The sequence below is a fragment of the Nonomuraea sp. MG754425 genome, assembly GCF_021699195.1.
In the GTDB taxonomy this organism is placed as follows: Bacteria; Actinomycetota; Actinomycetes; order Streptosporangiales; family Streptosporangiaceae; genus Nonomuraea.
Map to the genome: position 1 here is coordinate 54,332 of NZ_SSXE01000017.1, position 55,566 is coordinate 109,897.

57 protein-coding genes and 2 pseudogenes (2 of these 59 only partly in view) are annotated in these 55,566 nt (G+C 71.7%); 24 read left to right on the forward strand and 35 right to left on the reverse strand.

Annotated features, from left to right (window positions below; all coding sequences use genetic code 11):
* Both FAF44_RS08360 and FAF44_RS08365 read left to right on the forward strand, forming a co-directional pair.
* Positions 1–360, forward strand: partial view of an alpha/beta hydrolase gene (locus FAF44_RS08360; protein WP_237102460.1) — the 3' end only. The gene continues 630 nt to the left of window position 1, outside the view; only the last 360 of its 990 coding nucleotides appear in the window; its start codon lies beyond the left edge, outside the window; its stop codon occupies positions 358–360.
* The gene (locus FAF44_RS08365; RefSeq protein ID WP_237102461.1) at positions 350–1,501 is read left to right on the forward strand and encodes an acyltransferase; all 1,152 of its coding nucleotides are present in this window, start codon (positions 350–352) and stop codon (positions 1,499–1,501) included. The genes FAF44_RS08360 and FAF44_RS08365 overlap by 11 nt, the downstream gene beginning before the upstream one ends.
* A gap of 26 nt (positions 1,502–1,527) precedes the next feature.
* Here FAF44_RS08365 and FAF44_RS08370 read toward each other — a convergent pair.
* From FAF44_RS08370 to FAF44_RS08380, 3 genes and pseudogenes are all read right to left on the reverse strand, one after another.
* Positions 1,528–1,713, reverse strand: a pseudogene (locus tag FAF44_RS08370) (amidohydrolase family protein); the annotation flags it as partial.
* Positions 1,714–2,016: 303 nt separating this feature from the next.
* Positions 2,017–3,003: a helix-turn-helix transcriptional regulator gene (locus FAF44_RS08375; RefSeq protein ID WP_237102462.1), complete on the reverse strand. Its 987-nt coding sequence runs from the start codon at positions 3,001–3,003 to the stop codon at positions 2,017–2,019.
* A gap of 71 nt (positions 3,004–3,074) precedes the next feature.
* Positions 3,075–3,671, reverse strand: a complete 597-nt coding sequence (locus FAF44_RS08380) for a TetR/AcrR family transcriptional regulator (protein ID WP_237102463.1) — start codon at positions 3,669–3,671, stop codon at positions 3,075–3,077.
* Between the two features lie 118 nt (positions 3,672–3,789).
* On the opposite strand from FAF44_RS08380, the gene FAF44_RS08385 reads away from it, so the two are divergent.
* Positions 3,790–4,695, forward strand: a complete 906-nt coding sequence (locus tag FAF44_RS08385) for an NmrA/HSCARG family protein (protein ID WP_237102464.1) — start codon at positions 3,790–3,792, stop codon at positions 4,693–4,695.
* Complete coding sequence (locus FAF44_RS08390; protein WP_237102465.1) at positions 4,692–5,558, forward strand: TIGR03620 family F420-dependent LLM class oxidoreductase; 867 nt, start codon at positions 4,692–4,694, stop codon at positions 5,556–5,558. Before FAF44_RS08385 ends, FAF44_RS08390 begins: the two co-directional genes overlap by 4 nt.
* A gap of 7 nt (positions 5,559–5,565) precedes the next feature.
* On the opposite strand, the pseudogene FAF44_RS08395 reads toward FAF44_RS08390, so the two are convergent.
* The 4 genes and pseudogenes from FAF44_RS08395 to FAF44_RS08410 form a co-directional block, all read right to left on the reverse strand.
* A pseudogene (locus FAF44_RS08395) lies at positions 5,566–6,514 on the reverse strand (cytochrome P450).
* A 42-nt stretch (positions 6,515–6,556) separates the two neighbouring features.
* Positions 6,557–7,318, reverse strand: a complete 762-nt coding sequence (locus tag FAF44_RS08400) for an ABC transporter permease (protein WP_237102466.1) — start codon at positions 7,316–7,318, stop codon at positions 6,557–6,559.
* A gap of 9 nt (positions 7,319–7,327) precedes the next feature.
* Positions 7,328–8,119, reverse strand: a complete 792-nt coding sequence (locus tag FAF44_RS08405; RefSeq protein WP_237102467.1) for an ABC transporter ATP-binding protein — start codon at positions 8,117–8,119, stop codon at positions 7,328–7,330.
* The gene (locus FAF44_RS08410; protein ID WP_237102468.1) at positions 8,116–8,529 is read right to left on the reverse strand and encodes a DUF1048 domain-containing protein; all 414 of its coding nucleotides are present in this window, start codon (positions 8,527–8,529) and stop codon (positions 8,116–8,118) included. Before FAF44_RS08410 ends, FAF44_RS08405 begins: the two co-directional genes overlap by 4 nt.
* A 155-nt stretch (positions 8,530–8,684) precedes the next feature.
* Here FAF44_RS08410 and FAF44_RS08415 point away from each other — a divergent pair, with 155 nt between their 5' ends.
* The 3 genes from FAF44_RS08415 (at position 8,685) to FAF44_RS08425 (ending at position 14,435) form a co-directional block, all read left to right on the forward strand.
* The gene (locus FAF44_RS08415; protein ID WP_237102469.1) at positions 8,685–11,756 is read left to right on the forward strand and encodes a BTAD domain-containing putative transcriptional regulator; all 3,072 of its coding nucleotides are present in this window, start codon (positions 8,685–8,687) and stop codon (positions 11,754–11,756) included.
* Between the two features lie 134 nt (positions 11,757–11,890).
* On the forward strand, positions 11,891–13,042 hold the full coding sequence (locus tag FAF44_RS08420; RefSeq protein WP_237102470.1) for a serine hydrolase: 1,152 nt from the start codon (positions 11,891–11,893) through the stop codon (positions 13,040–13,042).
* A 13-nt stretch (positions 13,043–13,055) separates the two neighbouring features.
* Positions 13,056–14,435 carry a serine hydrolase gene (locus FAF44_RS08425; protein ID WP_237102471.1) on the forward strand — a complete coding sequence of 460 codons (1,380 nt, stop codon included), beginning with the start codon at positions 13,056–13,058 and terminating at the stop codon, positions 14,433–14,435.
* Here the strand turns inward: FAF44_RS08425 and FAF44_RS08430 are convergent.
* Positions 14,410–15,279 (reverse strand): aldo/keto reductase family oxidoreductase, encoded by an 870-nt coding sequence (locus FAF44_RS08430; protein WP_237102472.1) that lies wholly within the window; start codon positions 15,277–15,279, stop codon positions 14,410–14,412. The two genes, FAF44_RS08425 and FAF44_RS08430, sit on opposite strands and share 26 nt — an antisense overlap.
* A gap of 129 nt (positions 15,280–15,408) precedes the next feature.
* On the opposite strand from FAF44_RS08430, the gene FAF44_RS08435 reads away from it, so the two are divergent.
* Entirely contained in the window at positions 15,409–15,852 is a 444-nt protein-coding gene (locus tag FAF44_RS08435) for a helix-turn-helix domain-containing protein (RefSeq protein ID WP_237102473.1), read from the forward strand.
* A gap of 57 nt (positions 15,853–15,909) precedes the next feature.
* Here FAF44_RS08435 and FAF44_RS08440 read toward each other — a convergent pair whose 3' ends face one another.
* Positions 15,910–16,332, reverse strand: coding sequence for a hypothetical protein (locus tag FAF44_RS08440; RefSeq protein WP_237102474.1), 423 nt, complete (start codon positions 16,330–16,332; stop codon positions 15,910–15,912).
* 178 nt (positions 16,333–16,510) lie between these two features.
* Between FAF44_RS08440 and FAF44_RS08445 the strand changes: the two genes are divergently transcribed.
* Positions 16,511–17,746, forward strand: coding sequence for a glycosyltransferase (locus tag FAF44_RS08445; protein ID WP_237102475.1), 1,236 nt, complete (start codon positions 16,511–16,513; stop codon positions 17,744–17,746).
* Between the two features lie 18 nt (positions 17,747–17,764).
* Here the strand turns inward: FAF44_RS08445 and FAF44_RS08450 are convergent, their stop codons facing one another.
* Positions 17,765–18,397 carry a hypothetical protein gene (locus FAF44_RS08450; protein ID WP_237102611.1) on the reverse strand — a complete coding sequence of 211 codons (633 nt, stop codon included), beginning with the start codon at positions 18,395–18,397 and terminating at the stop codon, positions 17,765–17,767.
* Between the two features lie 151 nt (positions 18,398–18,548).
* Between FAF44_RS08450 and FAF44_RS08455 the strand changes: the two genes are divergently transcribed.
* The gene (locus tag FAF44_RS08455; protein WP_237102476.1) at positions 18,549–19,403 is read left to right on the forward strand and encodes a TrmH family RNA methyltransferase; all 855 of its coding nucleotides are present in this window, start codon (positions 18,549–18,551) and stop codon (positions 19,401–19,403) included.
* A 7-nt stretch (positions 19,404–19,410) separates the two neighbouring features.
* Here the strand turns inward: FAF44_RS08455 and FAF44_RS08460 are convergent, their stop codons facing one another.
* Genes FAF44_RS08460 through FAF44_RS08470 form a run of 3 tightly spaced genes read right to left on the reverse strand, consistent with a single transcriptional unit; the run spans position 19,411 to position 22,041 of the window.
* Entirely contained in the window at positions 19,411–19,890 is a 480-nt protein-coding gene (locus FAF44_RS08460; RefSeq protein WP_237102477.1) for a hypothetical protein, read from the reverse strand.
* Complete coding sequence (locus tag FAF44_RS08465) at positions 19,887–21,359, reverse strand: HAMP domain-containing sensor histidine kinase (RefSeq protein WP_237102478.1); 1,473 nt, start codon at positions 21,357–21,359, stop codon at positions 19,887–19,889. The genes FAF44_RS08460 and FAF44_RS08465 overlap by 4 nt, the downstream gene beginning before the upstream one ends.
* A gap of 7 nt (positions 21,360–21,366) precedes the next feature.
* Complete coding sequence (locus FAF44_RS08470; protein ID WP_237102603.1) at positions 21,367–22,041, reverse strand: response regulator transcription factor; 675 nt, start codon at positions 22,039–22,041, stop codon at positions 21,367–21,369.
* Between the two features lie 187 nt (positions 22,042–22,228).
* Here FAF44_RS08470 and vanY-N point away from each other — a divergent pair, with 187 nt between their 5' ends.
* Together vanY-N and FAF44_RS08480 are read left to right on the forward strand one after the other, a co-directional pair.
* On the forward strand, positions 22,229–22,783 hold the full coding sequence (gene vanY-N, locus FAF44_RS08475; protein ID WP_237102479.1) for a D,D-peptidase/D,D-carboxypeptidase VanY-N: 555 nt from the start codon (positions 22,229–22,231) through the stop codon (positions 22,781–22,783).
* On the forward strand, positions 22,776–24,695 hold the full coding sequence (locus FAF44_RS08480) for a hypothetical protein (protein ID WP_237102480.1): 1,920 nt from the start codon (positions 22,776–22,778) through the stop codon (positions 24,693–24,695). Before vanY-N ends, FAF44_RS08480 begins: the two co-directional genes overlap by 8 nt.
* A gap of 12 nt (positions 24,696–24,707) precedes the next feature.
* Here FAF44_RS08480 and FAF44_RS08485 read toward each other — a convergent pair whose 3' ends face one another.
* From FAF44_RS08485 to FAF44_RS08500, 4 genes are all read right to left on the reverse strand, one after another.
* The gene (locus FAF44_RS08485) at positions 24,708–25,400 is read right to left on the reverse strand and encodes an aspartate/glutamate racemase family protein (protein ID WP_237102481.1); all 693 of its coding nucleotides are present in this window, start codon (positions 25,398–25,400) and stop codon (positions 24,708–24,710) included.
* Between the two features lie 86 nt (positions 25,401–25,486).
* On the reverse strand, positions 25,487–26,857 hold the full coding sequence (gene murF, locus FAF44_RS08490; RefSeq protein WP_237102604.1) for a UDP-N-acetylmuramoyl-tripeptide--D-alanyl-D-alanine ligase: 1,371 nt from the start codon (positions 26,855–26,857) through the stop codon (positions 25,487–25,489).
* 5 nt (positions 26,858–26,862) lie between these two features.
* Positions 26,863–27,819 (reverse strand): D-alanine--D-alanine ligase family protein, encoded by a 957-nt coding sequence (locus tag FAF44_RS08495; RefSeq protein ID WP_237102482.1) that lies wholly within the window; start codon positions 27,817–27,819, stop codon positions 26,863–26,865.
* Positions 27,820–27,935: 116 nt separating this feature from the next.
* Positions 27,936–28,835: an AraC family transcriptional regulator gene (locus FAF44_RS08500; protein ID WP_237102483.1), complete on the reverse strand. Its 900-nt coding sequence runs from the start codon at positions 28,833–28,835 to the stop codon at positions 27,936–27,938.
* Between the two features lie 80 nt (positions 28,836–28,915).
* On the opposite strand from FAF44_RS08500, the gene FAF44_RS08505 reads away from it, so the two are divergent.
* The gene (locus FAF44_RS08505; protein WP_237102484.1) at positions 28,916–29,731 is read left to right on the forward strand and encodes a hypothetical protein; all 816 of its coding nucleotides are present in this window, start codon (positions 28,916–28,918) and stop codon (positions 29,729–29,731) included.
* Here the strand turns inward: FAF44_RS08505 and FAF44_RS08510 are convergent.
* Genes FAF44_RS08510 through FAF44_RS08520 form a run of 3 tightly spaced genes read right to left on the reverse strand, consistent with a single transcriptional unit; the run spans position 29,706 to position 32,906 of the window.
* Positions 29,706–30,497 carry a GntR family transcriptional regulator gene (locus tag FAF44_RS08510; protein WP_237102485.1) on the reverse strand — a complete coding sequence of 264 codons (792 nt, stop codon included), beginning with the start codon at positions 30,495–30,497 and terminating at the stop codon, positions 29,706–29,708. The two genes, FAF44_RS08505 and FAF44_RS08510, sit on opposite strands and share 26 nt — an antisense overlap.
* Entirely contained in the window at positions 30,494–31,444 is a 951-nt protein-coding gene (locus FAF44_RS08515; RefSeq protein WP_237102486.1) for a hypothetical protein, read from the reverse strand. Before FAF44_RS08515 ends, FAF44_RS08510 begins: the two co-directional genes overlap by 4 nt.
* The gene (locus tag FAF44_RS08520; protein WP_237102487.1) at positions 31,434–32,906 is read right to left on the reverse strand and encodes an FGGY-family carbohydrate kinase; all 1,473 of its coding nucleotides are present in this window, start codon (positions 32,904–32,906) and stop codon (positions 31,434–31,436) included. Before FAF44_RS08520 ends, FAF44_RS08515 begins: the two co-directional genes overlap by 11 nt.
* A gap of 125 nt (positions 32,907–33,031) precedes the next feature.
* Here FAF44_RS08520 and FAF44_RS08525 point away from each other — a divergent pair, with 125 nt between their 5' ends.
* The 5 genes from FAF44_RS08525 to FAF44_RS08545 all read left to right on the forward strand — a co-directional run bounded on the left by FAF44_RS08525 (position 33,032) and on the right by FAF44_RS08545 (position 39,129).
* Entirely contained in the window at positions 33,032–34,417 is a 1,386-nt protein-coding gene (locus tag FAF44_RS08525; RefSeq protein WP_237102488.1) for an aldehyde dehydrogenase family protein, read from the forward strand.
* A complete protein-coding gene (locus FAF44_RS08530; RefSeq protein WP_237102489.1) occupies positions 34,414–35,868 on the forward strand; it encodes a sugar ABC transporter ATP-binding protein in 1,455 nt (484 codons plus the stop codon). Before FAF44_RS08525 ends, FAF44_RS08530 begins: the two co-directional genes overlap by 4 nt.
* Positions 35,865–36,803 carry an ABC transporter permease gene (locus FAF44_RS08535; protein ID WP_237102490.1) on the forward strand — a complete coding sequence of 313 codons (939 nt, stop codon included), beginning with the start codon at positions 35,865–35,867 and terminating at the stop codon, positions 36,801–36,803. The genes FAF44_RS08530 and FAF44_RS08535 overlap by 4 nt, the downstream gene beginning before the upstream one ends.
* The gene (locus tag FAF44_RS08540; protein WP_237102491.1) at positions 36,803–37,750 is read left to right on the forward strand and encodes a substrate-binding domain-containing protein; all 948 of its coding nucleotides are present in this window, start codon (positions 36,803–36,805) and stop codon (positions 37,748–37,750) included. Before FAF44_RS08535 ends, FAF44_RS08540 begins: the two co-directional genes overlap by 1 nt.
* Positions 37,751–37,812: 62 nt before the next feature.
* Positions 37,813–39,129, forward strand: coding sequence for a hypothetical protein (locus FAF44_RS08545; RefSeq protein ID WP_237102492.1), 1,317 nt, complete (start codon positions 37,813–37,815; stop codon positions 39,127–39,129).
* 123 nt (positions 39,130–39,252) lie between these two features.
* Here FAF44_RS08545 and FAF44_RS08550 read toward each other — a convergent pair whose 3' ends face one another.
* The 4 genes from FAF44_RS08550 to FAF44_RS08565 all read right to left on the reverse strand — a co-directional run bounded on the left by FAF44_RS08550 (position 39,253) and on the right by FAF44_RS08565 (position 42,290).
* The gene (locus FAF44_RS08550; protein ID WP_237102493.1) at positions 39,253–39,705 is read right to left on the reverse strand and encodes a hypothetical protein; all 453 of its coding nucleotides are present in this window, start codon (positions 39,703–39,705) and stop codon (positions 39,253–39,255) included.
* Between the two features lie 144 nt (positions 39,706–39,849).
* Positions 39,850–41,220, reverse strand: coding sequence for a glutamate decarboxylase (locus FAF44_RS08555; RefSeq protein WP_237102494.1), 1,371 nt, complete (start codon positions 41,218–41,220; stop codon positions 39,850–39,852).
* Positions 41,221–41,372: 152 nt separating this feature from the next.
* Positions 41,373–41,789, reverse strand: a complete 417-nt coding sequence (locus FAF44_RS08560; protein ID WP_237102495.1) for a fasciclin domain-containing protein — start codon at positions 41,787–41,789, stop codon at positions 41,373–41,375.
* Between the two features lie 315 nt (positions 41,790–42,104).
* The gene (locus FAF44_RS08565) at positions 42,105–42,290 is read right to left on the reverse strand and encodes a hypothetical protein (protein WP_237102496.1); all 186 of its coding nucleotides are present in this window, start codon (positions 42,288–42,290) and stop codon (positions 42,105–42,107) included.
* Between the two features lie 57 nt (positions 42,291–42,347).
* Between FAF44_RS08565 and merB the strand changes: the two genes are divergently transcribed.
* Positions 42,348–43,028, forward strand: coding sequence for an organomercurial lyase (gene merB, locus FAF44_RS08570; protein ID WP_237102497.1), 681 nt, complete (start codon positions 42,348–42,350; stop codon positions 43,026–43,028).
* 367 nt (positions 43,029–43,395) lie between these two features.
* Here the strand turns inward: merB and FAF44_RS08575 are convergent, their stop codons facing one another.
* From FAF44_RS08575 to FAF44_RS08590, 4 genes are all read right to left on the reverse strand, one after another.
* On the reverse strand, positions 43,396–43,965 hold the full coding sequence (locus FAF44_RS08575; protein ID WP_237102498.1) for a dihydrofolate reductase family protein: 570 nt from the start codon (positions 43,963–43,965) through the stop codon (positions 43,396–43,398).
* Positions 43,966–44,010: 45 nt separating this feature from the next.
* Positions 44,011–44,196 (reverse strand): sigma factor, encoded by a 186-nt coding sequence (locus FAF44_RS08580; protein ID WP_237102499.1) that lies wholly within the window; start codon positions 44,194–44,196, stop codon positions 44,011–44,013.
* 76 nt (positions 44,197–44,272) lie between these two features.
* Positions 44,273–46,078, reverse strand: coding sequence for an ABC transporter ATP-binding protein (locus FAF44_RS08585; protein WP_237102500.1), 1,806 nt, complete (start codon positions 46,076–46,078; stop codon positions 44,273–44,275).
* A complete protein-coding gene (locus FAF44_RS08590; protein WP_237102501.1) occupies positions 46,075–47,973 on the reverse strand; it encodes an ABC transporter ATP-binding protein in 1,899 nt (632 codons plus the stop codon). Before FAF44_RS08590 ends, FAF44_RS08585 begins: the two co-directional genes overlap by 4 nt.
* Positions 47,974–48,128: 155 nt before the next feature.
* On the opposite strand from FAF44_RS08590, the gene FAF44_RS08595 reads away from it, so the two are divergent.
* The 4 genes from FAF44_RS08595 (at position 48,129) to FAF44_RS08610 (ending at position 50,359) form a co-directional block, all read left to right on the forward strand.
* Complete coding sequence (locus FAF44_RS08595; RefSeq protein ID WP_237102502.1) at positions 48,129–48,674, forward strand: GNAT family N-acetyltransferase; 546 nt, start codon at positions 48,129–48,131, stop codon at positions 48,672–48,674.
* 120 nt (positions 48,675–48,794) lie between these two features.
* Positions 48,795–48,947: a hypothetical protein gene (locus tag FAF44_RS08600; protein ID WP_237102503.1), complete on the forward strand. Its 153-nt coding sequence runs from the start codon at positions 48,795–48,797 to the stop codon at positions 48,945–48,947.
* Positions 48,944–49,288 carry an ATP-binding protein gene (locus FAF44_RS08605; RefSeq protein WP_237102504.1) on the forward strand — a complete coding sequence of 115 codons (345 nt, stop codon included), beginning with the start codon at positions 48,944–48,946 and terminating at the stop codon, positions 49,286–49,288. The genes FAF44_RS08600 and FAF44_RS08605 overlap by 4 nt, the downstream gene beginning before the upstream one ends.
* A 552-nt stretch (positions 49,289–49,840) precedes the next feature.
* Positions 49,841–50,359 carry a hypothetical protein gene (locus FAF44_RS08610; protein ID WP_237102505.1) on the forward strand — a complete coding sequence of 173 codons (519 nt, stop codon included), beginning with the start codon at positions 49,841–49,843 and terminating at the stop codon, positions 50,357–50,359.
* Between the two features lie 73 nt (positions 50,360–50,432).
* On the opposite strand, the gene FAF44_RS08615 is transcribed toward FAF44_RS08610, so the two are convergent.
* From FAF44_RS08615 to FAF44_RS08640, 6 genes are all read right to left on the reverse strand, one after another.
* Positions 50,433–50,798, reverse strand: coding sequence for a DUF6069 family protein (locus FAF44_RS08615; RefSeq protein ID WP_237102506.1), 366 nt, complete (start codon positions 50,796–50,798; stop codon positions 50,433–50,435).
* Positions 50,799–50,829: 31 nt separating this feature from the next.
* On the reverse strand, positions 50,830–51,036 hold the full coding sequence (locus FAF44_RS08620) for a hypothetical protein (protein ID WP_237102507.1): 207 nt from the start codon (positions 51,034–51,036) through the stop codon (positions 50,830–50,832).
* Positions 51,037–51,172: 136 nt separating this feature from the next.
* Positions 51,173–51,580: a hypothetical protein gene (locus FAF44_RS08625; RefSeq protein ID WP_237102508.1), complete on the reverse strand. Its 408-nt coding sequence runs from the start codon at positions 51,578–51,580 to the stop codon at positions 51,173–51,175.
* Positions 51,581–51,772: 192 nt separating this feature from the next.
* Positions 51,773–52,336 carry a suppressor of fused domain protein gene (locus tag FAF44_RS08630; protein ID WP_237102509.1) on the reverse strand — a complete coding sequence of 188 codons (564 nt, stop codon included), beginning with the start codon at positions 52,334–52,336 and terminating at the stop codon, positions 51,773–51,775.
* 394 nt (positions 52,337–52,730) lie between these two features.
* Positions 52,731–53,186: a hypothetical protein gene (locus tag FAF44_RS08635; protein WP_237102510.1), complete on the reverse strand. Its 456-nt coding sequence runs from the start codon at positions 53,184–53,186 to the stop codon at positions 52,731–52,733.
* Between the two features lie 188 nt (positions 53,187–53,374).
* On the reverse strand, positions 53,375–54,283 hold the full coding sequence (locus FAF44_RS08640) for an aminoglycoside phosphotransferase family protein (protein WP_237102511.1): 909 nt from the start codon (positions 54,281–54,283) through the stop codon (positions 53,375–53,377).
* 238 nt (positions 54,284–54,521) lie between these two features.
* Here FAF44_RS08640 and FAF44_RS08645 point away from each other — a divergent pair, with 238 nt between their 5' ends.
* Positions 54,522–54,674, forward strand: a complete 153-nt coding sequence (locus tag FAF44_RS08645; RefSeq protein ID WP_237102512.1) for a hypothetical protein — start codon at positions 54,522–54,524, stop codon at positions 54,672–54,674.
* Positions 54,675–54,700: 26 nt separating this feature from the next.
* Here the strand turns inward: FAF44_RS08645 and FAF44_RS08650 are convergent, their stop codons facing one another.
* Positions 54,701–55,566, reverse strand: partial view of a LysR family transcriptional regulator gene (locus FAF44_RS08650; RefSeq protein ID WP_237102513.1) — the 3' portion only. The gene runs 70 nt beyond the window's last position; 866 of the gene's 936 nt are visible here — the last part of the coding sequence; its start codon lies beyond the right edge, outside the window; it ends in the stop codon at positions 54,701–54,703.

Consider the following 55,566-nt stretch of genomic DNA (forward strand, 5'->3'; position numbering starts at 1 on the left):
TCCTACGGCAGCGTGGTCTGCGGCCGGGCCGCCTCCGGCCTGGACGTCGAAGGCATCGTGCTGATCGGCAGCCCCGGCGTCACCGCCGCCGACGTCGGCGCGATGCGTACGCCGGCGACCGTCTGGGCCGGCAGGGGACGCGGCGACTGGGTGGCCCATGTGCCGCACGTCCGGTTCCGCCTGCCGTTCGTCACCGTCGGGTTCGGCACCGACCCGGTCGCTCCGGACTTCGGCGCCCGCGTCTTCGCGGCCGGCGACGGCGGGCACAGCGACTACTTCACGGCCGGGTCCCCGTCGCTGGTGAACATCGTCCGCATCGTCTCCGGACAGCTTCCCGCCGAGGCGCGCGGTGGTCGCTGAGCTGCTCCGGCGCGTCGAGGCCGGGACCCCCGCCGGCCGCGATCGTGCCCTCGACGCGCTGCGCGCCCTGGCCATCGGCGGCGTGGTGCTCGGCCACTGGCTGGTGACCGCCCTGGTCGCCGACAGCGGGACCGTACGCGTCGCCAGCCCGCTGCGGCACATGCCCCAGCTCGCCCCCGTCACCTGGATCTTCCAGACCATGGCGCTGTTCTTCCTGGTGGGCGGGCAACTGGCCGCCAGGAGCCACGCCTCCGCCCGGGGCAGGAACGTCACCTACCGGCGCTGGCTGGGCGCGCGGATGGCCCGGCTGTTCCGGCCGGTCGCCGTCGTCCTGGCGGTCTGGACCCTGGTGGCGGTGATGATGCTCGCCCTCGGGGCGGACCTCGCGACCGTGCACGCGCTGGCCAAGCTGGTGTGGTCGCCACTGTGGTTCCTGCTGGTCTTCGCCGCTTTGACGGCGCTCACCCCGCTGGTCGCCCGGCTGCACCCGGGATGGCCGCTGGCCACGGTCGCGCTCGTCGACCTGGTCCGGTTCAGCCTGGACGGGCCCGCCTGGATCGGCTGGGTCAACCTGGCGGCGGGGTGGCTGGTGCCGTACTGCCTGGGCGCCTCCTGGGCCCGCGACCGCCTGCGCACCCGTGCGACCGGGTGGGCGCTGCTGCTCGGCGGCGCCGCCGCCACGGCCGCACTCGTGCTGTGGGCCGGCTACCCGGCCTCCATGGTGGGGGTCCCGGGTGCCCGGATCTCGAACCAGTCCCCGCCCACGATCGCGGCCGCCGCCTTCGGGCTCGCCCAGTGCGGGGCGGCGCTGCTGCTGCTCGGCCCGCTCCGCCGGGTGCTGTCGCGGCCCGCCGTCTGGGCGTTCGTGGCGCTGGCGAACCTCTCCGCGATGACGATCTTCCTGTGGCACCAGACCGCCATGATCGCAGTCACCGCGCTCGGCCTGCTCACCGGCCGGACCCTGCCTGGCCTGCACACCGTCCCGGACGGTCCGGCCTGGGTGGCCGCCCGGCCGGCCTGGCTGCCGGCGTTCGCGCTGGTCCTGCTCATGTGCCGCGCCGCCTTCCACGTCCACGAACATCGACGGCAGGACGGCCCCGGGCACAGCACGACCACGCCCGAGCAGCCCCAGTCGTGCTGACCGGCGGCCTGCGTCCCTCGGTCGTGTCACAGGCCGAACAGCCGGGCGGCGTTGTCGCGGCCGATCTTGACGCGGTCGTTCTCGGCGAGCAGAGCGTCGTCGAACCAGGTGGCGGCCTGCGACATCGTCTCGTAGGGGTAGTCGACGGAGAACAGCACCCGGTCGGAGCCGATCTCGGCGATGGTGTCGTGCAGCGCCTTGGTGTGGAAGTGGCCGCTGGTCGCCCGGGTTTCGCTCCCGCGTGCCGGTCAGCTCCGGGGCCGAAGCGCGCGCAGCCAGTCGCACGAGGCGGCGTCCGTCGCGCCGGGCCGAGACGTCGGGCGGGGTCCGGAGGTGTGCGGAGTGGCCGCGGCGGTCCTGGCGATGCGCATTCGATCTCCTTCGTGCAGGTCATCGACGCGGGACGAGCGAGCCTGAAGGCACTCCCCCGCGTCGAGAGGTGTTCGCCGGCCTCCATTGCATCGTCGTCCGGGGGCGGCGGTCACCGTGTTGTCGGTGTGCGGAAAACACCGTGCTCAGAGGTCGTCCGTCCGGTGGTGCCGCAGCACGGCGGCGCCGAGGGCGGTGAGCTGGTGGATCACCAGGTTGGCCTGCCGCGTGCTGGTGACGAACCCGGACCTGCGCAGCACCTGGGCGTGCTTGCTGGCGCTGGACAGCGAGGTCGGCGTCCGGCGGGCCAGCTCGCTCGTGGTGCACCCCGGGTAGAGGGCGAGGGTGCACAGGACGGCGGCGCGCGTGGCGCCCAGCAGCTCGGCCAGCGGTCCGGAGCCCGGCGCCGGGGGCCTCCTGCGTGAGACGGGGTAGACGAGCACCGGCGGCAGCCCGTCGTCGGCGAGGGCGACGGGCGTGTCCTGGCAGAAGTAGGAGGGGATGAGGGTCAGGCCCCGGCCCTTCAGCTCGATCTCCCGGTCGCCGGCCGGATAGCGGGCGGTCAGGATCGGCGGACGCCAGCACAGGACGGGCGGGAGCTGGGCGAGCATGTCGTCCACCCCGTGCGTGGACAGTTGCCGGACCAGCCCGGCGCGGGCGTGGCCGACAGCGGTCTGGATGTGCGGGTGGTGCGTGGCGAACGTGGTGCGGCAGTAGGCGTCGACCAGTTCGCTCAGCCGCCGGATCGCCCGGCCGTCCCCGCGGGCCAGGTCGTCCAGGCCGGCGGGCAGGGTGGTGTGGGCGCGCAGCACGGCCATCTCCTGGCGTACCCGGATCTTCGGGGTGTCGGCCAGCACGCTCGTCGCGGCGTCCAGACCGTCCTGGGCCTGGAACGGGGTCAGGAAGTCGGGGAAGTACGCGCCGCTGGCGGCCAGGGGCATCAGCTCGGTCCTGACCCGGGTCAGCAGGCCCGCCGCCGCCAGATCGCGACGGGCCCGGCGACGCCAGTCCGCGACGGCGCCGCGGCCGTGCTCGCGCAGCCGGAACAGGCTCATCATCATCTCCCACAGGGGGTCGGGCCCGGCCGCGATCCGGACACGTGCGAGATCGTCACCCGTGAATCTGATCCTCAACGTGCCTGTCATCATGATGGACAGCCTGGCCTGTGCCCCTTACGGCGCGGTTGACAGCAGATTGTCGCCGCTCACCCGAGCGCGGGCCGCACGCCGGTCAGCGCGAGGCTGAGCAGCCGGTCGGCCTGGGCCGCGCCGTCGGGTTCCCGCTCGACGGCCAGGCAGATGGCGTTGACGAGGGTGAGCAGGTCCGTGATGGAGACCTCGGGCCGGGCGGCGTTCGCCGCGCGGGCGCGGGCCAGCAGGGCCGATCCCGCATCGATGATCATCGTATGGCAGGTGGCGCCCAGGGCGGGATCGCCGTCGTGGGCGCCGCGCATCAGGGCGGTGGCCAGGCCCCGGTTGGACACGGCGTGCCTGGCGACGGCGCCGAGCCAGGTCGCCAGCGCGGCCCCGGTGTCGGGGGCGGCGGCCAGGTCGGCGGCGGTGGCGCAGAGGGCCTCGACCTTGTCGCGGAAGACCGCCTCCAGCAGTCGTTGCCGGGAGGGGAAGTGCCGGTGCAGTGTGGCCGAGCCCACGTCGGCGCGCCGGGCGATCTCCTCCAGGGACGCCTCGGCCCCCTCCTCGGCGATGGCCTCGCCCGCCGCGGCCAGGATGCGGTCGTAGTTGCGGCGCGCGTCCGCGCGCATCGGTCGCGCGGACGGGGTCGTACGGCTGTCTGGTGGCATGCGTTCTCCGGCGGGCTTGCGAAAGCGGGGTGGCCCTCCATATCGTACTCACCCAGAACCGGAGGGCCACCCCACTTATTCGGATGGCCCCCGCCTGCCTACCGTCGGGAGACACATCGTGAAGACCATCGTGGTCGTGGGAGCCACCGGCACGCAGGGCCGTGCCGTGACCGCGCACCTGCTCGCCGCCGGCCGGCACGTACGGGCGGTGACCCGCGATCCGGACACCGCGCCGGCCCGGACACTGGCGCGGGCGGGCGCCGAACTCGTCCGCGCCGAGATGGACGACGTCGCCTCGCTCGTCGCCGCCGCCGAGGGCGCCCACGGCCTGTTCAGCGTGCAGCCCACCGTCGGCTCCCCCGGCACCCCGGCGGGCTTCTCGGCCGAGGACGAGGTCCGCTGGGGACGCAACGTCGCCGACGCGGCCCACGCCGCCGGGGTGCGGCACCTGGTCTACGCCTCGCTCGCCGGCGCGGGCCGGCACGACACCGAGAAGCTGCCGCTTAACACCGTCAGCAAGTGGCGGGTCGAACAGCACATCACCCGGCTGGGCCTGCCCGCGACCTTCCTGCGCCCGGTCTCCTTCATGGAGAACTACACCGGCGCCTACCACCTGCACGACGGCGCCGTGGCCACCGCGTTCGCCGCCGACGTGCCCCAGCAGATCATGGCCGTGGACGACGTCGGCGCGTTCGCCGCGCTGGCCTTCGCCCGTCCGGACGAGTGGATCGGCCGCGCGGTCGACCTGGCCGGGGACGAGCTGACCCCACGTCAGATCGCCGCGGCCATCTCCGAGGCGATCGGCCGGCCGCTGCCCTACGTCCGGATCCCGATCGAGGTGATCGCCAGGGCCGGCGAGGAGTTCGCGTTCGCCTACGGCTGGCTCAACGAGCGCGGCTACCGCGCCGACGTCGCCTTCACCCGCGCCCTGCACCCGGGCCTGATGGACCTGCGCACCTGGCTGCGCCGGACCGGAGCGGCCCGGATCGCCGGCTTCCTGGCCGCCGCCGAGGGGGACCGATGAACACACTCGACCTCGGACGGGTCGGTATCTGGGCGGGCGAGCTGGATCGCTGCCCCGCGCCGGTCCTGCGCGAGGCGGCCGCCGCCGTCGAGGACCTCGGCTTCCCGGCCCTGTGGTTCCCCGAGACGACCGGCCGGGAGGCGATGGCCCAGGCCGCCCTGCTGCTGGCGAGCACCCGGCGGACGGTCGTCGCCACCGGCGCCGCCGGCATCTACGCCCGTGACGCGATCACCACCGTGGCCGCGCAGCGCACCCTCGCCGAAGCCTTCCCCGGACGGTTCCTGCTCGGCCTCGGCGTCGGCCATCCCACCCTCGTCACCGACGTGCGCGGGCATCGCTTCGGCCCGCCGGTGGCGACCATGCGCGCCTACCTGGACGCCATGGACGCCGCCCCGTTCGGCCCGCCGGTCCCCGCGCCGCCCAGGGTGCTCGCCGCGCTCGGCCCGAAGATGCTCCAGCTCGCCGCCGGACGCGCGCAGGGCGCCCACCCGCTCGGCATGCCGGTCGAGCACACCCGCCGGGCCAGAAGCCTGCTGGGGCCGCGGGCGCTGCTGGCGGTCACCCAGCTCGTCGTCCTGGACGCGTCCCGCGCCCGCGCGGCCGACCTGGCCCGCGCCCCCGCCGCCGCCGCCCTGCCCAACCGGCTCGCGCTCCTCCGCGACCTGGGCTTCCACGACGCCGAATCCCTCGACGGACGGCTGGTCGACGCCCTCGTCGCCACCGGCGGGCCCGAGGACGTCGCCCGGCGGGTCGAGGAGCATCTCGACGCCGGTGCGGATCACGTCAGCCTGCACGTGCTGACGACCACCCCGGACGAGCCGCCCTCGCGTCAGTGGCGGGAGCTCGCCGCGCGGTTGTTGTGAGCGGTTCCTACGCGAGTGCGTCCCAGGTGACCGGCAGGCTCTTGACGCCGTAGATGTCGGCGGTCTCGGGCCGCAGGGCGACCTCGTCGGCCGGTACGGCCAGGCGCAGCGTCGGGAACCGGTTGACCAGCGCGGGGAGGGCGACGCGCAGCTCGACGCGGGCGAGTTGCTGGCCCAGGCACTGGTGGACGCCGTGGCTGAAGGCCAGGTGCCCGCCGTCCTTGCGGCCGAGGTCGAGGGTGTGGGGGTCGGGAAAGCGGTCCGGGTCGCGGTTGGCGGTGTTGAGGGAGAGGACGAGCGTCGTGCCGGCCGTGATGGTGTGGCCGCCGAGTTCGACGTCCTCCAGCGCGACCCGGTGGAACTGCTTGGCGACGCTCAGGTAACGCAGCAACTCCTCGACGGCCTGGTCGGCGAGTGCGGGGTCGGCGCGCAGCGCGGCCAGTTGCGCCGGGTTGCGCAGCAGCGCGAAGGTGCCGAGGGCGAGCATGTTGGCGGTGGTGTCGAACCCGGCCGACAGCAGGATCAGGGCCATCCCCTTCAGCTCCTCGTCGGTCAGGTCGCCGTCGGTGAGGTCGCTGAGCACGTCGTCGGTGGGGTGGGCGCGCTTGGCGGCGACCAGCTCCGCCAGGTACTGCTGGACCGCGGTGTAGGACGCGATCAGCTCCTCGTCGCCGACCTCACCCCCGAGGAACTTGTCGATGTGCTCCTGGAAACGTCCGCGGTCCGCGTACGGGACGCCGAGCAGTTCGCAGATCACGATGGCGGGGATGGGCTTGGCGAACTCGGTCACCAGGTCGGCGGCCGGGCCGGCGGCCTCCATGGCGTCCAGGTGTTCGGCGGTGATCTGCTCGACGCGTTCGGTCAGCAGCCGCATCCGGCGCAGCGGGCGGATCGAAGGGACAGCCGGGCCGGCGCGACGCCGGCATCGTCGCGAGGGTGTGGGGGGAATCAGTCATGGTCATTCCTTGCGGGTCGTCGGGCGGCCTCAGCGTTGCGGGCTAGGAGATCTTGCGGCGGTAGGTGTTCATGGCGAAGAAGTAGGCGACGACGAGGATGCCGGCGCACCAGGCGAGGGCGGCCCAGATGTCGGCGCCGACCGGCTGCCCGGTGAACAGGGCACGGATGGCGTTGACGATGGAGGTCACCGGCTGGTGCTCGGCGAACAGGCGCAGCGGGCCGGGCATGGTGTCGGTGGGGACGAAGGCCGAGCTGAGGAAGGGCAGGAAGATGAGCGGGTAGGAGAAGGCGCTCGCGCCGTCCACGCTCTTCGCGGTGAGGCCGGGGATGACGGCGATCCACGTCAGCGCCAGGGTGAACAGGATGAGGATGCCGGCGACCGCCAGCCACGCCGGCACCCCCGCCGACGAGCGGAAGCCCATGAGGAGGGCGACGAGCACGACGACCACGAGCGAGATCACGTTGGCGACCAGCGAGGTGAGCACGTGTGCCCACAACACGGACGAGCGCGCGGTCGGCATCGACTGGAACCGTTCGAAGATGCCGCTCTGCATGTCCGTGAACAGCCGGAACGCGGTGTAGGCGATGCCCGAGGCGACGGTGATGAGCAGGATGCCGGGCAGCAGGTAGTTCACGTACGGCACCGAGCCGGTGTCGATCGCGCCGCCGAACACGTACACGAACAGCAGCAGCATGGCGATCGGCATGACCGCGGTCGTGATGATGGTGTCCGCGCTGCGGGTGATGTGGCGCAGGGACCGTCCGAGCAGGACGGCGGTGTCGCCGAAGAAGTGTCTGTTCAACGTGGTTCCTTAGGTGGATGCCGGGACGCGGGGTTCGCCGGCGTCGCCGCCCTTGCCGCCGACGAGGGTGAGGAAGACGTCCTCCAGGGTCGGCTGCTTCTCGACGTACTCGACCTTGGCGGGCGGGAGCAGTTTCCTGAGCTCGGCGAGGGTGCCGTTGACGATGATCCGGCCCTCGTGGAGGATCGCGATGCGGTCGGCGAGCTGTTCGGCCTCGTCCAGGTACTGCGTGGTGAGCAGCACCGTCGTGCCGTTGTCGGCGAGTTCCCTGACGGCCTGCCACACCTCGATGCGCGCCTGGGGGTCGAGGCCGGTGGTCGGCTCGTCCAGGAAGACGACCGGCGGATCGCCGATGAGGCTCATCGCGATGTCGAGGCGGCGGCGCATGCCGCCCGAGTACGTCGAGACCTTCCGCGCGCCCGCGTCGGTCAGGGAGAAGCGCCTCAGCAGGTCGTCGGCGATCCCGCCCGGCTCCTTGAGATGCCGCAGACGGGCGACCAGGACGAGGTTCTCCCGCCCGGTGAGGATCTCGTCCACGGCCGCGAACTGCCCGGTGAGGCTGATGGACTCCCGCACCTTCGCGGCCTGGGTGGCCACGTCGAAGCCGTTCACGCGGGCGGTGCCCGCATCGGCCCTGAGCAGCGTGGACAGGATCTTCACCGCCGTGGTCTTGCCCGCGCCGTTCGAGCCGAGCAGGGCGAAGATGCTGCCCCGCGCCACCTCGAAGTCCACGCCGCGCAGCACCCGCAGTTCCTTGTACGACTTCTCCAGCCCGCGCACCTGGATGGCCTGGGTCGTCATCGGAGCGTCCCGTCCTTTCCGGTGTCCTCGCCGGCGGCGCGCGCGATGGCGGTGGTGAAGCGGTTGCGCTCCCGGGCGCGGTACTGCCCGGCGGGGTAGTTGGCCATGAACGCCTCGACGAACTCCACGGGGTCCTGCCCGAAGATGTCGCGGATCGGGGTGCCGTCCGCCACGGCCTGCTCGAACAGGTCGGCGAGGTCCTCGAACATCGACATCGCGCCGGCGCCGTCCGCCGGCCCGAAGTGCATCAGGTACCGCTCCAGCGCCTCGACCGCCGTGCGGTAGTTCTCGGGGAGCCGCTTGACGCGTGCCTTGTACTGCCGGTAGCGCCGCTTGTCGTCGAGCGATCCCGTGATCACCTCCAGGTACTGCAGGGCGCGGCCCTTCGGCTCGTTCGTTCCGGTGGTCATGTCGGCATTTCTCCTTCAGGGACGTAGCTAGTCGGTGTCGCTGACTACCGGTATAAAGTAACACCGACTACTGGTATCTAGCAATACGGAGTAGCTGCGACCTGCCGACCCCCAGAACCTCTTAGGCTGTTACGGACTTCGGGAAGGGGGCGGCCGTGCGGGTGTCGGTGCTCGGGCCGATCCGGGTGCACGCCGACGACGGCACCCCGATCGACGTCGGCGGCGCCCGGCTCCGGGGGCTGCTCGCCCGGCTGGCCCTCTCGGCGGGCCAGGTCGTCCAGGCGGAGTCGCTGATCGACGCTCTGTGGGGGGAACACCCGCCGTCGGAGGCCGGCAAGGCGCTGCACGCCCTGGTGTACCGGCTGCGCAAGGTCCTGGGCAGCGCGGCGGTCGAGTCCGTGGCCACCGGCTACCGGCTGCCGGCCCAGGACGTGGACGTGGACGCCGCCCGGTTCGAGGCCCTCGCCGCCCGTGGCCGACGGGAACTGGCCGCCGGACGTCCCGGCCCGGCCGCCGAGTGTCTCGGCGAGGCGCTCGGCCTGTGGCGAGGACCGGCGCTGGCGGACGTGCCCAAGGCCCCCTTCGCCGCTCCCGCCGCCGCCCGGCTGGCGGAACTGCGCCTCACGGCGGCGGAGGACCGGTTCGAGGCCGGCCTGCGGCTGGGCCGGCAGGACGCCATGCTCGCCGACCTGGAGGCGGCGTCCGCCGAGCACCCGCTGCGCGAACGGCTGGCCGCCCTGCGCATGCGGGCCCTGCACGCCGCCGGCCGCCAGTCCGACGCGCTGAAGGTGTTCGACGAGGTCCGCGACACCCTCGCCGACCAGCTCGGCATCGACCCCTCGCCGGAGTTGCGGGCCGCCCGGCTGGCCGTCCTGCGCGGTGAGCGGACGGTGCCACCCGTACGCGCGGAGCCGCCACCCGGCCGGCTACCCGCCCCGCTCACCGGCTTCGTCGGCCGCGACGACGAACTCGCGCTGCTCGGCGCACTGCTGGACACCTCCCGCCTGGTCACCGTCGTCGGCCCCGGCGGCGCCGGTAAGACCAGGCTCGCGCTGGAAGCCGCGTCCCGTCACCGCGCCCATGGCCGGGGCCGCGTCTGGCTCGTCTCCCTGGCGGGGGCCGACGCCGTGGCCGAGACCGTGCTCGGCGTGCTGAGCGCTCCGGGCGTGCGGCCGGTCGGCGGCGGGCCGGCGGAGCCGGTGGACCGGGTGGCCGACCTGCTCGGCGGCGGCGAGGCGCTCCTCGTGCTGGACAACTGCGAGCACCTCGTGGCGGCGGCGGCCGAGTTCACCGGCCGGTTGCTGGAACGGCAGCCGTCCCTGACGATCCTGGCCACCAGCAGGGAACCGCTCGACATCATCGGCGAGGCGATCTGCCGGCTCGGCCCCCTCCCCCAGCCGGCCGCCGTGCGGCTCTTCACCGACCGGGCGACCGCCGTACGACCGGGCATCACGCTCGACGACGGGCCCGTCACCGACATCGTGCGCCGCCTCGACGGGCTCCCCCTCGCCCTGGAGCTGGCCGCCGCCCGGCTCCGCACCATGGACGCCGACCGGCTCGCCCGGCGGCTGGACGACCGATTCCGCCTGCTGACCTCGGGCAACCGGACCGCCCAGCCCCGCCAGCAAACCCTGCACGCCGTCATCGACTGGAGCTGGGAGCTGCTCGACGAGCAGGAGAAGACCCTCGCCCGCCGCATCTCGGCCTTCCCCGCCACCACGGGGGCCGACGCCGTCGAGGCGGTCTGCTCCGGCCGGACGCTCCCGCCCGGAGACGTCGGCCACGTGCTCGACTCCCTGGTCGACAAGTCCATCGTCGAGCGGGCCGCGGGCGGCTACCGCATGCTGGAGACCATCCGGGCCTACGCCGCCACGAAGCTCGACCTCGCCGGCGAACGTTCGACGACGCGGGACCGGTTCGCGCGGCACTTCGCCGGCCTGGCCGAGGCACACGAGCGGCTGCTGCGCTCCCACGGGCAGGAGGAGGCGCTGCGGCTGTTCGGCGACGAGTACGACAACCTCGTCCACGCCCTGCGTACCGCCATCGACGACCACGACGCCACGACCGCCGCCCGCATCCTCGCCGCGCTGCACTGGTACTGGACGATGGTCCGCTACGAACCCCGGAGCGCGGCGTTCGTGGCCAGGGTGCTGGAACTCGGCGCGGAGCTGGCCCCCGACGCCCGCGCCGCCCTCGGCCTCCTGCACGCGACGGGGGCCGACGCGCCGTCCGTCACGCTCGACCGGGTCAGGGCCCTGATCGAGGAGTGCGCGCGCACCGGCGCACTGGAGCGCCACCCCACGCTGCTGACGGCGACGCTCTTCATGGCGTACGGCACCGGCCTCGACGCCCTGGCCGAACGCGAGACGGAACGGGCCCGCAGCCGCCCCGACCCCTGGGCCGCCGCCTGTACCTTCCTCGTGGAGGCGATCATCGGTCAGCACCGCGGTGAGTGGGCCGCCGCCGCCACGGCGGTGGAGCGGGCGTTGCACCGCTTCGAGGAGACCGGTGACCGGCTGTCCACGGCGCTCGTCCTGACGCTGGTGGCGCGGACGCGCTCGGTTCGCGGCGACCACGACGGAGCGATCGCCGCCTACGAGCGGAGCGTCGCGCTGACCTCCCAGCACGGGATCACCCACCGGCTCGGGCTCGCCGCGGAGCGCATGCGGGCGGGAGACCTGGCCGGCGCCCGGCAGGACATCGAGAGCGCCGAACGGTCGGCCCGCGAGCGGGGCGGGCAGCCGCAGCGGCTGGAGGTCATGGCCGCCCGGATGGAGCTGTACCGCCGCTGCGGCGACGTGGACCGGGCCGGTCAGGAGCTTGAGCGGATGGAGCGGGCCGCCGCCGAGAGCCCCCTTCCGCCCGGCGTCGCGATCCGCGGCTTCGCGGTGGCCGCCCGGCTGGCGAACCTGCTGACGGCCGGAGACGCGAAGCAGGCCCGTGCCCTCCTGCCGGACGTCGTCCGCGTCCCGGCCGCGCTGCGTGACCTGGCCGTCGACGCCCAGCAACTGGCGAGGCTGCTCCACCTCGAAGGCGAGGCGGCACCGGCCGCCACCGCGCTCGGCATGAGCCGGGCGATCCGCGGCGTCTTCGACGACGGCGACCCCGAACTCGGCGAACTCGCCGCGTCCCTGACCGAACGACTCGGCCCCGCCGAATACGACGCGGCCTATCGACGCGGCGCGCGGATGCCCCGGCAGGACGTCATCGACCGGCTGACCCGCTGACGGCAGGCGCGGTCGGTCCATCACCGTGCTGTCACCCGTTTGTCAGCACCGCCTCCCATCGTGGGGAACCGATCCCGGCCCGGGTCGCGGGCGACCGCCGGGTCCGGGCGGTTCTCACATAGCAGGAGTGCATCATGACCATTTCCGCGAGTGCCAGGCGCGAACGGGTGCAGGAGGCGCTGGAGCGGGCGGTGGCCGAACAGAGCGCGCCGGGCGTCGTCGCCGAGATCCAGGACGAGGACGGCGGCTGGTTCGGCTCGGCCGGGGTGGCCGACCGCGGGACCGGCCGCCGCCGCGCGCCCGGGGAGCAGTTCCACGCCGGCAGCAGCGGCAAGGCGTTCACCGCCGCCGTACTGCTGACCCTGGAGGCCGAAGGCAGGCTGAGCCTCGACGACACGGTGGACACCTGGCTGCCCGGCGTGGTCAGCGGCAACGGCAACGACGGCGGCGAGATCACCATCAGGCAGTTGCTCACCCACACCGGCGGCCTGGGCATCACCGGGCTGAGCGCCGAGATCGTCCGCAAGTACCACACCCGGGCGGGCTTCGCCGAGCACCGCTACGACGTCTGGACCGTGGACGAGTTGTTGCGGCTCCAGACGGCCATTCCGCCGGCGTACCGGCCGGGTGCGGGCTTCGCCTACTCCAACGGCGGCTACCACATCGCCGGAGCGATCATCGAGAAGACGACCGGCCGCGGCTACGAGGACGAGGTCGAGCGGACGGTCATCCGGCCGCTCGGGCTGCGCGGCACCTACGCCCGGACCTTCGCCGAACGGCACTTCCGGGGGCCGCACACCAGGGCGTATTCGAGGATGGTCCTCAGGGACGGCGTCGACCCGGACGACCTCACGCCCGACAACTACGCGTCACTGCTGCTGGGCCCCGACTCCGACCCGATCGACGTCACGGACCGGACCTTCTTCATGTGGGCCGCCGGCGGCGTCGTCTCGACGACCGCCGACCTGCTCCGGTTCACGCACGCGCTGATCACCGGCTCCCTCCTGCCGCCCGCGCAACATCGCGCGATGTGGGACACCGTCCCCACCACGGACTGGCTCCCCCACACCCGGTACGGCACCGGGGTGTCCCAGTGGACGCTGGCCGACGGCCGCCTGCTCCACGTCGTGGCCGGGGTGGAGGGCGGCACCGTCAGCGTGACGCTGGGCACGCCGGACGGCGGGCTGACCGTCTCCGTGCAGCTCAACGGCGACTGGAACTGGTACCTGACCTGCGCCCAGATCGTCGAGGCGGCGTTCGGCTCCGCCCCCCTCATGACTCCGTAGAAAAAGGACGACAATGACGAAACTCGCCACCGTGGCGAACTGGCTCGACGAACGCCTCCCCGGGCTGATCGCCGAGCACCACGTACCCGGGGCGGTCATCGGGGTCCACGCGGACGGGGAACACCTGGAACGCGCCGCCGGCGTGCTCAACACCCGTACCGGCGTCCCGGTCACCACCGATTCGCTCTTCCAGATCGGCTCCATCTCCAAGGTCTGGACGGCCACCCTGGCCCTGCAACTGGTCGAGGACGGCCGCCTCGACCTCGACCGGCCCGTCCGCGCCTACCTGCCGGACTTCCGGCCGGCCGACGAGTCCGCCGCGCTGATCACCACCCGCCACCTGCTCTGCCACACCGCCGGGTTCGAGGGCGACCGGTTCACCGACACCGGCCGCGGCGACGACGCCATCGCCAGGTACGTGGACCTGCTCGGCGACGCCCCCCAGCTCTTCGAACCGGGCGAACTGCTCTCCTACAACAACGCCGGATACTGCGTGATCGGCCGGATCGTCGAAACCCTCCGTGGCCGGCCGTACATCGAGTGCCTGCGCGAACACCTCATCCGGCCACTGGGACTCACGCACACCGCCACCGACGCGGAGGAGGCCATCCTGCACCGGGCCGCGGTCGGCCACTTCCTGTCAGGGCCTGGCGGCTCCCCCTGGCCGGCCGGGGTCTGGGCGCTGCCCCGCTCCCTCGCGCCCGCGGGCTCCGCGCTGGCGATGAGCGTCGGCGACCTGCTCGCCTTCGCCCGCGGCCGGCTCCCCGACGGCGGCGGCGTGCTCGACGCCGAGACCGTCCGCGCGATGCGGACCGAGCAGGTGCGCGGACCCCTGGTCACCGGGCACGGCGACGCGTGGGGACTCGGCTGGGAGATCTTCCACTTCGGCGGGCACACCGTCTACGGCCACAACGGCGACACCATCGGCCAGTCGGCGTTCCTGCGGCTCCTCCCTGAACGGGACCTCGCGGTCGCGCTGCTCACCAACGGCGGCCACGGCGTCGCCCTGCACCACGAACTCCTCGGCCACGTGCTGGACGAACTCGCCGGCATCGAGTTGCCCGCGCTGCCCGTCCCGCGCCCCGGCGTCATCGACGCGACCCGCTACCTGGGCAGTTACGGCAACTCCAGCACGAACGTCACGATCAGCCAGGACGACGACGGCGCGATCTGGGCCGAGCAGGCGTCCACCGGTTCCGCCCCGCCGCAGCGCTTCCAGCTCCTGCCGCACCACGGCGACACCCTGATCACCGCGCAGCCGCACCAGGGCATCCACCGCACGCGGAGTTTCGTCGGCGACGACGGCCACGGCAGGGCCCGTTTCCTGCACGACGGCCGCGCCCTGCCCCGGAACCCCGTTCCCCCTCTCAGCCGATCTTGTCCAGCTCGGTGAGATCCTCGCCGGAGAGCGGGAGTGCCGCGCCGGCGACGTTCTCGCGCAGATGCGCCACCGACGAGGTGCCCGGAATCAGCAGGATGTTCGGCGACCGGCGCAGCAACCAGGCCAGGGCGACCGACATCGGCGTCGTGTCCAGCCGGGCGGCCACCGCCGAGAGCGCCGAGGACTGGAGCGGGCTGAAGCCGCCGAGCGGGAAGAAGGGCACGTAGGCGATGCCCTGGTCGGCGAGTTCGTCGATCAGGGCATCGTCCTGCCGGTGGGCGAGGTTGTACCTGTTCTGCACGCACACGATCGGCGCGATCGCGCGGGCCTCGGCGACCTGTTCCGCCGTCGCGTTGCTCACCCCGAGGTGCCGGATCAGCCCCTGCCGCTGGAGTCCGACGAGGGTCTCGAACGGTTCGGCGAGCGAGCCGGGCCGGGGCCCCAGGGCGTCGCCGAGCCGGAGGTTGACCAGGTCGAGCACGTCGAGGCCGAGGGCTTCGAGGTTCTCGTGAACGGCGCGGCGCACGTCTTCCGGCCGCCGGGCCGGGGGCCAGCCGCCCTGCCGGTCACGGGTCGCGCCGACCTTGGTCACGATGCGCAGCGACCCCGGGTACGGGTGCAGCGCCGCACGGATCAGCTCGTTCGTCACGCGCGGTCCGTAGGCGTCGCTGGTGTCGACATGGGTGATGCCGAGGCTGACGACCTCGCGCAGGACGGCGAGCGCGCCGTCGCGGTCGGCCGGCGGACCCAGTACCCCGGGGCCGGCGAGCTGCATGGCGCCGTAGCCGAACCGGGTGACGGTCAGGTCGCCCAGGGTCCAGGAGCCGCCGGGAAGCGAAGTGGGGAACGTGCTCATACCTCTGCCTTTACGTGTTGAGCTGGTTGGTGTTCAACGGTGACTTGCTTCAGTATGGGCAGGTAACTTCCTGACAGGAAGCGGGCACTTCGAAGTGCGTAGGGCACCCGCGGGTGAGAGGAGCGGTCGATGGCGACGACGACGGCGGCCCAGCAGAGGGCACAGGCCAAGGTGGAGTACGACGCTTTCGTGGCGGCCTGTCCCAGCCGCAAGCTGCTCGACCGCATCTCCAGCAAATGGGTCACGCTGATCCTGGCCGCGCTCGGCAACGGCGGCCCGCCCCAGCTCGACGCGGGCTGCCGGGGCGAACCGCGGGCGATGCGGTACTCGGAGCTGTCCCGCCTGCTGGCCGGCGTCAGCCAGAAGATGCTCACGCAGACGCTGCGCTCCCTGGAACGCGACGGTCTCGTCACGCGCACCGTGACGCCGACCGTGCCCGTCACGGTCTCCTACGAGCTGACCGACCTCGGCCTCTCCCTCCATCACATGATGCGCGGCATCAAGACCTGGGCCGAGACGCACATGGACGACGTGCTCACCAACCGCGAGACGTACGACTCCCGCGCCTCCTGAACCGCCGCCCTCGCCGGTCCGCGGCACCCGGTGCCGATCAGGTCAGGTCAGGTCAGATCAGCCGCGGAAGCCGCGGAAGACGCCGTCCGCATCGGTGTTCTCGGCGAACTCGCCGAAGTCCATGTTGCCGATGGACAGGTTGGCGTGGATCGCGGGGAGCTCGGAGGGGATGACGCGCAGCTCCCAGGTGAGTTCCAGCTCGATGACCAGGAACGGCGTCTCCGGCGACGCCATGGTGACCTGGTCGGCGATGACGAGGATGGCGTCCGCGTAGCGGTCGGGGAGCAGGGCCAGGAGCTGTTCCGAGGTGAGGCCCCGGTAGGCGGGATCCTCGACGACCTCCACCTGGTCCGAGAACTCCTCGATCCAGCCGTCCTCGTCGGTGTCGCCGAGCGAGGCGCGTACGGCCTGCCATCGTTGCTGGTCGGAGAAGTCGGTACGGACCACGAGCAAGGCGTCGGCTTCGGGCAACTTGTCCATCGGACGATCTTCGACGCGAAGCCGGTGGCTCCGCAAGTGAACGCCATGAGCCGTTCCCCGTCACTTCCAAGCTATAGCGCGTAGGGGGGCTTGCCACAAGGCCCCGGTCGTCCCGCACAATCACCCTTCGACATCGGAACGCTCGGAACGCGGGGGCTGCGGAATGCGGTTTGTGCTGGTGACCTATGGATCGCGCGGGGACGTCGAGCCGATGACGGGCCTGGCCGTGCGGCTGCGCGCACTCGGCGCCGAAGTACGCGTGTGCGCGCCGCCGGACTTCGCCGACCTGCTGGACGAGGTCGGCGTGCCGCTGACGCCCCTCGCCTGGCCGATCCGCGCGCTGGCGACGGGGGCCGTCCCCGGCAAGGAGAAGGCGGGCCTGTCCGGCATCGCCGCCGAGCTGACCGCCATGGCCTACGAGGCGGTCGCCGGGGTGGCCGCGGGCTGCGCCGCGGTGGTGGCCACCGGCTCGTTCCCGGCCCTGGCCGGTACGCGGACGGCCGCCGAGAAGCTGGGCGTGCCGTACGTGTTCACGTCCCTCTCCCCGTGTTACCTGCCGTCGTCGCAGCACCCGCCGCTCCGCTGGCCGGGCCAGGTGATCCCCCCGGAGGTGACCGGCAACCGGGAGCTGTGGGACCGGCACTCCGCGCACCTGGAAACCCTGTTCGGCGACACGGTCAACGTCCACCGGGCCTCGGTCGGCCTGCCGCCGGTGCGCGGCGTCCGCGACCACGTCTTCACCGGCCACCCGCTCCTGGCGGCCGACCCGGTCGTGGGCCCGTGGCAGCCGACGCCGGAGCTCGACGTGACGCAGACCGGCGCGTGGATCCGGCCGGACGGACGCCCGCTCCCGGCCGGGCTGGAGGCGTTCCTGGCCGCCGGCGCGCAGCCCGTCTACGTGGGCTTCGGCAGCATGCCGATGCGGGGCGCGAGCGCGCGGGAGATCTCGCGGGCCGTCGTCGAAGCGGTCCGGGCGCAGGGCCGCCGGGTCCTGCTCGGGACGGGCTGGGCCGACCTGGCCCTGATCGACGACCGGGACGACTGCTTCGCCGTCGGCGAGGTCAACCAGCAGGCGCTGTTCCCCCGGGTGGCCGCGGTCGTGCACCACGGCGGCGCGGGCACCACGACGACGGCGGCCCGTGCCGGGGCGCCGCAGGTGATCGTGCCGCAGGTCGCGGACCAGCCGTACTGGGCGGGCCGGGTGAGCGGGCTGGGCATCGGCGCCGTCCACGACGGTCCGACGCCGACCGCCGAGTCCCTGTCGGCCGCGCTCAAGGTCGCCCTGGCCCCCGAGACCGGCGCCCGCGCGGCCGCCGTGGCCGGGACGGTCCGCACCGACGGGGCGGAGCGGGCCGCGACGCTCCTGCTCGACATGGCCGGCGGGAGCGGGTCCACCCGCGTCGGGCAGCAGTAGACCCTGCCGTGGCGGGCGCTACTTCACCCCCCAGACGATGACGTCCAGTTCGACCCACCAGTCGTCCTCGTCGGTCGAGTCATGGACCTTCGCCACGCGGAGCGAGGCGACGTTCCCGCTGCTCGTCGTGAGGCACAGTTGCGAGCCGACGCCGAAGCCCTTCGTCCGGCCGGCGCCTGCCAGCCTGACGTCGCTCACCACCTGCCAGGCATCGGCGCAGGCGGCAGGAGTGCGCGGTTCGTCGTCCGCTCTCGCCAGCCGAGCGTCGTTCAAGGGGTTGAGCGCCACATAGAACACGCCGTTCTCCAGCGCGAGGTCGGGGGTGTTGTCGTCGGCCCCCACGCTGATCGTGTCGATGTCGAAGCCGTCCTGGGCGAATGTCAGCCGCGCGGTCCCCGTCCTGGTGGCGTCGGGCGCGGGCGACGGGGGCGGCGTGTCCGCCGGGCTCGTGGCCGACGACGGCGCGGGCTCGGCCGGCGCGGACGACGGTATCGACTGACTTGGAGCCGCGGGAGTGGTGGGAGTGGCGGGGGCGCTGCCCTGCCAGATCGCGACTATCGCGGCAAGCGCTCCCACCAGCCCGGCCACCGCGCCGACGATCTGCCACTGATCGCCGTTCAGCCCGAAATACGACTTGCCCTTGTCCGCCAACCGAACATCACCTCGGCGCGCGCCCAGAACCGGACTTTCTCACCATGGATGGTAGACGCCCGCATCCGTGATGTCGGTCGGGTCGGCAGAACCGTGATGCGGCGGTGTCCGCTGGTCGTGACGGGATGAAAGTGATCCTATCCTGGAGGGCGTGGTTGATCGGGGGCATTCGGTGTCGGCGCAGGTGCGCATCACGCGGGCGAACGCGCGCTTCCAGCAGTGGCAGGCGCTCCTGGGCAACCGGACCAAGCGGCAGCGCGCCAAGGAGTTCCTGATCCAGGGGGTACGCCCGATCAGCCTGGCGATCGAGTTCGGCTGGCCGGTGCACGCGGTGCTCTACGACGCCGAGCGGACGCTGTCCGGCTGGGCCACGGAGATGATCGAGGCGGCCGGCGGCGAGCGGGTGGCCATGGCCCCCGACCTGCTGCGCGAGCTGGGCGGCAAGGACGAGGACGTTCCCGAGCTGGTGGTGGTCGCCGAACTGCCGGACGACGAGCTGTCCCGGATCCAGGTGGGGCCGTCCTTCCTGGGCACGGTGTTCGACCGGCCGAACAACCCCGGCAACATCGGCACGATGGCCCGTTCGCTGGACGCGTTCGGCGGCACCGGCCTGATCGTCACCGGGCACGCCACCGACCCCTACGACCCTCGCTCGGTGCGCGCCTCCACCGGGTCGCTGCTGGCGCTGCCGGTGGTGCGGTCCCCCTCCCACCGGGAGGTGCTCGCCTGGGTGGCGCAGGTGCGTGAACGGGGTCTGCCGCTCCAGGTGGTGGGCACCGACGAGAACGGCACCCGCGACGTCGCCGAACTGGACCTGACCGGCCCCACCCTGCTGGTGGTCGGCAACGAGACCAGCGGGCTGAGCGCGGGATGGCGGCAGGCGTGCGACATCATGGCGCGCATCCCGATGGCCGGCTCGGCCAGTTCCCTGAACGCCGCCAGCGCGGCCACCGTGACCTTGTACGAGGCCGCCCGCCAGCGCCGCAGCGGGGCGAATACTTCCTGAGCCGGCGTCACTCCGGGCAGTCGCGGAGGTCGGGGTGCCGCTCGGCGCCGACGACGGTGATCCTGTCAGGGCCTTCGGGCGTCGTGGCGGCGGCCGTGCAGACGATCTGCCCGACGGCCAGTGCGGACAGCGTGCCGGCGGGCGTGGACGGGGTCACCGACCGGTGGCCGCCCGACAGGAGGGTCACCGCGAACGGGCTGGCCTCGGGCGGGACGTCGGTGGTGAACCCGCTCGCCCGTTCCCGCGCGGTGGGCCCGGCCGCCAGCAGCCCGAGGGTGTTCGCCTGGAGCAGGATCCGGCCACCGCCAGGCCGCGTCACCGCGCTGAGCCGGCCGTCCCTGACCAGGTAGAGGGTGATCGTCGTGGTCGGTGCGACGGGTCCGCTCGGCGGGTCGCCGGCGGGGATGGCGTCGCTGGGCCGCACCCCGCAGCCCGTCACGGCGGCGAGCGAGACGAGGCCCGCGGCGAGCACGCGACGGATGTTCATTCGGGGCCTCCGTCCGGGTCGGGCGCCCGGCGTGGCAGACGCAGCGTGAAGACGGCGCCGCCGTCCGGGGCGTTGGTGACGGTGAGGTCGCCGTGGTGCAGGAGCGCGTTCTCCCGTGCGATGGCCAGGCCGAGGCCGCTGCCCTCGGATCTGGCCCTGGACGCGCTGGCCTTGTAGAAGCGGTCGAACACGTGCGGCAGCACCGCTTCGTCCAGGCCCGGTCCGTGGTCGCGGACCTCGAGGATGATCCGGTGCGGGTCGGCGTGCAGCCGCACCGACACCGGTGGTTCGCCGTGCCGCAGGGCGTTGCCGACCAGGTTCGCGAGGATGACGTCCACCCGGCGCGGGTCCAGCCGGGCCGTCACCCCGGGTGGCAGCTCGGTGCGCACCGCGTCCGGCCAGCCCCGGCTGCGCAGGGTCGCGCGGACCAGCTCGGCCATGTCGACGTCGTTCAGCGCGAGGGCCGCGACGCCGGAGTCGAACCGGCTGATCTCGATGAGGTCGTTCACCAGCCCGGTGAGGTTGAGCGTCTCCTGGCTGACCAGCCTGGCGGCCCGGCCGGCGGGTTCGGGCAGCCCGGCGGCCTCCTCGTCGAGGACGTCGGCGACCGCGGTGAGCGCGGCCAGCGGGGTGCGCAGCTCGTGGGACACGTCGGCCACGAACCGGCGGGCGTCGGCCTCCATCTCGCGTAGCTGCTTGACGTGCCGTTCCAGCTCCGCGGCGGTGTTGTTGAAGGTACGCGCCACGTCGGCCAGCTCGTCGGAGCCGCGGACCGCGATCCTGGTCCGCAGCTCGCCCTCGCCCAGCAGGCGGGCCGCCCGGCCGAGTTCGCGCACCGGGCGCAGCACGCCGCGGGTGGCCACCGACGCGAGGACGACCGCGAAAGCCAGGGCCACCCCGCCGGTGAGCAGCGCGCGGGTGGCGAGCTGGTCGATGCCGCGCTGCTCGGCGAGCAGGCTGCGGGCGGCGTAGACCTCGATGCCGGAAATCCGCGTCGTCCGGTCCTGCTCGACGATCACCAACGGCGCGCCGATGATCAGGAAGGGGGCGCCGTGCCAGATCACCCGCTGCCACCCGACTTCGCCGCTGGCCACCACCCCGCGCAGCCCCGCTGGAATCACCTCGGGAGTCAGGGTCGGCGGGCCTTCGCGCGGTCGCCGGCCGCCCGGCGGCGGGCCGGTCAGCGAGTGCGCCTCGTGGTAGAGGGCGAGCGCGGAGCCGTTCCCGTCCGCCACCGTGCCGGCGATCTGCTGGAGCTCGTCCGGGCCCGGCGTCGCACTCCGCAACGGGAAGAGCGCCTGCAGGCGGCTCGTCATCGTCTGCACCGCGGCGTCCTGGGCCCGTTGCAGGATCTCGGTGCGGGCCAAGACGTAGATCCCGCCGGTCACCGCCACCGTGGTGACCACGCTCAGCAGCGCGAACGCGAACAGCAGCCGGGCGCGCAGCCCCGGGCTCGGCCAAGGTGTCACCGGCGGCTCACACCGGCCCGAACCGGTACCCGAAGCCACGCACTGTCTGTACGTAGACGGGCGCCGCCGAGTCGTCCTCGATCTTGGCGCGCAGGCGTTGCACGCACGCGTCCACGAGACGCGAGTCGCCGAAGTACCCGTGCTCCCACACCGACTCCAGCAGTTGCTGGCGGCTGTGCACCCGGCCCGGTGTGCCGGACAGTTCGAGCAGCAGGCGCAGCTCGGTCGGGGCGAGGCTGACCGGCACGCCGCGGTGGGCGACCACCAGCCCGGCGCGATCGATGCTCAGGTCCCCGTGCCGTTCCAGCTCCGCCTGGTCGCGGCCGATCCGGCGCAGCACCGCGCGGATGCGCGCCTCCAGCACCCTGGGCTGCACCGGCTTGACCACGTAGTCGTCGGCGCCCGCCTCCAGCCCGGCCACCACGTCGATGTCGTCGCCGCGCGCGGTCAGCATGATGATCGGCACCTCGCCGGCGGCCCGGATGCGGCGGCAGACCTCGAAGCCGTCCATGCCGGGCAACATCAGGTCGAGCACGACGACGTCGGGAGGGTCCGCGCGCAGCCGGTCCAGCCCCTGTTCGCCGGACTCCGCCGCGCGCACCCGGTGCCCGTGCCGGGTCAGGGCCAGTTCGAGTCCCTCCCGTACGGCCGGGTCGTCCTCGATCAGCAACACCCGTGCCACGCCGACTTTCACCGCATGCTCCGTCACTCGTTCGCCGGTCAACCCCATCCACTGTCGGGCGGCCGTGTCCCTGCCGCGTCCGCGCCATGTCATGGTTGTGTCACGGTCGGGCCGCTGGTGGTGGCCGTCGAGAAACCATGACATGCGGCGGACGACGCGCGCACATTCCTTGCCAATCGTATTCGGCATGGACGAACCACGCACCCTTCCACCTCGGCTCCGGGATCGGCTGTATGCCGTGGTCACGCTGCTGCTGGCGGTGCTCCTGCTGCCCGCGGCGTTCGCCCGCCGGCCCGGCCGCGCCCGCGAACTGGCCTGCCGGTGGGCGTTACGGATGCGCTTCCCCGCCGAGGACCTCACCGGGCTGACCGGCGGCGCGCTGGCGGCGTTCACCGCGGCGCGCACCGAGGCGCTCTGGCGGCACGGCCAGCTCATCGGCCTCACCTCGGGGTATCGCGATCCCCTCGTCCAGCAGCGGATGTTCGACGAGGAGGTGCGCCGCTCCGGCTCCCCCGCCTCGGCGCGCATGCTCGTGCTGCCGCCGGCGGAGTCCAACCACGTCAAGGGCATCGCGCTGGACGTACGTCCGCACGAAGGGGCGCGCTGGCTGGAGGAGCACGGCGCCCGCCACGACCTGTTCCGCCTCTACGACAACGAGTGGTGGCACTTCGAGTACCGCCCGGAGAGCGGCGGCACCCCGCCCCGGCGACGCCCCCATCCCGGCGTGGGCCCAGGTGCTTGACGACCGGCCCGGCTCGCTGGGACGGCGACTGCGAGCGGCGCGCGAGACGGCGTTCGTGGGACGGGCGGAAGAACTCGCGATCTTCACCGCCGCGTTGTACGGGGGCGGCTGCAGCGTGCTGTACGTGCACGGCCCCGGCGGCATCGGGAAGTCGGCCCTGCTCCGCCGGTTCGCGCACGAGGCCGCCGCGACGGGACGGCCGGTGTCGATGCTGGACGGGCGCGGGCCCGAACCGGCGCTCCACGACGCCGGTGCGGTGCTGCTGATCGACGACGTCGAGCACATCCAAGGCTGGGAGGGCCTGTCGCGCCTGCCCGTGGGGGTGCTGGCGGTGATCGCGGGACGGCACCCGCCGGACCTGCGCCGGCGGGCGGACCCGGGATGGGCGGGGGCGCTGCAGGTGCTGCCGCTGCGCGACCTGCGGGCCGCCGACGCGCGGGCCCTGCTGGACCGCGCCGGGGTGCCGGCCGAGTCGCGCGAGCCGCTGCTGGCCTTCGCCGGCGGCCACCCGCTGGCGCTGCTGCTCGGGGCGGCCACCGCGGCGAAGGCCGGACGGCGGTGGACGCCGCACCAGGACGTGGTGGCCACACTGCTGGACGAGCTGGTGGGCGAGCCGCCCTCGGCGGCGCATCGGCGGGCTCTGGAGATCTGCGCGCATGCGTACACGACGACGGAGAGCCTGCTGCGGGCGACCCTGCCGGAGGACGCCGGGACGTTGTTCCGCTGGTTGCGGCGGTTGCCGTTCGTCGAGTCGAGCGGTCTCGGGCTGTTCCCGCAGCCCGTGGTGCGGAAGGCGCTGGAGGCGGACCTGCGCTGGCGGGATCCGGAGGGGTACGCGGCGATGCACGACCGCGTGCACGCGTACCTGGCGGACCGGGTGCGTACGGCGAGCGAGGCGGACGTGCCCGGCGCGGTCGCGGCCCTGCTTCACCTGCATCGCGGCGACGAGCCGCCGGCCGACGTCCCCGACGAGTTCGAGGAGGAGCCGCTGCGGCAGGAGGATCTCGGGACGCTGCTCCGGGTGGCGGCCGAGGACGCGGCCCGCGCCGCCTTCTGGGCGCGACGCCGGCCGGAGGCGTTCCGGGTGTATCGGCGGACCGAGACCGGCGAGCCCGTGGCCTGCTCCGCGTGGTTGCGGCTGGCGGAACTCGACGAGGACGAGCTGACGGCCGACCCCGTCGTGGCCAGGGCCTGGGCGCACGCGCGGGCCACCGCGCCGTTGCGCGCCGGTGAGCATCTGGCGGTCGGCCGGCACTGGGCGCTGCCCGCGTATCGCGGGGACTCGCCGGTGATGGGGATGATCGGGCGGCGGATGATCGGTGACTGCCTGCGGTCCGAGCGGCTGGCCTGGTCGTCCATCGAGGTACGGCAGCCGGACCGGGCGTGGGCCGGGCGTTTGCGGCGGTTCGGGATGCGCGACATCGCCGAGCCGCCACGACCCGGGGAGTACGGCCTGTTCGCGCACGACTGGCGCGCGGTGCCGGCGCGGACGTGGCTGGAGCGGCTGAACCGGCCGCCCGCCACGGGCCCGGCTGCCGCGACGGCGAACCTGGCCGTGCTCTCCCAGGCGGAGTTCACCGAGGCGGTACGCAAGGCGCTGCGCCAGTTGCCGCGCCCGGACGCGCTGGCCGCCTCCCCGCTGGCGCGCACCAGGCTGGTCGCCGGGCGGCACAATCCGGCCACGGCACTCGGTGACCTGCTCCGCCGGGCGATCGACGACCTGGGCGAGGACCCGCGCGCGGCCAAGCCGCACCGGGCGCTGTCCGTCACGTTCCTGCGCGGCGCGCCCACCCAGGAACTGGCCGCGGAACGACTCGGCCTCCCGTTCACCACCTACCGCCGCCACCTGACGGCCGGCATCGAACGGGTCTGCGCCGACCTGTGGCACCAGGAGCTGTACGGCGCCGGATGAGCACGCCCCGGGTCAGCCGGAGAGCGCGAACCCGGCCGCCGCCTCCGCGTGCAGCCGGGCGCTCGCCAGCACCGGGACGGCGCTGTCCTTCTCGCTGACCAGCAGCTCGATCTCCGTGCAGCCGAGGATCACGCCTTCCGCGCCGTCGGCCGCGAGATCGTCGATGATCCGGGCGTACGCGTCCCTGGACGACTCCCGGAGCACCCCGCGCACCAGCTCGTCGAAGATCACGCGATGGACCAGCTCACGCTGCGCACGCCGGGGCACGATCACGTCGAAGCCGTGGGCGGCCAGCCGCTCGCGGTAGAAGGGCTGCTCCATGGTGAAGCGCGTGCCCAGCAGGCCCACCTTGCGCATGCCCCGGGCGCGGACCTCGGCGCCCACGGCGTCGGCGATGTGCAGCACGGGCACGCTCACGGCCCGCTCCACGTCGTCGCTGACCCGGCTGAAGGTGTTGCTGCAGACCAGCAGGAGGCCGGCGCCGAGCTGCTCCAGTTTCCGGCCCGCGCCGGTCAGCAGCGTGCTCACCTCGTCCCAGCGGTCGGCGAAGATGAGGTCCTCGACGGTCGTGTAGTCGACCGACCAGATGAGGCTGTCGGCGGAATGGCTGCCGCCGAGTCGCTCGCGTACCCGCTGGTTGACGATCTGGTAGTAGATCACCGTCGATTCCCAGCTCAACCCGCCGATAAGACCGATGGTGCGCATGGAACTCCGTTTCACCCGTTGGTGCCGGCAGGCTAGGCGCGGCGCCTGCTCATCCGGCAGGCCGAAAGTTGTCCAGCCGGCCGTGCTCAGCCCGGCGGCGTCGCGAGCGCGCGGGCGCAGGCGGCGAGCCCGATCTCGCTGGACGCCTTGACGAACACCACGTCCCCCGGTTCGACCAGCGCGGTGGCCAGCCGGACGGCCCCGGCCACGTCCTCGACGGCATGGACGGCCACGCCCTGGTCCGAGGCGCGCGCGGCCTCCGCCATCGCGACCGGATCCCCCGCCCCGACCGCGATCAGCACGTCGTAGCGCAGGCCGGCGACGAGCCGGCCCACCTCCGCGTGCCGGGCGCGCGAGGCGTCCGCCTGTTGTCCCATCGCGCCGAGTACGGCGACGGTCCGCCGGCTCCCGGCCAGGGCCTTCGCCGCCCGCAGCCCGGCCCGCATGGACTCGGGGTTGGCGTTGTAGGCGTCGTTGACGACGGTGACGCCGTCCGGCCGTTCGACGACCTCCAGCCGTCCCCCGGAGCGTCGCCGTGCGGCGGTCAGCCCGTCGGCGATCTCGGCGACGCCCAGGCCGAGCACGGTGGCCACGGCGGCGGCGGCCAGGGCGTTGCCCACCTGGTGCGCGCCGACGAGGTCGAGCCGGACCGGGGCCCGGCCGGTGGGCGTCACCAGCTCGAACGCGGGTCGCGCCCGGTCGTCCAGCCGCACGTCCTCGGCCCGCACCTGCGCCGACTTCCCGTACCGCACGATCGTGGCCCTGGTGCGGGCGGCCATGCCCATGACGTACGGGTCGTCGGCGTTGAGCAGCGCGAACCCGTCCGCCGGGAGCGCCTCGACCAGCTCGCCCTTGGCCTGGGCCACGTCGGCGAGCCCGGTCCCCATCCGCTCCACATGCGCGGTGCCGACGTTGAGCACCAGCCCGACCTGGGGCGGCGCGAGCCCGGTCAGGTACGTCAGGTCGCCCTTGCGGCCCGCACCCATCTCCAGCACCAGATTCCGGGTGGCGGCGTCGGCGCGCAGCACGGTGAGCGGCAGCCCGAGCTCGTTGTTGAACGACCTGTCGGTGGCGACCGTCGCGGCGTGCCGTTCGAGGAGCTGGGCCAGCAGGTCCTTGGTCGTGGTCTTGCCCACGGAGCCGGTCAGCGCGATCACGGTCGGGCTGATCTGTTCGAGCACGTGCCTGGCCAGCAGGCCGAGCGCGAGCTGGACGTCCGCCACCACGAGAGCGGGCACGCCGACGGGCCGCGCGGCCAGCACGGCGACGGCCCCGCCCGCGACGGCACGGGCCGCGTAGTCGTGACCGTCGACGCGCGCCCCGGCCGTCGCGGCGAACAGGCCGCCGGGCAGCACCTCGCGGGAGTCGACCGCCGAGGGCGCCGTCACCGGCGCCGCCGGGTCGGGCACGTCGTCCAGGCGGGCGCCGACCACCCGCGCGATCTCGGTCAGCGTCATGGGGATCACGAGCCGCTCCTGGCGAACGCGAGGTCGATGAGCCGGCGCAGCAGCTCCGGGTACGGGACCCCGCTCGCGGCCCACGCCCTGGCGTAGACGGAACGGGCGGTGAAGCCGGGCATGGTGTTGATCTCCAGCACGTACAGGCGTCCCGTGTCCTGCTCGTGGAGGAAGTCGACCCGGGACAGGCCGTAGCCGCCGATCGCCCGGAAGGCGCGCAGGGCCAGCTCGCGCACGTCGTCGGCCACCCGTTCCGGCAGCACGGCGGGGATGGCGGCGATCTCGGCCCGGCTGAGGTACTTGGCCTCGTAGTCGAGCCAGTCGCCGGGCACGATCAGCTCGCCGGGCGCCGACGCGTCCGGGGTGTCGTGGTCGCCGAGCACGCCGCAGATGAGCTCGCGCGCGCTCACGCCCTGCTCGACGATGACCATCCGGTCGTGGGCCAGCGCCAGCTCCACCCCCGCGCGCAGTTCCTCCATGGACGTGACCCGCGAGATGCCGATGGAGGAGCCCAGACCGGCCGGTTTGACGTACATCGGCCAGTCGAGCGACTTCACCAGCGCCCAGTGGTCGGTGCTGGTGCGCCATTCGTGCTCGCTGAACCACACGTACGGGGTGACCGGAATGCCCTCCGCCAGGAAGGCCCGCCGCATCGCGACCTTGTTCATGGCCACCGCCGAGGCCAGGACGCCGCAGCCCACGTACGGCAGGCCCAGCGTCTCCAGGTGCCCCTGGACGACGCCGTCCTCGCCGAACGGCCCGTGCAGCACGGGGAAGACCACGTCCGCCAGGTCGCGCCGCAGCTCCACCGGCCACCGGCCGCGCCGGTCGATGATGACGGCGACGGGCTCGTACAGCTCCCTCGGCAGGGCGTCGAGCACCGCCTGCGCCGACTGCAGCGACACCTCGTGTTCGGCGGACGGCCCGCCCGCCAGCACAGCCACGCGTACGCGCTCGGTCACGTTCGATCAGCCTTCCTCAACGGCGCGGGACCAACCTGACGAGCGTCGGCGCTACGACTGACCGGTTCCCAGACCATTCGCTGTCCGGTTCCTGACCGCTGTGCCTGCCCGCGGCCTCACCCCGCCGGGTCACGACGGCGGAGCAGACCCGGGCTGGTGCCGTGAAAGCGCTTGAAGGCGCTGCTGAACGCGAAGCCGTCGGTGTATCCGACCCTGCGGGCGACCGAGGCGACCTTCGCGCCCGGCTCGCGCAGCAGCTCGGCGGCCAGGGTCATCCGCCAGCCGGTCAGGTAGGTCATCGGGGGCTGCTCGACCAGCGCGGTGAAGCGGCGGGTGAAGCTCGCCCGGGAGAGCCCGGCCGTGGCCGCGAGCAGGCCGACGTTCCAGGGCCGCGCCGGCTCGGCGTGCATCGCGCGCAGCACGGGGCCGATCACGGGGTCGCCGAGGGCGAGGTACCAGGCGGGCGGCGCGGCGTCCGGCCGGCCGAACCAGGCGCGCAGGGTGCGGACGAGCAGCAGGTCCAGCAGCCGATCGAGCACGAGGTCCTGGCCCGCCTCGCGGACGGCCAACTCCTCGGCGAGCAGGATGCCGACCGCCGTGCCGGGCTCGGCGCGGACCGTCAGCATCTCGGGCAACGCGCTGATCAGCCTGCGCCCGACGTCGTCGGTGCTGCGGTAGGCGCCGGTGACCAGGTCGAGGGGTTCGCCGGCCGAACGCGGCCGGGTGTCCAGACGGGTGCACCGCACGCCGTGGTGGATCACGACCTGCGGGGGCGTGCCCGGGTCGTCGGCGACCCGGTGCGGTGCCGGGCCTCGCAGCAGCGCGGTGTCCCCGGCGGTGAGCAGCGCCGCCCGCCCTTCCCGGGGCACCACCCAGGTGCTGCCGCGCAGCACCGTGTAGAGCGTCAGCGGGGGTGCTTCCTCGTTGAGCAACGACCACGGCGGGGCCAGGAACGACTGCCGCAGCACCGCGCCGTCCGCCCGTACCGCCCGCAGCAGCCTGGCCAGCGCCTCCATTCCGGAAAGTGTAAGCATCACGAAGGTGGTCGAGCCGTTCACCCATGGCTTGCGGCCCCGGCCGGGGATTGGCTGGAGCCATGACTGTTCTTGTTCTCGGGGCGACCGGCAGGACGGGCCGTCTCGTGGTCGCCGGGCTGAAGGCCCGGGGTGTGCGGGTGCGGGCGGTTTCGCGATCCGCCCCGCTACCTTTCGACTGGGACGATCCCGGCACCTGGGGTCCCGTCGCCGACGGCGTCACGGCGGCCTACCTGGTGACGCCCGAGGACCCGGGGTTCCGCGCCGGGCGGGTGGGCTCGTTCCTGGACCGGGCGGACGGGATCCGGCGGATCGTGCTGCTGTCCGGTCTGAGCGCGGGCTACGGGAGCGTGCCGATGGCCTCCCGCGAGGTGCCCGTGCGCCGGCCGGGCCTGGACTGGACGATCCTGCGGCCGGGCGCCTTCCAGCAGAACTTCGTCACCCCGCCGGAGAGCGGGGAACTGCGGCTGCCGCTGGGCCCGCGACCGCGCACCGCGCCCATCGACGTCGCCGACATCGCCGACGTCGCGGTGCGCGTGCTGACCACCGACGGCCACGCCGGACGGACCTACGACCTGTCGGGCCCACGCGCCCTGTCCTACGCCGAACTGCTCGAGATCGCCTCCCGGCGCGGCGGGCGTCCGGCCGTCTACGTGGACGAGCCGGTCGAAGCCTGGCTGGCGCGGATGACGGCCCGCGGTGTCTCCGAGCAGGCGCTGAACTGGTCGCTGGAGACGTTCGAGGCCATCCGCCGGGGCGTGTACGCGCGCCTGCACGACGGCGTCCACCAGGTGCTCGGGCGGCGGCCCCGCGACTTCGCGGACCTCGGCGCACGGCACCAGGGCGCGACCGTCAGGTGCCGGCGGACTGCACGGTGAGCAGGGGGTTGCGGGGTGCTCCCCTGCGCCGTTCCAACCGCACCTCGAACCGGCTCAGGTCGCCCCGGTGCGAGGCGACGAAGTACTCGACGGGCCGTCCGTCCGGCGCGTACGACGTGCTGGACAGCAGGAGGATCGGGCTGTCGCGGCGGATGTCCAGCGACCGGGCCACCGCCGCGGGCGCGGGCACCGCCTCCACCTGCCGCCGCCCCCAGGAGATCTCGATCCCGTACTCGTCCTCCAGGAGCGCGTACAGCGACTGATGGGTCAGATCCTCCTCCAGCAGCCGCGGGCACAACGCGTACGGCAGGTACGTCACCACCACCACCCACGGGATCTCGTCCACGAACCGCAACCGGTCGAGGACGATGACCGGGTCGCCCGGCGCGATCGCCAGCTCGGCGGCGACCTCCGGCGTGGCCGGTACCCGTTCCAGGCGGCGTACCTCGCTGCGCATGGTGCCGCCGCGCGAGGTGACGTCCTCGTGCAGGCCGGTGAGGGTCTGGACGAGCAGTTCGGAGGTCTTGGGCGGTGTCACGAACGACCCCTGGCCCTTCCTGCGCACGATGCGCCCGCCGATCTCCAGCTCGCGCAGCGCCTGCCTGACCACGGTCCGCGACACGCCGTAGGAGTCGCAGAGCTCGCTCTCGCTGGGCAGGCGGTCGCCGGGGCGGTGCACCCCCTCGTCCATGTCGTGGATGAGGGCCTGCTGGAGCTGGTAGTACATCGGGACGAACGACTCCCGGTCCAGCCGCTGTGTGGTCATGACTCCCCTGAGATGTGTGCGATCGTGTCCAGCCGGGCGAACGTCTCCTCGCCGATCGAGGTCCCATAGACGCCGCCGATGTGGTCGGCCCAGCCGTGCAGGAAATAGCGCCACCCGTCCGCCACCCGCAGCCCCCGCTCCGCGGCCTGCCGCCCGGCCTGGCGCAGGAAGGTGAGCGGCCCCCGATAGTTCAGCTCCCATACGACGGCCTCCCGGGGGAACGGCGCGGTGTCGCCGAGCGGCGATCCGGGCCGGTCCTTGCCCATGCCGGTGGCGTTGATGACGAGCGACCCGGCGGGCAGGCCGGCCAGCAGGCCGTCACCGGACGGGTCGCACCGCACGTCCACCGGCGTGCCGAGGGTCTGCGCCAGTTCGTGCACCTTGCGCAGCCGCTCGGGCAGCACGTCCGACACCAGCAGGCGGCCCGGCCGGTCGGTGTGGCGGTGCAGCAGCATGACGGCGATCGCCAGGCCGGCCCCGCCGGCGCCGAGGCACAGCGCGTGGCCGCCGGTCCTGGCGAAGTGGTCGGGGGCCAGCAGCTCGCGCAGTGCGCGGCCCGCCGTCACGACGTCTCTGGCCGCGCCCCGCAGCCGTCCGTCGTGCTTGGTGATGAGGGAGATCTCCCCGCAGAGCGTGGCGTGGTCGTCGAGTTCGTCGAACAGGTCGGCCGCGGCGGCGTGCACGCCGGTCTTGTGGCTGGTGATGAGCGCGCCGCGGGTGCGCGGGTCGGCGGCGAGGCCGGCCACCGCGGCGCGGTAGACCTCCGGCGGGCTGCCGAGCGGCAGGTCCTGCCCGATCAGGCGGGCGGCGGGCAGCCCGAGGGCCCGGGCCCAGCGGGGGAACAGGCCATGGATCGACGACTGCGCGGTCGTGACGCCGAGAAACCGCATGATCTCGGGGCCGGTGCCGGCCCCGGCGGGGTGCCGGGACAAGATCTCAGTGCTCATTGAACCACGGCTCCAGCCGGGCGTAGGCGTCGAGGAAGCGGCGATACTGGCGAATGTATCGCTCGTGAACGATCTTGTCTGGCAAGATCGCCGGTTCGGTGGCCGAGAGGCCGGGCGCGACGCCGAAACCGTCGAAGACGCCCATCGCGACCCCGCCCACGATCGCCGCGCCCAGGCAGTTGGCCTCGACGTTCGTGCGGCGGCGTACCGGCAGGCCCCAGACGTCGGCCAGCACGCGCAGCACCTCCGCGGCCACGGCCGCCCCGCCGACCGCGTCGATGCGCTCGATCGCGGTGCCGTTGCCGGTGAACGCCCGCAGCCCGGTCAGCAGGTTCATGGCCACGCCCTCCAGCACGGCCCGGGTCAGGTGGGCGCGCTCGTGGTGACGGGCCAGCCCGACGAAGGCGGCCCGCGCCTTGGGGTTCCAGTACGGCGAACGCTCCCCGAGCAGGTGGGGCAGGAAGAACAGGCCGTCCCCGGCGGCCTCGACCTGTGCCGCGGCGGCGAGCAGGTCGGCGTGCGGGGCGGCGAGCACCTCGCTGATCCACTCCAGTGACGCGCCGCCGGCCTGCATCGTGGCGGTGGGCACGTAACGGCCGGGCACGACGTGGTTGAACGTCATCGTGCGCATGCCGGGGTCGAGCAGCGGGGCGTCGGCGGCCAGCGAGATCCAGGAGGAGGAGCCCAGGTAGGCGTAGGCGGACCCGTCGGGCGCCACCACGCCCGCGCCGGTCGCGGCGCACGGTCCGTCGCCGCCGCCGATGACCACCGGAGTGCCCTGGGCGAGCCCCGTGAGCGCGGCGGCCTCATGCGTGACGCGGCCGATCACGGTGGTGGACGGGACGATCTCCGGCCACAGCGCCATCGGGACGTCGGCGGCCTGCAGAATCTCCTCCGACCAGCCGCCGGCCACCTGGTCGAAGGCGTTGGTGCCGGACGCGTCGGACGGATCGGTCACGAGGCGGCCGGTCAGCCGGTACGCGACGAAGTCCTTGGCCTGCACAATCGCCCGGGTCGCGGCGTACGCGGCCGGCTCGTGGCGGCGCACCCAGAGCACCTTCGTCAGCGAGTACGTGGCGTTGAGCCGGTGGCCGGTCAGCCCGTAGACCCGGTCCATCGGGATGCGGTCGAGCAGGCGCTCGCACTGGTCCGCGGAGCGGGTGTCGGCCCAGATGATCGCCGGGCGGACCGGCTCGCCGTGGCCGTCGAGGAAGACCGCGCCCATCATCTGGCCGGAGAACGACACGCAGGTGATCTCGGCCGGGGCCGTGCCCGTGCGGTCGAGCAGGTCACGCGTCGAGCGGAGCACCGCGTCCCACCAGTCGAGCGGCGACTGCTCGGCCCGGCCGCCGGGCCCGAACGCGGTCGGGTAGCGCGCCGTGCTCATCGCGGTGAGCGTGCCGTCGTCGCCGAACATCGCCGCCTTGTCGCCGGTGGTGCCGAGGTCGTGGGTGAGGATCATCTGCTGCTCCGAGTGGGCTGGGATGGCCCAACTCTAGACATTTCGAACAGCCCGCCTCTTGCCTAACATCCTAGCATCCTGTAATTACAGGATGCGTCCACATTGTCGTAACAGGGGACACCTACATGATCGAGGTCCGTAATCCCGGCACCGGCGAATTGCTCGGCGAGGTCGAATCGTGCACCGAGGAACGCGTGGTGAGCGTGGTCGACACCGCGCAGGCCGGGCAGCGGGAGATGGCCGGCCTGCCCGCGTACGAGCGTGAGGCGCTGCTGCGGCGGGTGGCCGACCTGGTCGAGGCCGAGTCGGAGAGTCTCGCGCTGCTGCTGGCCGCCGAGAACGGCAAGCCCATCCTGCAGACGCGCGGCGAGGTGGCCGCCGCCGTGCGCATCTTCCGTGGCTACGCGGGCGAGGCGACCCGGTTGTTCGGCAGGCAGATCCCGCTGGACGCGGTGCCGGGGCTGGAGCGCCACCTCGCGGTGACCAGGCGCGAGCCCCTCGGCGTCGTGGCGGCCGTCGTGCCCTTCAACTACCCCGTCGAGCTGTACGCGCACAAGGCCGCCGCCGCGCTCGCCGCGGGCAACGCCGTGGTCGTGCAGCCGCCCGCGCGCTGCCCGCTCGCCGTGCTCCGGGTGGCCGAACTGGTGGCGCAGGCCGGTGCCCCGCCGCACGCCCACCAGGTGGTCACCGGCGGCGTACGCGTCTCCCAGCTCCTGGCCGAACTGCCCGGCATCGCGGCCGTGTCGCTCACCGGCAGCACGACCGCCGGCAGGGAACTGGCCAGGCGCGGGGCCGACACGCTGAAGAAGGTCTTCCTGGAGCTCGGCGGCAACGACGCCCTGATCGTCTGCGCCGACGCCGACCTGACCGAGGCCGCCCGCGCCGTCGTGCTCGGCCGCCTGGCCAGGGGCAACGGGCAGATCTGCTGCGCCGTCAAGCGTGTGTACGCCGAGCGGGCCGTCCACGACGACTTCATGGCGGCACTGCTCGACGAGACCCGCAAGCTCACCGTCGGCGACCAGTTGCTGGAATCGACCGACGTCGGCCCGCTGATCGCGGAGGAGGCGGCCGAGCGGGTCGAGGCCGCCGTGCACAGGCTCGTCGCCGACGGGGCCACGCTGGTCACCGGCGGCGGCCGGCAGGGCGCCTTCTACGCGCCGGCCGTGCTGTCCGACGTGCCCGTCTCCAGCGCGGCGTTCGCCGAGGAGATCTTCGGGCCGGTCGCCCCGGTGGCCTCCTTCACCGACCCGATGGAGGCGGTGCGGCTGGCCAACGCCTCGCCGTACGGGCTGCAGGCGGCGGTCTTCACCCGCGACATCTCCCGCGCGTTCACGATCGCGAGCAAGCTCGACGTCGGCGGCGTGGTGATCAACGGCTCCACCGCGCTGCGGGCCGAGAACCTGCCGTTCGGCGGCACCAAGGACACCGGCGGCTACCGGGAGGGCGTGCACGACACGGCGCTGGAGTTCACCCGCCAGAAGACGATCATCGTCATGGAGGCGCTCGGATGAGTCTCGTGCTGCGCGGCGTCACCAAGGACTACGCGGGCGTCGGGGTGCTCCACGGGATCGACCTGGAGGGGCGCTTCGGCGAGGTGCTGGCCGTGGTGGGCGCCAACGGGGCGGGCAAGTCGACGCTGATCAGAATCCTGGCCGGGGCCCAGCCGATGAGCGCGGGCGAGATGCGGATCGACGACGAGGACGTCCGCCTGCGCTCCCCGCACGACGCGCACCGGCGCGGCATCAGGACCGTCTACCAGGAGCTGACACTGGTCCCCGGCCTGTCGGTCACCGAGAACCTGCTCATGGGCGACTTCCCCCGGCGGCGCGGCCTCATCGACTGGCCCGCCGCGCACGCCAGGGCCGCCGCGCTGCTTGAGTCGATCGGGTTCGGCGCGATCGACCCGCGCACGCGGGCCGAACACCTGACCGTGGCCCGCCAGCAGATGGTCGAGATCGCCAAGGCGCTGGTGACCGAGCCACGCGTGCTGATCCTGGACGAGCCGTCGGCGGTGCTCTCCGGGCGCGACCTCGACTCGCTGTTCGCGCTGATCAGGCGGCTGCGGGAGCGCGGCGTCCTGGTGATCTACGTCTCGCACCGGCTGGCCGAGGTGCTCGACCTGGCCGACTCCATCGTCGTGATCAAGGACGGCCGGGTCATCGAGACCACCGAGCCCGCGCGTACCAGCGAGGACGACCTGATCAGGCTCATGGCGGGCCGGAAGCTGGAGCAGATCTACCCCGACCGCCGCCCCGAACCCGGCGAGCCCCGGCTTGAGGTGTCCGGGCTCACCAGGGCGGGCGAGTTCCACGACGTGTCGTTCACGCTGCGGGCGGGCGAGGTCGTGGGCATGTTCGGGCTCGTCGGGTCGGGACGCAGCGAACTGGCCCGCTGCGTGTTCGGCGCCGAGCCGGCCGGCGCGGGCAGCGGCGCCTACGGCTCCCCCGCCGAGGCGATCGCCGCAGGACTGGCGCTGGTCACCGAGGACCGCAAGCGCACCGGGCTCGTGCTCGGCATGTCCGTGCGCGACAACATCGCGCTCACCACGCTCGAGGGCCCGCTCATCGACCTGGCCGGGCAGCGCGAGCGGATCGGCGGCATGATCGACCGGCTGGGCATCCGGCCGGAAGGTTGCGCGCCCATGGCGGTGGAGCACCTGAGCGGCGGCAACCAGCAGAAGGCGGTGCTGGCCAAGTGGCTGCTCAAGAATCCGCGCGTGCTCCTGCTGGACGAGCCCACCCGCGGCGTGGACATGGCCACCCGCGTGGAGATCTACCGCATCATCGACGCCCTCGCCCGTGACGGCGTGGCCGTGCTGCTCATCTCCTCCGACCTCACCGAGGTGATCGGGGCGAGCGACCGCGTGCTCGTGATGGCGCACGGCCGGATCGCCGGCGAACTGCGTTCGGACCAGACCAGCGAGGACGAGATCCTCGCCCACTCGATGGGAACCCTCATATGACCGCCGCCTCCCCCCGCCTCGTCCTGCGCGGACGGGACGTCACCGTCGAGGCGATCTCCGCGGCCGTCGTCGTGCTGCTCGTGGTGGTGGCCGCCACGACCTCCGACACCTTCCTCACCTCGGTCAACCTCACCAACCTGCTCAAACAGATGGTCACGACGGGCCTGCTGGCCTTCGGCATGCTCGTGGTGATCCTCACCGGCGGCATCGACCTGTCGGTCGGGTCCGTGGTGGCCTTCTCCGGCATCCTCGCCGCGGGGCTGTCGGCGGGGCTGCCCATCCCGGTCGCGATGGTCGTGGGCGTGGCGGCCGGCATCGCGTTCGGGCTGGTCAACGGCACGCTGGTGGCCCGGTTCGGGCTCGCGCCGTTCGTGGTGACGCTGGCCTCGCTCACCACGATCCGCGGCCTGGCGTTCGTCTACTCCGAGGTGCCCGTCACCCCGAGTGACCCGGCCTTCCTCACGCTCGGCTCGGCCATGATCGGTCCCGTCCCGCTCATCACCGTCATCATGGCCGCGGTCTTCGTCGCGGGCGGGGTGTTCCTGTCCCGCACGCCCGCCGGCCGGTCGGTCATCGCCATCGGCGGCAACGCCGAGACCGTGCGGCTGGCCGGCATCGACGTCCGCAAGCACGTGATCCTCGCGTACGCGATCAGCGGCGCCTGCGCCGGGCTGGCCGGGGTGGTCCTGGCCAGCCGGGTCGGCATCGCGCAACCCAGCGTCGGCGTGGCCTTCGAGCTCGACGCGATCGCCGCCTGCGTCATCGGCGGCGCCAGCCTGTCGGGCGGACGCGGCTCGGTGCGGGCCACGTTCGGCGGCGTGCTCGTCCTGGTCCTCATCAACAACCTGCTCAACCTGTACGGCGTGCAGAGCTTCTGGCAACAGGTGCTCAAGGGCTTGATCATCATCGTCGTCATCCTCGTTCGGAGAAAGTGATGAAGCTACGAATCCTCCTCGTCGCCGCCTGTCTCGGCCTGACCGCCTGCTCCTCCGCGGGCAGCCAGGACGACGGCACCCACACCATCGGCGTCGCCAACTTCCTGCTCAGCGGCCCCTACTTCAGCGGCATGGACAAGGCCATCGCCGCCCAGGCGAAGAAGAAGGGGAACGTCGAGGTCATCAGCACCGACGCCAACGGCGACGCCGCCAGGCTGGCCTCGAACGTCGAGGACCTGCTCAGCAAGAACGTCGACGCGATCATCATCTCCGGAGGCCCGCTGGAGTCGGCGCCCGCCGCCCTGAACGCGATCAAGCAGGCGGGCAAGCCCGTCGTCCTGGTGGACCGCAAGTTCGCCACCGGCGAGTACACGAGCTGGATCGGCCCCGACAACAAGGCGATCGGCGTGCAGAACGGCCAGTTCCTCGCCCAGCGCCTGTCGGACGGCGGCAAGGTCGGCATCATCAAGGGCGGCCCGGCGGACAACACGATCGGCCTGGCCCGCACCGAAGGACTGAAGTCGGCGCTCGGCACCGCCCAGGGCATCACGCTCGTCGAGGCACCGGACTTCGGCAACTGGAGCTCGGACGGCGGCCTGTCGGTCATGGAGAGCCTGCTCGCCCAGCACGGCGACCTCAAGGCGGTCTTCTGCGAGAACGACGCGATGTGCCTGGGCGCGCAGCGGGCCATCGCCGACGCCGGCAAGTCCGAGCAGATCGTCATCGCGGGCGTCGACGGCCAGAACGAGGCGCTCAAGGCGATCCAGGACGGCACGAACTACCTGGTCACCGGGCTCAACGACGCCGACGTGATCGGCAGCAAGGGCCTGGACCGGGCCGTCGAGATCCTGGGCGGCGCGCAGGCGGAGAAGGACACCGTGGTCCCCTCGCCGATGGTCACCAAGGAGAACGCGGCCCAGTACTACGACCCCGACGGCAGCTTCTAACCCCCCTTTTGGAGGCAAATATGTCCCGAAAAATCGCGACCCGTGGTCTTCTGGCGGCAGTGGTGGCACTGGCTCCCCTGGCCATCAACCCGCCCGCCGAGGCCAAAACGGGCTGGCGGCTGCTCTACCAGGAGAACTTCGCCAAGCCGCTCGGTGACGCGCCGTGGGTCAAGGAGACCCACAGCGAGCCGTTCGACACGATCATGGACGACTCGGGTCAGTGGTACCAGAACGACTACGGCCCGGCGTGGAACACGGCCTTCGAGTCCTTCGACACGTACCGCAAGGAGTTCAAGGTCGGCAAGGACGGCTGGCTGACCGCCTCGTTGTCGGCCCGCGACTGGAACAAGGACGGCGTGATCGAGGCCCCGCCCGCCATCACCAGGAAGGTGATCAAGGGCGGCCCCGTGGCCGAGCTCACGGTGCCCGACCACACGGGCGGCGCGATCTTCCGCCCGACGAACGCCCTGCCGGACAAGTACCGGGTCGAGTACAAGCTCAAGACGCTCGACTTCGGCGGCAAGCGCAACGGCTCCATCGAGTACGACGGCCGCATCAACGGCTACTCGGCCGAGGGCTGCAAGACCCAGCACCCCTGGGGCGAGGGCTCGCGCAGCCCGGGCTGGAACGGCGACGCCTCCTCTCCCTACTGCGACTGGCAGGACGTACGGGAGGGCCGCTACGGCTACAACGGCTTCCACTTCATGACGATCGTGGACTTCGCCGACCCCGCGCCGCGTAACAACCACTTCTGGCACTACCGCCGCAAGGTGCTGATGGACTCCTTCTCCCAGCACCCCGACCGCGTGGGCACCGGCACGGGCGGCCGCGTCTGCGACTCCAACACCGGCGAGTACTACAACTACCGCGACAGCAGCTTCAACACCGTCAACATGTGGATCAGCGGCATGCCCAACTGGACGCCGGGCAAGGGCGGCCTGGCGGGCAACTCCCAGTGGTTCATGAGCACCTGCTCGGGCGGTGTGGCCGAGCAGCAGCTCTCCTCGGCCGCCGAACTGCAGCCCGAGCTGATGCCCAACGAGTACTACACCTTCGCCATCGAACGTGACGAGACCGGCTACACGCTGGAGGCCAGCGGCAACTTCGCCCGGGTGGGCAAGAAGACGGTGCGCTTCCACCGGCCGTTCGTCGTCGGCAACAACCCGATCTGGCACTACAACGTCAAGGCGGAGGAGTACGACGGCCGCTTCAACGGCAACCTCGTGCAGAACGACAACCACGGCAGCACGACCTGGCCCGACCAGTGGCCAGCCGGGTCCGCCTATCCCGACTACTTCGTGATCGGCGACCTGTACACCAACGTCTACGAGGGCAGCGCGAGCCTGACCGACATCCGGCTCTACGTCCCGAAGAAGTAACACGGCGACCCGGTGAGGCGGTGCGGCACCGCCTCACCGGGCGCGATCACTTCGGCGGGGTGCAGTACTCCTGGTCCAGGGCGACGCCGCAGGCCCGGTTGACCCGGCCGGCCTTGCTCATCATCACCGTCCACGCCGAACAGTTGTGTCCGACGGTGATGCGCGGGGAGAAATTGCTGATCCCGGTGCCGGCCGCGGCGCGTACACCACGACCGGCCGCCGTCCGGAACCGGTCAGGCAGGCGTTGCCGATCCACCGGTCCGTGTCGAAGCCCGGCTCGGCCAGCGTCGCCGCCGTCCGCCACGTGTATCCCGACCGCGCGTCCGCCGCCAGCACGTGGAATCCGGTCGCGTCGCCGCCGGTCGTCCACGCGATGTCGGCCGAGGAGCGCCAGCCGCCGGGCAGCACCCGGTCGCGGGCCGCCGGATCCACGGTGGACGGATCCGGCGACGGCGGCGGAGCGACGGGCCCGGCGGGCGCGGACACGGTGGGTGTGGTGGCGCCCGCCGGGATCGGTGCGACACCCACCGTGACAACGGTCAGAGCGGCGGCGGACAGCGCAAGAAGACGTCGCAACGTGCCTCCTCGGACGGCGTGCGGTGCTTTCCCGCACTCGATCACGCGGCGGCGGCGTTCCGGCTTCACACCGGCTTCATCGCTGCTCGGCGGCCCGCCCGCGCATCGCCCAGGCGTCGTGCGACGCCCCGGCCGGCCCGGTCGTCAGTGGTGGAAGCTCGGCTGGTGCGGGGCGCCGATGCCGCCGCTGGCGGTCAGCCGCGCGACGGAGCGCTCGATGTCGTCGGCGAGCAGGGAGATCTCGTCCCTGCCGATGCCGTGCCGGACCAGCACCCGCTGCACGGTCTCGTCCTGCCGGTCCGGCGGCAGCGGGTAGGACGGCACCTGCCAGCCTCTGCACCGCAGGTGCTCGGTGAGGTCGTACAGGGTGAAGGGCACGTCGTCCTTCAGGACGTAGCTGACGGCGGGCAGCGCGCCGTGCCCGTCGTAGAGCAGCCGGAACGGGCCCATGGCGCCGATCCGGCCGGCGAGGAACCGGGCGGTGTCGGCGCTGGCCTGCTGGATCTTGCGATAGCCCTCGCGGCCCAGCCTGATCAGCTCGTAGTACTGGACGATGATCTCCCCGCCGGGACGGGAGAAGTTGAGCGCGAACGTCGGCAGATCTCCGCCCAGGTAGTTCACCTTGAAGATCAGCTCCTCGGGGACGAGGCCGGCGTCGGCCCACACGATCCAGCCGCAGCCGAGGGGCGCGAGGCCGTACTTGTGGCCCGAGGTGTTGATCGAGGCGACCCGGCCGATCCGGAAGTCCCACACCAGGTCGCGCTCGATGAACGGCGCGACGAAGCCGCCGCTGGCCGCGTCCACGTGGACGGGGACGTCCAGGCCGGTCTCGGCCTGGATCCGGTCCAGCTCCGCGGCGATCTCCGCGATGGGCTCGTAGTCGCAGGTGAAGGTGACGCCGAGGATCGCCACCACCCCGATGGTGTTCTCGTCCACGTGGTCCTTGAGCTGGTGCGGGCGCAGGCCCGTCGCGCCCGGCTCCAGCGGCACCTGCCGCAGCTCCACGTCGAAGTAGCGGGCGAACTTCTCCCAGCACACCTGCACCGGCCCGCACACCAGGTTCGGCCGGTCGGCCGGCTTGCCCTCCGCCCGCCGCCGTTCGCGCCAGCGCCACTTCAGCGCCAGCCCGCCCAGCATCGCCGCCTCGCTCGACCCGGTGGTGGAGCAGCCCATGGCGTTGTCGGCGGTGCTGTTCCACAGACCGGCCAGGATCTGCACGCACCGCGACTCCAGTTCGGCGGTCTGCGGGTACTCGTCCTTGTCGATCATGTTCTTGTCGAGGCACTGGTCCATCAGCCGATGGGCCTCCTCGCTGTTCCACGTGGTGCAGAAGGTCGCGAGGTTCTGCCCGGAGTTGCCGTCGAGGAGCAGTTCGCTGCGGATCGCCTCGTAGACCGCGCGCGGGTCGCTCTCCGTGTCAGGCAGCCGCCGCTTGGGCAGGACGCGTTCACTCAGCGGCAGCGTGAACACGTCAGCCAGCGGGTCGAGCCGGCCTTTGACCGAGTGAAGTGCCATAACGGGCTCCCTACCCGGGCGCGGACGACTCCCCCGGCCCCGGCCACGGTCTTGACCGGTTGTTGGCGCGTCCGGCCGGCCTGCGCACACGACCGCGCACGGCCGCCGGTGGGCGGGCCGTGCGCGGGCTCCGATGACGGTTCACCGGTGTGTCACTGCGGCATCAGCACCTTGTCGATGATGTAGATGGTCGCGTTGCTCGTCGGCACGTCACCGCAGACGACCTTCGCGTCGTTGACGGTGAGGTTCTCTCCCGTGCCCTTGACGGTCAGCTCCCCACCCTGCATCGTCTTGAGCTTGCCGCTCTCGAGTTCGGCGGGAGTCACCTTGCCCTCCACCACGTGGTAGGAGATGATCTTGGCGAGCTCCTGCTTGTTCTCCATGAGCTTCTTGCGGGCCTCTTCGGGGATGCTCTCGAACGCGCTGTTGTTGGGCGCGAAGATGGTGACGTCCTTGGCCGAGTCCAGCTTCCCCTTCAGCCCCGACTTCTCCAGTCCGGATGCCAGCACGGAGAGTTCGGGGATCCGGCCGACAGCCGTGCCGGCGGGCTCGCTCGCGATCTGGGACATCTCATCCTTGAGCGCGCCGCAGCCCGGACCGAACGGGCTGGCGCTCGACGTCGGTGAGCTCTCCGGTGCCGGTGAGATGGCTGTGGCCGTGCCTGTTGAGACGGTGAACCCTGCCGTGGCCGTGAGTGCCAGCGCAGTGGTGAGAAGCACTCGTCGCACTGTGAACCTCCGAGCGTTGAGACCCGAGAGCCAGCCGCTGCGGGCACTGTCCCTCACCTCGTGTTCCGGTCCCTCCAGTTTTCGTGACCGTTGGCAACGGCGGCAGAGGGATACCCCCAAAATGCGACAAAACGACCAAATCACCCAGTCGGGGGCTCACTCCTCCACGGCGGCGAGGCGCGGCAGCGCCTGGCCGGCCTCGCTTTTGGGCTCCGGAAGGCCGCGACGCGTCGCGGTGCGGCTGGCCATGCCACCAGGGTAGCCAACGATGTTCGATATTCCCGAACATCTGTTCTGTTCGAAAACCTCGAACATGCTGGTCGCGACCGTGATCGGCGGCAACGCGGGTCTCCCCGCGGGAATAGAGTCAGATGTCGATCACGGGAGCAGGAGACACCTTTGAACACGCCGGAGTCACGGAAAGTCCGCGATCTTGTCTATGAGACGTTCGCCTCCGAAGGACGCGCGCCGTCGATGGCCGAACTGGCCCGCAGGACCGGAAGCACGGTCGAGACCGTCCACGGGATCTTGCACGACCTGGCGGCGGCCCACGCCCTGGTCCTGACGCCCGACGGCGACGCGGTGCGGATGGCGCACCCGTTCACGTCCGCGCCGATGGCGTTCGTGGTGACACCGCTGGACGGCCACGACGACCGCCGCTGGTGGGGCGGCTGCGCATGGGACTCCTTCGGCATCAGCGCCGCCCTCGACCTGGACGTCCGGATCGACACGGCCTGCCCGCACTGCGGGACCGCGCTCAGTTTCACCTCCGGCCCGGACACGCCGCCTCCGGCGGGCATCACCGTCCGCTTCCCGCGGCCCGCCGAGGAGTGGTGGGACGACGTGGTCGGCACCTGCACGATGATCCGCGCCTTCTGCGACCGCGATCACGCCGAGCAGTGGACCGCGGCCCACGCGCCCGGCACCGGCTACCTCGCCGACGCGCCCACCGTCTGGCGGCTGGCCGGCCCGTGGTACGGCGACCGCCTGGCCCCCGACTTCCAGCCGCACAGCCGCGAGCACAACCAGAAACTCCTCGACCAGTGCGCCCTCACCGGCCCGTTCTGGCACCTGCCGTAGACAGCCGACGGAACCGAACGATGCCGCCTGAGGTACGGCGGCCAGGTTCACCACGCGGACACCCCCGTCCTGCGTCCAGAAGACGACACCCACCACGCCCGAGTGCTGATCGCGATCGCTCGCGCTCCAGAGGCACGGATCCGCGACATCCGCTGTCACGCTGGGCATCACTGGCTATGTACGTGAGTTGCGGAGGCGTTTGTTGCTGGGGCAGGGAAGGCGGCTTCGTGTGGTGAGGGGTGAGGTCGCCGAGTTTTGACGGCAGTGGGTTCTTGCGGTCGGAGAGTCGGTGTGCTTGCGCGGCCAACGCGACTCCGAGCCGTCGTTCCGTCGCGAGGGAGCGGCCAACGTGCCAGGATAAATCACGTCAAGCCGTAACTCGCGTGGGCCGGTATCGCTGGGCGACCGCCCCCGATCGGAACTCACGGCGGTCCACGGGCTCGAGCTGGATGCGCTCGCGCAGACCGGCGAGCAACGTCGGCCCGTGTCCGGCAAGGACCGGCTGCACAAGGAACTCGTACTCGTCGATCAGTCCCAGATCTGCCAACGCCAGGGGGAGCGTCACGCCACCCACCCACAGGCCCTCGCCTGACTCCTGCTTGAGCCGCTGAACCGCTTGCCCGAAGTCGTCGCGCACCAGCTCGGCATTCCAATCGACCGCGCTCAGCGTGCTCGACACGACGTACTTCTTCGCCCGGTCGATGGCCTCGGCGAACGGGATCTGCCACTCATCCATCCAGTCAGGCCACGTGTCCGTGGCCGGCTTCCGCCACGCCGACTCCATCATCTCGTAGGTCACCCGGCCGAACAGCAGAGCATCGGCTCGCTCCATCTCAGCGGTCCAGTAACGCATCGACTCCTCGTCTGGGGGGAGCCCTGCCTCGTGATGGCAGCAGCCGTCGAGCGTGACGTTGATCGAGTATCGAAGTGGTCTCATCCCGTTGCTCTCCCTTGATGCGCGCAGCGCGTTTTCACCGGACGTCTACTTAGACGACTGCCGGCGCCATTTCTCATCGGCGCCCGATCCCACCTGCTGCCGGGCCATGATCGTCCGCACGTAGCCCTCGGGGTCGTCCTTGCTGCGCACCCGCCGCCACGAGGAGCTCAGCCTGAGCAGCGCCTCCTGGACCAGATCGACCGCGTCGTCGGCGCATGACTTCTCTGGCACGGACGAACTCCTCGAACTCCACCTCCCAGGGACGCACGGGCCGACGTCCTCGTCGCAAGAACTTTCGCTCTCGCCGCTACCGGTAGGCGAGTGCCTGGGTGCGGTAGAGGTCGGCGTAGTCGCCGTCCGCGGCGAGCAACTGGGTGTGGCTGCCCTGTTCGGTGACACTGCCCTCCGACAGCACGACGATGTGGTCGGCCATGTGCACGGTCGAGAACCGGTGGGAGACCAGCACGCTGATCGCGCCCCGCCCCGCGGAGTCGCGGGTCTGGGCGGCGAACAGCTCGAAGAGGTCGTGTTCCGCCTGCGGGTCGAGCGCCGCGGTGGGTTCGTCCAGGACGAGCAGCAACGGCGTCTCGCGCATGAGGCCGCGGGCCAGGGCGATGCGCTGCCATTGGCCGTGGGAGAGTTCGGCCCCGCCGAAGGTCCGTCCGAGCTGGGTGCGCAGGCCCCCGGGGAGGGCGTCCACGAACCCGTCGGCGACCGCGCGCCGCAGCGCCAGCCGGATCCGGGCGGTGTCCTCGATCCTGGACAGGTCCCCCGCTCCGACGGACTCGGCCAGTGGCGTCTGGAGCTTGAGGAAGTCCTGCAAGGTGCCGGTGCACCTGGCCGACCAGGCGGACGGGTCGAGGTCGCGCAGGTCCACGCCGTCCACCAGGATGGCGCCCGAGGTGGGGCGGTGCACCCCGGTGAGGAGCTTGATCAGGGTGGACTTGCCCGCGCCGTTGATGCCGACCAGGCCGAGCGAGGAGCCCGCCGGGAGGGTGAGGTTCACGTGGTCGAGCACTCTGGTGGCGGTGCCCGGGTAGGAGAAGCAGACCTCCCGCAACTCGATGCCGCCGGTCAGGCGCGCAGGAGCGGGGGCGCGTCCGTGCGGTGCGCTCGACGAGAAGTGGGCGACGCCGTTCTCCGCCGCGTAGTCGAGGAGCCAGCGATGATGTTCGGCCACCCGGCCGCCGTCGCCGACCAGGGCGATGGCCTCGACCGCGGCCTGAAGCTGCAGCCGTAGCTGACCGGCCAGCGAGATGACCAGCACCGCGTCGCCGAGGGTGGCCTGTCCGCCGGCCAGCAGACGGCCCACGACCAGCAACGCGCCGGCCAGCATGACGAAGTAGAGCGCCCAGGCGCCGATCTCGCCGCCGATCCCGCGCAGCCGGGCGCGGGCCTCCAGGCCGGCCGCCTCCTCCCACAACGTTCGCGCGTGCCGGTCCAGCTCCGCGCCGTTGCCGGAGATCCAGACCTCTTTGGCGGGGTCGGGGTTCAGGCAGAGGTCGTGGAGCAGGCTCTCCCGGCGTACCGGCTCGGCGGTGGCGTCGAGTGCCTGACGCCGCATCCGCATGGCCCGGTTGGCCAGCGGCAGAATCGGGACGGCCGCCACCGGGAGGAGCGCGAGCACGGGATGCACTCCGATGAGCAACCACAGGCTCAGCCCGATCCCGACCAGCGCGGAGATCGCGTGCGCCGCCGCCCACCCGGTCTTCGACAGGGCCAGCGTCCCGCGGCGCAGCATGGTGATCCGGTTGAGGAAGTCCGCCCGCTCCAGGTGGGTGATGGTCGGGATCCGCGCCGCGCTCTCGGTGATCTCCTGCTCCAGCGCCATCTGGATGCGGTCGCGCAGATCGTTGCGGAGGTTGTGGGAGAAGCGCTGCCCGATGAGTTGCAGCGCGTGGACGAGTGTCCCCAGCGCGACCGCGGCCAGCAGTCCGCCGACAAGATGGGCGCCGGCCGCGTCGACCAGGTGCCGCTGGGCGGCGGCGATGCCGGCCGCCAGCCCGGCCTGCAGCACCACCAGGACGCCCACCGTGATGCTCACGCGACGGTCCGCGCGCAGGCTCAGCGCCAGGGTGTGCCGCGCCATCCGGGCGCTGTCCCGCAGCGTCATCGCGCGTCCTCCATACCCTCGTGCTCGGCGTCTCCCGGCTCGTGGAACCTCGACGCCTGCAGCCGGAAGAGCCGGGCGTACTCGCCGCCGAGCGTCATCAGGTCGTCGTGGGAGCCCTCCTCGGTGATCCGGCCGTCCTGGAGCAGGACAATCCGGTCGGCGGGACGGACGGTGGAAAGCCGATGCGAGATCAGCACGACCGAGGCGTCCCCGACCGAGCCGATCACCTGCTCATGGAATTGGGCCTCGGCCTTGACGTCCAGGTGGGCGGTGGGTTCGTCGAGGATCACCAGGCGCCGTCCGTGTTGGACCGCGTGGAGGGCCCGGATCACGGCGAGTTTCTGCCACTGCCCGCCTGACAGGTCACGGCCGTCGCTGCCGGTCCGCCACAGTTCGGTGTCGAGGCCCGATTCCAGCCGGTCCAGCACCGGTTGCGCGCCGCCCGTCCGTACGAGCTCCAGGAGCTTTTCGTCGCCGGTCCCGGCGGCCTCGGGAGCGGCCAGCGTGATGTTGTCGCGCGCGGTGAGCGGATAGTGGATGAAGTCCTGGAACAGCGCCGTCATCCCGCGCCGCCATGCCGTGGCGTCCAGCGACCGCAGATCCGTTCCGTCGGCGGTGATCCGGCCCGCGGTGGGCTCGTACAGGCTGGCCAGGAGTTTGACCAGTGTGGTCTTGCCGGCCCCGCTGCCCCCGACGATCGCCAGCCGTTCGCCCGGCCGGACGGTCAGGTTCAGCCCGCGCAGCACGGGGGCGGCGGCGCCCGGATAGTGGAAGGACACGTCCTCGAACCGCACCAGGGGCGCGTGCGGGAACGCCGGAAGGTAAGCGCTTTCCTGATGGGCATGCCGATCCGCGCCGGTCAGGCCCTCCAGGGTGCGCAGGGCCGCCACCGCGGTCTTGCCGTAGTCGATGTCGTACGACTCCACGCCCAGCACGGAGATCGAGAAGATCCCCCAGGCCGCCACCAGGCACGCCGACAACTCGGCGATGCTCAGCTCCCCGGCCCACGCGGCCAGCCCCGGGACCAGCAGGGCCAGTCCCGCACACAGCGCCGCGAGCAGGAAGGTGGCCTTCTGGCTGCGCAGCACCCGCCGGCGGGTCTGCCAGTGGTGGGCCTCCCACGCGCGGTGCGCGGCCAGCCGCCGCTCGCTCACCCACCCCGCGAGACCGAACAGCCGCACCTCCTTGCCCGCCTCGGGCCCCGCCGCCAGGTCCGCCCAGAAGTCGACCTTGCGCCGCTCGGGGGTCGCCGCGTCCTTGACCGACTCCAGATGCATCCACTGCCGCCGGGTGATCGACCGGATCAGCACCGACAGCGCCAGCAGCGCCACCGCCAGGACGGGGAAGTACGCGGCCAGCACCACCGTCATCGCCACCGCCGACAGCGTCCGCGCGGTGATCTCCAGTTGCCCGACGGCGGCAGACCCGGGGGAACGCACCCGCCAGGTGTTGCCCTGATCGCCGGCGCGTACGGCCACGTCGTGGAACTCCGGATCCTCCAGGTGGGCGATCCGATCCGGGCTCAGGGCGATCCGCCGGACCCGGGACCGCACCACGCCGTCGATCCGCTGGCTCGCCGACGCCTTCAGCGCCCGTGCGATGATCTCGGCGACCTGCCGCACCAGCATCGTGGCGGCGAATCCCGCCACCGGCCACACCAGGGCCATGCCGTCTGGAGGCGCGGACATCGCGGCCACCACGTGGTGGGCGAAGATCGCGGTCAGGGGCGCCGCGGCGACCGTCGCGACCACCGTCACGCACAGGCCGGCCAGCGTACGAGGATGGCCGAAGCGTAACAACGCCAGCAGGCGTCTTCGCTCGTCGAACACGTCCCGGATCCGGGCCCAGCGCAGATCCCGCCAGGAGAACCTGGGATAGGCCGGCGTGTCAGTCACGAGTCTCGCCGACCCCCCAAGATCGACAGCGGAACAGGGGTGATCGTCACATGAGCCGTACGGAGGAGTCAAGACGGTCTGACCACACCTCGGCACCGGTCTCCCCCACGCGTCGAGGGGATTCGCTCCTGCCGACCGTCTGTTAGCGTCCGCGGATGGAAGAACTCGGACCCGTGGCCTGGCCGCCCGAGCCGATCAGAACCGAACGGCTCGTGCTCCGTGAGCCCGAAGCCCGCGACCGTGCGGCGTTCATCGAACTGCTCGCCTCGCCAGAGGTGCACACCTACCTCGGCGGGCCCCGGCCGCGTGAGGAGCTTGAGCGCGAGATGCCCGAGGCGCCCGGACGGCGGCCAGGGAGCTTCGTCGTCGATCTCGACGGGTCGATGATCGGTCAGGTCCTGCTCAGGAGAGCGACGGAGCACCATCGGCCGGCTGCCGCGGGGAAGGTCGAACTCGGCTACCTGTTCCTGCCGCGGGCGTGGGGATTCGGCTACGCAGCCGAGGCGTGCGCGGCGGCACTCGGCCGGCTCGCCGGTGCGCTTCCCGGCGAGCCGGTGGTGCTCACCACCCAGACCGCCAACCTCGGCTCGATGCGTCTCGCGGCGAAGCTGGGGTTCACCGAGGTAGAGCGGTACGTGGCCTGGGGCGCCGAGCAGTGGCTCGGCATGCGGTCCCCCGGTGACCACGGTCAGCGCCGTTGAGCCGCGGGCGTCGCGGACCGGAGGCGGCCGGGGCGCATGCCGGTCAGCCAGGCGGTGCCGGCGACCATAGCCAGAGCCGCCTCCATCAGGGTCAGAAGCCACACCTGCGGCTGCACCCCTATGTCATACGAGCTGTGCGAGGCGGCGGGCCTGGCCTTCATCCGCCGCGCCGTGCGCTCGTCCGCGGGCACCCATGTCAGCGAGAGCCCCCGGCTGCGAAGAGCAGAGGCGGACAAGCTCTGGACAGCACTGCTGGCGGGACGGGCACGGTGAACAGGCATGCCTCTCCTTCCGATCGAGGCACGCGCCATCCGGTCACGAGCCGGCCCGACGGCTCTCCATGGGCGGACCTGTTCGCCCAGCCCCTCGTACGAGATGGCGGAGAGGCATACTGGGACCTGCCCGCCGCCCCCGAGACGGCGAGCGTCGCGCGCCGGCTTGTACGCGAAGCCCTCGCAACGTGGAACCTGTCCGGCCTGGCCGACGACATGGCCGTGGTGGTCTCTGAGGTCGTGACCAACGCGGTCGTGCACGCGAAGTTTGCGATGATCCCCTCCCTGCACCGGCAGGGCCGTGGCGTCCGGGGCGAGGTGGCCGACCACAGCCCCGTCTGACCGACCTCGCTACCGGCGGGACCGAACGAGGAGCACGGACGCGGACTGGCCATCGTCTCGGCCTACTCCGAGCGTTGGGGCGTCGATCCCGCACCGTTCGGCAAGATCGTCTGGTTCGTCTGCGAGGAACGCCGGGCTTCATGAACGCGTCGCCGACGTCCGAGAGAGCCCGTCGCGGTGACGCGACCTGCGTCGACTCAGGCAGGACCTGAGGTACTTAGGTACCATGAACGCGGGAGGGATAGATATGGCTGCTGCCACGAAACGTCAAGCACCCCTGAAGATCGACCCCGCGACGGACGAGTTGATCTCCCAGGCTGCCCATTTCCTCGGCATGACCAAGAAGGACCTCGTGTCCGAAGCCGTCAGAGCACACTCGACCAAATCGACCACCCTCTGCTACAGAAGGCAAGCGAGCAGTTCGCCGCCCCTGACACCCCGCATGAGCGGATCCGGGCCATCGACGATCTCGTCCTCTTCAAGGTCAAGACCGGCCGATGGCGGGGTGCCGTCCTCGCCGACGAACCCAACTCGGAGGTGCGGGACTGGCTTGTGGCTGCCGGCATCCGCGAGGACGGATCAAACGACGACTTCTACACCTCCCTGCACAGGGAAGCCCGTACAGCCAGACAGCGATACAACGCCGAGCACGACAAACCGTTGACCACCGACACCTATGTGAGTCACCTCCTGCCCAATCAGGACGATCATGATCCTTACCTCTTGGAGGCAGGCACTCGACTCGCACTGCGCCTCAACACCGAGCTGCACGCTCTCATCCGAGGCTCACTACATGACGGCCACGAGCACGCCGCTGACTTCCCAACGTTCCGTCTTGGCGTTGTCGTCCGTGCCGACGATGGCCACGAGACCTACGTCGCCATTCGAATCACCGGCTCAGTCCCGACAAACCTCACCGCGGTGATCCTTTCTCGTGTTCCCGGCTGCGCGTTTGATGCTTGGTTTCCCGAATACATTCTGCCCGAACGTGACTTGCTACCCGCCGAACAAGTCTGGTCAAATCTGATGGACCCCAAGGCAGCGTCACAGCTTCTCGACGAGATTTTTTAGGAGGGCACCGCCCGCCTTGGGTGGAGCGCAGAGCCAATCCCACCGCTGAGAGGCTTCCGGTCTGCGGTTTGGATCAGCCTGCCGCAAGCGCCTGTAGCAGGCGATCGAAGAGATGCATGACGGCCAGCGCCAGGCCGGTCGGCAGGTCGCTGGAGACCACGAACGGCATCGCGGCCGAGACCAGGGCGAGGCCGAACCCGGCCCAGGCCGCCCACGTGCGCACGGCGGGCAACCGGCGGGCCGGCGCGGACACGATCGTGCCGGCGGCGAGCAGCGGCACAGCGGTGGCGACGGCCACGACCATGGCGTTGACGTCGTACGGGGCGTCGATCTGCCAGGTGGCGCCGGCGGCGGACGCGGCCGCGTACACCAGCAGGTCGGCGACGACCGCGAGGGCTGTCGCGGCCGGCAGGCGGAGGGCGGTGCGGGCGTGGTTCATGAGGTCCTCGAAGGGTTGAGGTGCGGCGCTGTCATGGGTGTTGCGGGTTGCGTAGTTCGGCGGCGAGCCGGGTGATGGCGTCCTCGGCGCTGGGCGGCGGGCCGAACAGTTGGGCCTGCCGGCGGGTGTCGGCGACGTACCGGCCGCTGTCGAACCAGGCGAACATGGCGGCCATGTCCTTGACCATCGGCAGGAAGGAGCCGGCGCAGCCGGTCAGCCTCACCGGCGTGCTGCTCACGCTCGCAGTCCAGCTCGGCGCGTGCCTAGCCGGCGGCAGCTTCGGCGGTGGCCTTGGCCTGGTCGGCGGCCTCGCCCTGGGCGCGGGCAACGGCCAGCTCCTTACCCAGCTCCCGGTTGGCCTTCTCCAGCTCGCGTTACTGCAGTTGCTCAGCGCGCTGCCACTCCTCCTCCCGCTGAGCCAGGGCGCGAGTGGCGGCGGTCGTCTGCTGCGCGGCCTTGCTCTCGGCGGCCTCGTGCTCGACGACCCGGGTCCAGGCGGCATTCACCTGCCGCTCGCGCTCAGCCTCGGCGTCACGCGCCATCCGCTCGGCGACGCGCTTGGCCTCGATCGCCTGCTCACGCTCCCGCTCGGCGGCGGCCGCTGCCCGTAGGGCGCGGTCGCGCTCGGCTTCGGCGGCGGTCTTGGCGAGCGCGTCGGCGGCCATCTGCTCTGCCTCAGGGACGCGGGCCACCGCCCCATCCCGGACGGCCCCCAGAGCGAGGCTGCGGCCCTCCAAGGCGCGCTGGAGTTCGGCCAAGGCGCCGCCGAGCGTGGTGGTCACGGCCAGCACCGGGGCGGCGGCCGCGTCGAACAGGTCCAGCGCGCCGTCGACGCCGGCGGCATGCGCGGCCCGGCGCTCCTCCTGCTCCTTCTGCTTGCAGGTCTTGCCGTCCTTTACATGGACGAGGTTATCGACAGAGACAGAGATAAGGGAATTGTCAACTTGCTTATCCAGTGCCCATCGATGGGCTTCCTACCCGTCAATGAACGTAGAACGACGGCGGGCTTTCCAGAAGGGAATATTCTTTTCGGACATAGCGTCGCGCAATGCTTCAGCCCCACGCTTGGCAGCAAAGTCCAATTCGTTAGAATAGAGAGGAATCGCCATCAGGAACTCTACATGCCTACCGTCGCCAAGAGCGACCCTCGAAAGCACATCATCGAGTGGTTCGACAACTAGAAAGCCGCGTAGCCATGTTTCTTCTACGAGTTCGACAGGCAAGCGTAGCGTGTGTCCTGACTCCAGATTTGCACTCCGAAATTGCGTGTAACTCCCCAGTTGAGCCAGAGGTTCGGCGATGTCATCCCATTCCGGAGCAAAGCCGATGAAGAACTCCTGGCGATGGCCCCAATGCCTGCCTGGCAATGGGTAGTCGCTAGACCCGAGGGTACCGTACAGGGTTACCCCTCCAGTGGCCACGGAAGCGCTCCACTTGAGGATGCCTATCTTGAATTCGTCCTTCACGAACAAGGCTTCGCGAACGGGCTCACCCATTTTACTTGTGTAGAAATCGCGAACATCTTGATATCGATTCACGGCGCACCTCCAAATGGCCACCACGCGCCTGGCGGCCAGACTTGAGGTCACCACTGACCTGGATTGTCCCCAAGTTGCCCATCTTGCTTACTTGCATTGCACGACTTACCGGCACCTGTCGTATTGGCTGGGCGATTCACCCAGTCAGACCGAGGACCCCTACCAACCAACCAGCCTCCCCCATCCCAATGCTCACCACGCCTCATTGCGCGCAGAGTCGCTTCCCCTGCGGCAGCAGGATCGCCGTATAACGACGATGCCGGTGATCCTCCGCGTCTGTTATTGCGGAGAATCACCGGCAAGTCAATCGTTTCATCCGCCTGCGGCGGACGCTCCTGGAACCGTCATCTTCCGCGGCCGTACCCTCATGGAGCAAGCAGCCGGCGGGCTGTGGTCAGGGGTAGAGCGTGTAGGTCTTGGTGTTGTTGCACACGATCGTGCCCGGGAGGCAGCGCTTGGCCCTGATCGTGATCCGGTCGAGGTTGGTACGGGTCGTGGACCACTTGAAGCTCTGGTGGCCCTTCTTCCGGCCGGCCTCCTTGTACCCGCCGTAGATCTCGCTGCCGTTCTTCTTCTTGAAGGAGACCTCGACCACGGCCGTCCAGGAGTCGCTCTTGGTGTCCGTCACGCTGCCGCGCGCCTCGCCGTAGCCGTTGCTGCAGAGCTTCAGGACGTAGCTGACGAAGCCGTCCTTCGTGTTCAGCTTGCTCCACTTCTCCTTGCAGGAGGCCGCAGCGGTGCTCGAGGTGGCGGCGGAGGCCGTGGCGGTTGTGGCCGGCGTCAGTACGGCGAAGGCAGCAGACACCCCGACAACGGTGGCGAGCATCTTCGAGGGGGAGAGCTTCCGCATAAGATCCGATCCTTGTCAGTGAGCGAGCATTTCGCGGTGCTCCGGCTGCGATCAGAGCACCGCGCAGGATGCTAAACAGCGGCGGTATATCCGCGGTATGTCAACAGCAAGCCATGGGTCGAACCCCTGCGGCTGAAACTCACTCCTGATCAGTGCCGGCGGCGCGGGGCTGGATAATCGACATCACGCTACCCAGAGCCGGCCGCCTCCAGGATCGCGCGGAGGCGCGACAGGCATTCGCCGACGAAGGCGGGATAGGTGCCCCAGTAGTACGAGACGCCGCTGACTCCGACGGCGATGGCCCACGCCCGGGCGCGCGACCACGTCACGTCGGCGAGGCTCATGGCGTCCCAATAGGCCTGTCGAGCCTCAGGGGGAAGGTCCCACAGCGGCGAGTGCTCGGCGTCGGGAAAGCCGACCGAGAGGGATCCGAAGTCGATGACCGCGTGCAACTTCCCCTGCTGAACCAGCAGGTTGGTGGGTTTGAGGTCGCCATGGAGCCACACCTGCCGGCCGGACGGCTCGGGCAGGGTGAGCGCGCTCCGCCACAGGTGCCGCAGGTGCGCGATGTCGAGGTCGAGACCCTGGATCGTTCGGCAGTCGTCGAAGCACCCGCTGATCCACCGGTCACAAGCTCGCAGGTCACCTCCGCGATACCAGCGGAGCTCGCCTTGCCGAGCGGCTCCCATGAGAGGGACGGAATGCAACCTCCGCACGATCGCTGCCAGGTCGGCCCCGAAGGCGGGCCAATCGGCGACCGATCCCGGGCCGGCTTCATCGCCATCGATCCAGCGGTAAACCGACCAGGCGAGCGGGAAAACGGAACTCGGGATACCGGCGTGCACCGGCTCCGGGACGCGACAGGGAAGATGCGGCGCCAGCCGCGGCAGCCATGTCTGTTCCTTCTGCACTGCCTGCGCATTGTCCGGTGTGCGCGGCAGCCGGATGAGTAGCCGGTCACCGAGCCGGTACATCGTGTTGTCCGTGCCCGCACCCGCCGGCGAGATGGGCAGGGCGGCCCATTCCGGTCGCTGCTCCCGCAGCAGCGACCGGACGACCGCCTCATCCACCCCGATCTCGTTCTCATGAAGTGTCACGGTGCCAGCCTTCTGCCTGGGCTTCGCCGCCGCCAACGATTTACCCGAGGCCATCACCCGGCCGGCACCGAGTTGGCCCCCTCATCAGTGAGCGGGGTACGGTAGCGGACGTTGTCAGCAAGGGCGCGACTCCTGCGGCCCCTACTACCCCGCCCTCAGACCGCCCCACGATGCCGGCGTACTCGCTGATGCGCAACCGAGTCCGAGGAGATGGGCCACAGGCCAGGAGATCGAGACGTTGATCCTGCGGTTGATCACTGTGCGGAACGGCCGCATGCTCGAGTGCCGTCCCTTCCGTTGGGATCCGACCGCCGTCGCCGTCGCCGTCGCCCGAGCCTGCGGCTCGGTGGTCGGTCTTGACGACGATTCGGTGACGACGCCTGCCTTCTGACTCCAGGCCCGGCGGTTGACCGGGATTCAGCGCGGATCCGCCCAGCCCGGCGCCCACGTCCCGGCGGCGCCGTGGCCGGGCGGTGTGGCGGCGAGGTGGGCGCGCAGGGTGGCCAGCGCGGGGTGGGGGTTGTCGCGGTGCCACAGGAGCGAGTGCGGGTAGACGGGCGTGGGGTCGGTCACCGGGATGCGGCGCAGGCCATAGCCGGCGGGCCAGACGAGACGGGTCCGGTCGCCCATGAGGGTGGCCAGGGCCGGGGTGTCGGCGATGGTGTCGAGGAGCGCGTCGGAGCCGAAGTTGGGGCCGGTCGCCTCGATGGTGAGGCCGAACTCGGCGACGAGGTCGTCGTAGTAGGCGGTCCATTCGGTTCCGGGGACGAGGCCGGGCATCCAGATCCGGTGCCCGGCGAGTTGGGCCACGGTCACCGACCGGGCGTCCGCCAGCGTGTGGGCGGGGCCGGTGAGGAGTTGGAGGGCCTCGTCGACCACCCAGGCGGACTCGACGTCCTCGGGAAGGGGCCGGCCCGGCACGGCGACGATACGGAAGGACGCGTCGATCGTGCCGGACCGGATGGCGGCGACGGCCGCATCGATGTCGAACAACATGACCACGTCGAGGTCGATGCCGGGGTGCGCGCGGTGGAAGTCGCGCATCAGGCCCGACCCGACGCTGCGTGAGGCGATCACGTCGACGCGCAGCGGACGGCTGCCGGAACGTACGGACGCGACCGCGCGCTCGGCGGCCCGCAGCAACTCCCGGGCGTGGGGCAGGAACGCCTGCCCGTCGATGGTGAGTTCGGCGCCGCGCGGCGTGCGGGTGAACAGCCGCACGCCGAGGTTGCGCTCCAGCGCGGCGATGCGCTTGGAGACGGCCTGCTGGGTGACCGCCAGGT

Coding starts and splice junctions, on each gene's coding strand:
- FAF44_RS08380 (WP_237102463.1), bottom strand. CDS start 3,671: ATGCCACCAGACAGCCGTACGACCCCGTCCGCGCGACCGATGCGCGCG.
- FAF44_RS08390 (WP_237102465.1), top strand. CDS start 4,692: ATGAACACACTCGACCTCGGACGGGTCGGTATCTGGGCGGGCGAGCTG.
- FAF44_RS08405 (WP_237102467.1), bottom strand. CDS start 8,119: ATGACGACCCAGGCCATCCAGGTGCGCGGGCTGGAGAAGTCGTACAAG.
- FAF44_RS08410 (WP_237102468.1), bottom strand. CDS start 8,529: ATGACCACCGGAACGAACGAGCCGAAGGGCCGCGCCCTGCAGTACCTG.
- FAF44_RS08420 (WP_237102470.1), top strand. CDS start 11,891: ATGACCATTTCCGCGAGTGCCAGGCGCGAACGGGTGCAGGAGGCGCTG.
- FAF44_RS08425 (WP_237102471.1), top strand. CDS start 13,056: ATGACGAAACTCGCCACCGTGGCGAACTGGCTCGACGAACGCCTCCCC.
- FAF44_RS08430 (WP_237102472.1), bottom strand. CDS start 15,279: ATGAGCACGTTCCCCACTTCGCTTCCCGGCGGCTCCTGGACCCTGGGC.
- FAF44_RS08435 (WP_237102473.1), top strand. CDS start 15,409: ATGGCGACGACGACGGCGGCCCAGCAGAGGGCACAGGCCAAGGTGGAG.
- FAF44_RS08440 (WP_237102474.1), bottom strand. CDS start 16,332: ATGGACAAGTTGCCCGAAGCCGACGCCTTGCTCGTGGTCCGTACCGAC.
- FAF44_RS08460 (WP_237102477.1), bottom strand. CDS start 19,890: ATGAACATCCGTCGCGTGCTCGCCGCGGGCCTCGTCTCGCTCGCCGCC.
- vanY-N (WP_237102479.1), top strand. CDS start 22,229: ATGGACGAACCACGCACCCTTCCACCTCGGCTCCGGGATCGGCTGTAT.
- FAF44_RS08485 (WP_237102481.1), bottom strand. CDS start 25,400: ATGCGCACCATCGGTCTTATCGGCGGGTTGAGCTGGGAATCGACGGTG.
- murF (WP_237102604.1), bottom strand. CDS start 26,857: ATGACGCTGACCGAGATCGCGCGGGTGGTCGGCGCCCGCCTGGACGAC.
- FAF44_RS08500 (WP_237102483.1), bottom strand. CDS start 28,835: ATGGAGGCGCTGGCCAGGCTGCTGCGGGCGGTACGGGCGGACGGCGCG.
- FAF44_RS08505 (WP_237102484.1), top strand. CDS start 28,916: ATGACTGTTCTTGTTCTCGGGGCGACCGGCAGGACGGGCCGTCTCGTG.
- FAF44_RS08510 (WP_237102485.1), bottom strand. CDS start 30,497: ATGACCACACAGCGGCTGGACCGGGAGTCGTTCGTCCCGATGTACTAC.
- FAF44_RS08515 (WP_237102486.1), bottom strand. CDS start 31,444: ATGAGCACTGAGATCTTGTCCCGGCACCCCGCCGGGGCCGGCACCGGC.
- FAF44_RS08520 (WP_237102487.1), bottom strand. CDS start 32,906: ATGATCCTCACCCACGACCTCGGCACCACCGGCGACAAGGCGGCGATG.
- FAF44_RS08525 (WP_237102488.1), top strand. CDS start 33,032: ATGATCGAGGTCCGTAATCCCGGCACCGGCGAATTGCTCGGCGAGGTC.
- FAF44_RS08530 (WP_237102489.1), top strand. CDS start 34,414: ATGAGTCTCGTGCTGCGCGGCGTCACCAAGGACTACGCGGGCGTCGGG.
- FAF44_RS08535 (WP_237102490.1), top strand. CDS start 35,865: ATGACCGCCGCCTCCCCCCGCCTCGTCCTGCGCGGACGGGACGTCACC.
- FAF44_RS08540 (WP_237102491.1), top strand. CDS start 36,803: ATGAAGCTACGAATCCTCCTCGTCGCCGCCTGTCTCGGCCTGACCGCC.
- FAF44_RS08555 (WP_237102494.1), bottom strand. CDS start 41,220: ATGGCACTTCACTCGGTCAAAGGCCGGCTCGACCCGCTGGCTGACGTG.
- FAF44_RS08560 (WP_237102495.1), bottom strand. CDS start 41,789: ATGTCCCAGATCGCGAGCGAGCCCGCCGGCACGGCTGTCGGCCGGATC.
- FAF44_RS08575 (WP_237102498.1), bottom strand. CDS start 43,965: ATGAGACCACTTCGATACTCGATCAACGTCACGCTCGACGGCTGCTGC.
- FAF44_RS08585 (WP_237102500.1), bottom strand. CDS start 46,078: ATGACGCTGCGGGACAGCGCCCGGATGGCGCGGCACACCCTGGCGCTG.
- FAF44_RS08595 (WP_237102502.1), top strand. CDS start 48,129: ATGGAAGAACTCGGACCCGTGGCCTGGCCGCCCGAGCCGATCAGAACC.
- FAF44_RS08600 (WP_237102503.1), top strand. CDS start 48,795: ATGTCATACGAGCTGTGCGAGGCGGCGGGCCTGGCCTTCATCCGCCGC.
- FAF44_RS08615 (WP_237102506.1), bottom strand. CDS start 50,798: ATGAACCACGCCCGCACCGCCCTCCGCCTGCCGGCCGCGACAGCCCTC.
- FAF44_RS08635 (WP_237102510.1), bottom strand. CDS start 53,186: ATGCGGAAGCTCTCCCCCTCGAAGATGCTCGCCACCGTTGTCGGGGTG.